Consider the following 45,511-nt stretch of genomic DNA (forward strand, 5'->3'; position numbering starts at 1 on the left):
TCTCCCCTTTTTACTGCTGCAATCGCTTTCGTCCTTAAATCATAACTATATGGTGCCGGCATAACTGTTTTCCTCGATTTAGCTTTTGGTATATCTTATCATATTTTTGTCCTAACCTTATGCCGTAGTGCTATAACGCTTTTCGTGATTGTGACCAGTTGATTGCTATCGGTTCTCCCTTACCAAACCTGGGGGCACTAGCGATGGCTTGGGCTGCAACCAGAGGTCAAGCTGTTGAACCAACACATCTTGGTGGTAGTTTTGGCCGGTGGGTGGAAAGATTAGTGATGGCTGAGGTTGTCCAATTAGTTGGCCGGTTAAGGGCACAGCTATCAGATAAACCTAAGACTTGCTGGTTGGTGAGTGACCAATATCCTCAGAATGTGGCCATTGAGCTACAGCGGTTTTATCCGGGGTGCACTGTTGAATTTGTGGATGTTGCTGATATTTGTTTGGCTGCTGCAACTAAGGGGGTACAGCGTGAAAGAGCCATGATTGCTTCTATGTGGGATGCTTTGGCTGCCGGTGTTGCTTGCACGACTTCTACTATTGCAGCGGCGGTGGGGGTGACACGGGGACGAATCAGCCAGATGGCCGGTGTTATGGGTGGTTTTGAAGCCGTAAAGAGGGTGTTAATTTTCCTTATAGATGCTCTTAAAGGAATTACGCACTTCTCTGTGGTCGGTCATGGTGGGAGTTCGTCGAACTTTACAAACTATGTTCTTTTTGAAGGCTTATCAAGGAGTTCGGCATTTCATTAAATGGGCGGTAAAGAAAAGCGATCTATTGCAAATTCTGGTGGGTAATAGAGCCACTGAAATTATTAGTAAATGGGGAGAGGAGGGTAGTAAAAAGTTCTCGTTTGCACAGTCTTTTGAGAATTATATACACAATTTGGAAGACAAGAATAAAAAACTAGCAAATTTCCTTGAAGAGTTTTTTGAAAAATTTGGCGAAACTTGTGGAGAATTCTTTGTAACATGGGCGAGAAGTGTAGATTTAGCGTACCCTTAAACAGACCTTTGTCTATAAAATTGCGAATGGAGTTTGTTTTGATGGCTTTAATTTCAAAGGCGAGGAAGTATGATAAAGCTCCTTCTCAGCAGGAAATTAAGGAATCTGTAACGACATTGCAAGGTTTTTCACAAGAACAAAACATGAATGATTCTTTCTTTTCTGCCCTTTGTAAAGCCATTTTTTGCGCTTCATATCAAACAGAGGTAGAGGTAGATGGAACCGTGTATTTTTGGAATTTGAAAAAAGGTTTGTCTGTAACGGAGAGTAATGACATAAGGCTTTGGATCTGACTAAAGATATTCTTTTGGCTATTGATACTGGGCTGGGAATTCTTATGCTTAGTATGTTATAGGCTTTATTGAGAAGACTGTCTCTGATAAACAAAAATTTATTAGCAATTAAAAGTGCTGTAGTGCAGCTTGACTTTTATCAAAGACAAATCTTACTCCATTTATCTCAAGAAGCAAACTTTCAGCTAAAAGACTCATTCCCAGTCTCAGAATTTATTGAGAGATTTGAGGACAAAGACACGGGATTTTGAGCTAAATATTGTTTAAGTGCTGCTCTAAAAATCCAAGAACAGGTAACATCTTTCTCTTGTGCAAGTGTTTTTACCTGCTCAAATAAGTCATCACCCAGGGAAATTGAATGGTTCTTTTTTTTGTACATAGTTGTTTGATTAGGGGAATATATCTATTATGACATTAAATGGTAATTTTGATGAAAGAAGGCTAATTATTAATATGATTGGCGAGTTGAATTTTTGTTGTTTAGAGCGGATTAAGAAAGCTATTGAAGTGGAAATTTTGTTGCGTCAGGAGACGGAAGATTTACCGCCGTCACTGCGTATTGATGGCTAAAAAAAGCTGGTGTTAGACACCAGCTAGACTTGATTTAGTTTGATTTAGTAAGACAAAACTGGTATTTCAATCGTTTTGAGAAACTGGCTGTCTGCCAGCTTTTGTCTCACTCTTTCAACAGTTTGAACATGAAACGTCTCTTCTCCACACCTTTCGCAAACGTGAGCGGGCAAGTTTTCTACTAAAATCATTTTCCCGTCAATATTAAAGATGTGGTCAATGATTTTTTCTGAGATTTCGGTTGAGCCGCAAACGTGACATTGGTTCATAAATTCCTCCTTGAATAGTTATCGCTCCATTCATCCGAGTTGGGCTGATAAAGGGTGATTACCTTTAAAGTACCTAATCGGCGAGATACTTGGATATGTAAAGGTCGGCTGGTACTGGTGAACCCTAGAATTAAACAACTCGGAGAGTATTTGTCATTAGGATAGTCCTCGATAATGACGACATTCTCCCCTGCTTCCTGCATCTCTTTTAAAGAGATGTTCCGGGCTAAGGCTCGCTGGAAAGCGTGGGCGCTCATCTCAAAATCACCGCTCTGTAGATCCACCCGTATTTGTTCAATGGTTTTCATTCGCCAGAAGGGTGTTAATAAGATTCACTTCACTATGCCAGCGGAATGAACCAGGGCGGGGGATGTCGTCGGGGTCGGATTCGTAAATGTAGCACCAGGTTTCGTCAACAACTTGATAGCTTTCAATCAACCCCCAATTAAGTAATCATTCGGCACCGGCTGGTGTGAGTTTAGCTAAAGTTTCACCGGCTACGATGAAGCCTTTACGGTGAAGCCTGTTAGCAGTCTGCCGGTGCATGAATTTGTCACTTTTGCCGATAGGTTTGCCGACGGGGATAAGATAGCATTCGCCACCGAGAAAGGTTTTGAGGGCGGTTTCCTCTGCCGGCGTGAGTTCAATTAATGGAGGTTTCACAGAACACTTCCCCAGGACTGCAAGTCTTCTTCGGCAACCGGCGCGCGCAAAGGTATTAAGTACATTTCGCGGGGCATCTCGAAGAAATGCACGACGTAGACTCAACCATGAAAGGTGAAGTCAATATCGCTGCCGTGTTGATGAGCATTTACATCTCGGTCATTCCACCACATCCCGATGATGATGCCTTGGTTGTAGACGGTAACGCCGTTATCGGGGCTGAGACAATACGCCTCAAACGCTGATCGGGTTCAAGTTTGCCCTGTGATAGCCTCTAAGTCTCAAGGTAGGATTTTAAGGCAAACTTAAGGCACGAGCAAAGAGTGCCGCTCCATTGAAGCATAACCGATTACCCGCACTCGAATGACTCAAAACAATTCAGCCTATCCCAACAGCTTAGACGCATTAGTAACACTGCGAGGTTTTGCCTGCTTAATGGTATTAATCGCTCACAGCGCCGCACCCAGAGAAACCTTATTCTTAGCCGGCTGGGATCTCTCATGGTTACTCTTTAGTGCCGGTGGCGTAGCAGTGCGAATCTTCTTCTGCCTTTCTGGATACCTGATGGGCAAACTTTTTTACACCCAAAAATACACCCTAAATCAAACCGGCATTCTTCACTTCTTCGCCAACCGTGCCCTGCGGGTTTTCCCCCTTTATTATTTTGCCGTCATTGTTCTAAGCTTATTCCTTTACCCCCATATATTCCACCCCCAAAACCTGCAATATTTATTTCGCTTGCTAACCTTCACCTACAATCAAACCTTGCCGGTTGCCTTCAATGGCGCTTTGTGGTCAATTTCTACAGAAGTTCAATTTTATCTCACCGTTCCCTTTATTTTTGCCCTCCTCAACAAACGCTTACTCAAACCAAAATCAATCTTACAACTCAGCCTACTCTTACTCTCAACCTCCATAATTATCCGTTACTTTGGCTGGCAAGAAATTGTTGCCAGAGTTCCCACCTTTCCCCAGCAATTAGGAGAATTTGCCCAACATTATTACACCCCTCTCATAATGAACCTTGATTCATTTTTGTGTGGATTTTTACTCAACCCTTTGATTTTATCTCAGCCCCTCCTACCCAAACATTCCCTCCTTACAAAAGCAAAACAAAGCTTGCCTGACTGGATTTCCCCACACAGCCACAAAACAAAATCAGCCGCTTTTCTCCTCATAATAGGCTTATATTTACTCACAGCCTTTGTCAAATATTACAACCAACCGATTCTCTTAATTCTCGGCCCCGCCGTCAGTTCAATTATTACTTGTTGGTTTATTTTCGCCTTTGAATCTGGCAAACAATATCAACAATCTTCTAAAAATGAAAAACTAACTTGGCAAGCCTGCCGGCGTAACCCCATCAGACTTTTAGAAATCTTTGGAGTATTATCTTATGGAATGTATGTATGGCATTTACCCCTGATAGTTGCCTTTACCCCCATCTTCAATTCTCCCAACCTTCTCCAAGCCTATTTTCAACGACTAATAGCCACAATAATCACCTCAATGCTGATAGCAACCCTAACTTATTTCTGCATAGAAATCCCAGCGGGCCGGTTTAAACTCAAAAGGAGGTTGGGTTGTTAGCGAAGCGACGCAAAGCGCGTTGCAACCAAACCCAACACCAACCCAAAAATGCCCTTAAAACCGATAACTCAACACCGAAATAACCGGCCCAGATTGGGGTAAATCCGCCGCAGAAATGGTCATAGAATCGCTATTAACTTGCCGAACCGAAGAAGAACCAACCAAACTTAAAAACTCATCTACAGCGACAATATCACAAGCATTTGCATCAGCCGCCGCCGTCCGATAATGGGTAGGAATAACCATTTTGGGATTCAGCGTTCGCACAGCCTGCAAAGCCTCCTGGGGATTATAAGCCTTTGGCCCACCACCAACCGGCAACAACAATAAATCAGGCCGGCCCATCAAAATCTGTTGCTCAATTGCTATCGGCGCCGCCGCGCCCCCCAAATGGACAATATTCACCCCCCCTTGAGTCCACTTCCAAGCCACATTAAACCCAAACCGGCGCCCACCTTCGCGGTCATGCGCTAATTGCAGACCTTGAATTTGCTTCCCCTCTAACTGATAAACCCCCGGTTCATAAAGCAAACGAGGATTTCCTGGCAAACCATCTGTAGCACCCTCATCGAGTAACTGCGAACTAATCAACACCAAATTTGCCTCAACTTTTGGGGATCGGTAGCCCGCCGTACAACCCCCAGGCCGAAACGGATTCACCAAAACCCGTTGACCATCCCCGGAAAATAAAAAACAAGTATGACCCAACCATTGCACAGAAAGCGCTCCTCCGGTTTGGGCCATACCACGCTGCCAGCTTGAACTCAAACCCGCTGCTAAACTTGCTAAAAATCCCGTTCCCGCATAGCGGATTAATTTTCTACGTTTCATCATTATTTTGTCAGTTTTCAATTGGTAGGGTGGGCTATACCCACCGGCGGACTATTGACTCCTGACCAATAATAATTTAAAGCCGTTCCAGAAAATTTCTTAACAATTGCTTGCCTGCATCTGTGAGGATACTTTCCGGGTGAAATTGTACACCTTCAATATGGGGATAATCACGATGTCGCACCCCCATAATCGTGCCATCATCTACCCATGCCGTAATTTCCAACACCTCTGGACAAGTATCACGCTCAATAACCAAACTGTGATAGCGTGTAGCGGTAAAAGGCGATTCAATACCTTTAAAAACTCCCGTGCCGGTGTGGTGAATTTGGGAAGTTTTGCCGTGCATCAATTCCGGTGCTCTCACCACATTGCCGCCAAAAACTTGACCAATACTTTGATGCCCCAAACAAACACCAAAAACCGGAATATTTGGCCCTAACTCTCGAATTAAATCCAAAGAAACCCCGGCATCTTCTGGCCGGCCTGGGCCCGGAGAAATCACAACTCCAGCGGCACCAGAGGAGCGAATTTCATCAAGAGTAATTTGGTCATTGCGGTAGACGCGAATTTCCTCAGCCACCGCTAACTCTTGACCAAGTTCGCCTAAATACTGAACCAAATTATAAGTAAAACTATCGTAATTATCAATGACAATAATCAAAATCTGCACTCCTTTTTTTGGGTAATTATGAATTGTAAATGTTTAACAATCACCAATGACCAAAAATTACTTAACCGGCAATCCTTGGATAAACAGAAGCAGAGGCGGCAGCAAAATTGACCCGGCCACCAAAATTGCCGCAAAAGCGGAAACTAAAACTGCTCCTGCGGCACAATCTTTAGCAATTTTAGCGAGTTCGTGGTACGACTGCTGGACAGCCAAATCAACAACCGACTCCAAAGCAGTATTAATTAATTCCATTGCCAATACCGCGCCAATTGTCAAGCCTATCACCGCCATTTCTACATGACTTCGCTGTAAAAAAAACCCTAACCCTATCGCCACACTGCCCAACAAAACATGAATGCGAAAATTGCGTTGAGTGCGGAAAGCATAAACCAAGCCGGCCCAAGCATATTTAAAACTAATCCATAAATTGGGGGCTACTTGCCAAGAACAATCGCGTTTAGTTTTCACCGGCCCAGCGGAGCCATTTTGTTGAGCAGGAGTAGAACTATCTGACGACACCGGCAACAAATTGGGGGGAGAGGAATTTTGACCGGCAGATTTTGGTTTAGAGGGCGGGTTCGGGGGTATATTCGACTTCATAAGCGGCTTTATGATGGATGCCTAAAGGCGGGTAATTAAGGGAACAGATGCTCCGGGGCTTTTTTACTCAACATTTATAACCTATGGGCTGATCAGACCTATCATTTCCAATAAAAGTGCTTGTTGGTTTAACATTTCACTCAAACTGTCTTCATCGGGGTGATCCCAGCCCAACAAATGCAGCAAGCCGTGAGATGCCAGCCATGCAAGTTCAAATTCCAAAGAATGACCGCGTTCGCTGGCTTGGCGGGTGGCTGTATCGACAGAAATCACGATATCCCCTAAATATACTGGCATTTCTGGGGGTGCCGGTGCGAAGTCTTCGACCTCTAAAGCTGCAAAGGCTAAAACATCGGTTGGCTTATCTTGAAAGCGATACTGAGCATTGAGGGCTTGTATTTCGTGATCATCTGTGAGGCGGAGGCTAAGTTCATAGCCTGGTGCCGGTGGGAGATCCTCCTGCAAAAATTCTAGCCAACGCTCAATCCAATTTTGCCAAGATTCAAGGCTGATCTGTGCAGTGGCAAAGCCTTCAAGCAGCTTATTTTCAGCGTACAAATCTTGTATATCTACCTCTACCGGCACCATTAAATCTGCCATAGCTGCTGTTTTCCTAATGCGTTAAATAGGCCAAACCCACCAACACCGCCAGCAGACCGGCTGTTGTCAGAAAAAAATGTTTGAGGGAGGTTGCCCGCTTGCGTACCATATTTCGCATTGCCAGCTTAACGTAACTGGGTTGCGGTTCTGTTTTGGTATCTGTGGGGGTGTTTTCAGCCGGTGGAACTGAAATAGGAGTTTGGGAGGAAAAATCACTCATAGCAATACAATGGGGGAAATGCGTTAATTTATGCGCGGGGTTTTTGTACCGCAAACATTCTTAACATAACACCTAAAATTTTACTTTCTTTGTCGCTTTATGCCGCAAGTTCTTGACCGACTAAATTAGCCACAGGAGAAAAAACTATGAGTTTTACAAAAATATTGGTTGCCCTTGACCGCTCATCCCAAGCACCGGCAGTCTTTGAAAGAGCCTTGAATATCGCTCAAAAAGACAATGCGAGTTTGTTGGTGTTTCACTGTTTGAGTTGGCAAAAAGAAGGCGAAATTGCGCCGCTGATGGGTACTGGGATGGGTCTTGATCCGGCCAGTTCGCGGATGGTGCGCTCAATGCAGCAGGAAGTGATAGACCACGAATCAAACCAAGTGCGTGAATGGTTGCAAAGTTATTCGGATAAAGCGTCTCAAGGCGGGGTTTCCGCAGAGTTTCATTACAAAGTGGGGGAAACTTCGGCGAGTATTTGCGATATGGCTCATAGCTGGGGGGCTGATTTAATTGTGATGGGCCGGCGGGGTCTTAGGGGGATTAGTGAAATTTTGATGGGGAGTGTGAGTAACCAGGTGGTTCATAATGCCGGTTGTTCGGTGTTGATTGTCCAGGGAAACTCAGCTTGAAGGGGATGGGGGGATGGGGGAATGGGGGCGCTCATGTTGCCTGCTCCACGGTGGGGCAGGCAACATGAGCGCCTCCCCACTTCCTCACCACCCCACCACCAAAAAAAAATTCCCCCCTTCCCTGGTAAGAAAGGAGGGCTGGGGGGTGAGAGTTTTTATTTACAGGTCGCCGCCGCGAGCAGCCAGCAAAAGGATCACCACCGGCCCAGACAACCCAATCAACGCGACAAAGGCGAGTTGCACCAGGGGCTCCCAGTTGACATTCCCTAAATTTGATAAAAAGTCCATTTTTCCTCCCGACTGAACCCAACTTTGTTGGTGACTTAGCTTAAAAAAATCCGTAATTGATTTTACCTGGTTAGTTCTCATTTTTTTTATGTTAGTTTACAAAACTCTATAAAACGCAATCTGAAATGGCCCCTTACACCTGCTAATCTCAAGAAGCCCGATCTGCGTGAAGCGCGAATTTTAATGATGGCCACTTGGCTTTGTGTGAAGCAGTGCGGGGCGTGTTGTTATCTCGATCCCAGCGAACGCCCTGACCTTGATGAGTATTTATCCCCTGACGAACTCCAGGTTTATTTAAGTTTGGTGGGGGAAAATGGCTGGTGTGTTAACTTTGATGCTGCAACACGAGAGTGCCGCATTTATGATACCCGGCCTCGGTTTTGCCGTGTAGAAACGGATGTGTTTAAAGAGTTATACGATGTGCCGCCAGAGGAGTTAAATGAGTTTGCGATTGACTGTTGCCGTGAACACATCGGCGATATGTATGGTGAGCAAAGTTTGGAAATGATTCGATTTAACTCTGCGGTGGGAATTGGCAATTGAGTAGGGGCGGGTTCCCTGGCCTATCTGTGCTGTAGATTATGGTTCTGGGTAAACTCGCCCTTACTTGTCGGACGATTTGCGGTTAGGTTGTCTTGACTGGCTTGATTTTTGGCTCTTTTATGAGAAAATGAAAGAAATATGAAAAGTTACCAGTGAGCCAAATGTCTGTAAATCTCTTGTCGGCATCAAAGTCTGAGGTTACGGAACTCGAAGCCTCTCAACGGTCAAGCGAGGTGGTATTTGAGGAATATTCTTACACACCCGAAATCATTGATGTGCCAGCCGAGCAGAAAAATTCTCAGCAGGTATTGGCTGACAAGAAGTTGCCGGTGTCTGTGTTTGGCTCTACGTTTTTAACGATTTTTTTGGCGGAACTTGGCGATAAAACTCAGGTGACAACGCTTTTGATGAGTGCTGAGTCTCATGCGCCTTGGATGGTTTTTGCCGGTGCGGGTACGGCTTTGGTGGCTACGAGTTTGATAGGGGTTTTGTTGGGTCAATGGTTGGCTAAATGGGTTTCTCCGAAAACTCTGGAAACTGGTGCGGGTATTACGATGCTGATTATTTCTGCTCTGGTTTTTGTGGATGTTTTGAGTTAGTTGTTATTCCTGCTTTGTTCTTAACAATACGGATGACTCTTGACGTTTGATAAATCACAAATGACTATTGACGAATAAAAAAATTATGGACTGGCAACTTATTGGTTTAAGTTTTATTACTGTTTTTCTCTCGGAGTTGGGAGATAAAAGTCAAATTGCGGCGATAGCAATTAGTGGGAGTTCTAAGTCTCCGAGGGCTGTTTTTTTGGGGACTGCTGGTGCTTTGTTGTTGGCGAGTTTTTTGGGGGTTTTGCTGGGGGAAAGTGTGGCTCAATTGTTCCCGGCTCGTTTTGTTAAACTTTGCGCGGCGGTTGGTTTTGCGGTGATGGGGGTGCGTTTGTTGTGGTTTCGCAATGCGGCTGAGGAGGGGGTTTCTTCTGTTGAAGATGGTGGTGAGCCTTTGGTTTAATTTAAAATGTCAAAACCCCGGTTTCTAAGAGGAAACTGGGGTTTTTTTTGTAGATGCTTGAGGACGCGCTTGGTTTGCAATAATTTAGGCTTTGCGTAAACCGAGGTTAAGTAGGGCACCGCCTGCGATGATTTTTAGTAGCTCTAATGTCCAGTAGCTTTGGTGCATTAAATTCATTCCCGTTGGTACGGTGGCGGGTTCAAATAAGTTTAACTGCATTCCCATTCCGCTCATGGTGGGGGTGAGGGCGTAGGTGTCGATTAAGGTTATGGTGAGCAGGAGCAGGGATATAATGATTGCTGGATTGCCCCAATTGCTGCGGAAAGTTTGAGTATTTTTTACTACTAAACAGCCGGTGATAATTAAGGCTGCACACAATAATTCGATGCGGTTAAATATCCAGAAAATTGAATATCCTGCTGTGGCAAAGCTTGGTTGTGCCATCATGCCGGCGGCAAATAAGCTGGGCATAATGACGAAATCGACGATAAAGCTAGCACTGAGCCAGAAGGCTAGGGCATATATAACGACGGCTTGCCATTGGTTTTGTTTTGAGTCTACTTGTGAAAAGGCTGTCATTTTTTTATCCTCTTTTTGCCTTGTCTTTACTTTAGCAAATGTCTGCTGTAATAAATATGAAATATTTTTAAGTTTTTGCCATAAAAACTTTATAATTTGGGTGGTGAAATCTCTACAGGGGGAAATGCAAAGTTTTGTTGCTTTTGGCGAAATTTAAGTAAAGAAAATGCTATAAGTGAGGCGAAATTGCCGTTCGTATTGAGCGGGAGGCGATGAGTTTGAATGCTCTGCAATTGAAAGGCAGCTTTTTAGGTTTTACGCTGAGTGTTCCAGCGGATGCCGGTGAGGCTCTGCAACGGGTGACGATTGCTCAAGGGGAAGGCGCGGAAAGAATTCGCTATGATTTGGAGGATACGCGGGCTTTTCGGGGGAGGCGGGATGATTTGGGGCGGGAATTGCGTTTAGGAAAGGCTACAGAGGAGGGGGAGGCTGGTAGTGTTTCGGTGGTGTTCTCAGAGCCGGTGGAGCCTGGTAATATGGTGACGATTGCTTTGCGGCCTTACCAAAATCCGCGTTATGAGGGGGTTTATTTGTTTGGGGTGACGGCGTTTCCAAAGGGTGAAAAGGCTTTTGGTCAGTTTTTGGGTTTTGGCCGGTTTCATTTTTATAGTGCGGTTGATGCTGGGTTTTGGTAATTTGTTAATTGTCAGAGCAGTAATTATTAATTTCTAAGGCACAGTAAGCAATCATCAGTTTTTAATTATGAAGGCAGTTATTTTGTTATCGGGTGGTTTGGATTCTTCGACGGTTTTGTATCAAGCAAAAGCTGATGGTTGTGAGTGTTATGCGATTTCTTTTGATTATCAACAACGTCACCGGCGGGAGTTGAATTCGGCGCGGTTTGTTGCTGAAAAGGCGGGGGTTTTGGCGCATCAAGTTGTGAGTTTTGATTTGCGGTTGTGGGGTGGTTCGGCGCTGACGGATGATAAAATAGATGTGCCGGTGGAGCGGTCTTTGGGGGAGATGTCGGCGAAGATTCCGGTGACTTATGTGCCGGCTCGTAATACAATTTTTTTAAGTTTTGCTTTGGCTTATGCGGAGACAATTGGGGCCAAAAAAGTTTATATTGGGGTGAATGCTTTGGATTATTCGGGTTATCCTGATTGCCGGCCTGATTATATTGAGGCTATGCAGGAGGTGTTTCGTTTGGGTACGAAAGAAGGTAGGGAAGGGGAGAAAATTGAGATTGTTGCGCCTTTGATTGATTTGAAAAAAACTGAGATTATTGAGTTAGGAAATAAGTTAGGGGTGCCTTGGGAAAAAACGTGGTCTTGTTATGCGGGGGATGATGTGGCGTGTGGGGTTTGTGATTCTTGCTCTTTGCGTTTGGCGGCTTTTGATGAGTTGGGTTTGAATGATCCTTTGCCTTATGCGAGAGTTGGGTAAGAGGGGCAGCAGGCCCAGGCTTTTTGGGGGGAAGGGTGAGGTTTGAGGGGGCCGGTGTAAAGAATGGTTAAGATGATTTGGCCCCAATTTTATTTGGGACTATTGGTAGAAGATATTGTTTGGGTGAATTGAGGAATAATGTTTTTAGAGAGAAGTTTTTTTGATGAGGGGGGGAGGTAATAGGTGCCAGCTAAGGTGCAAATGGTGTAAAAAATTGGACAATCAACCGAAAGCTAGGTTTCCACATCGCCCAAGATTCTCCCTGAAACAGCCTCATCAAAAAAGAGGGCTGGGTGGAATTTGTGTTACAAAAGAATTAATAAGCTCGGCGAGTTTTGGTTCAGGGGACGATAGATCAGTTTTGATGCTGCTTTCTCAAAGAGATTAATGTTAAGGGTGGAATTATGCAATTAAAAGAAGTTAAAAAATTATCTGAAGTTATACAAATTGCTATTAGTGCTACGTTTACAGCCGAGTTAGTTGAAGAATCTCTGGCGTTTTGGATGCGGGCGCTTGATTTGGGTTGCAAAATTGCGTTTGCTCCTTATAATCAAGTTTTCCAGCAACTTCTTGATCCGTCAAGTGTGTTGTTACAAAATTCTAAAGGAATTAATGTAATTTTATTGCGAATAGAAGATTGGGAAAGAGAAGATGAGCGTGCGGGTTTAGGGGTGGGGCTTTCGGAGAGGGCAAAAGGGCAAATTGAAAAAACAGTGGGAGAGTTTGCGGCTGCGCTGAAATCGGCATTGACAGGGGTTTCGCAGCCTTTTTTAATTTGTTTTTGTCCGCCTTCGGTAGCGGCGGCGGCTGACAGAAACCGCTGGCATTTTTATCAGGAAATGGAGGCGATGGTGTGTTCGTTGCTGGCGGGGGTGAGGGGGGTTTATATTGCGACTTCTGGGGAAATTTCCGAAGTTTATGGGGTGGAAAATTATTATGATTCTTATACAGATGAGTTAGGAAATGTTCCTTATACTGCGGTGTTTTTTGCGGCGCTTGGTACTTTTTTGGCTAGGAAAATTCGGGCAATTTTAATGCCAAGTTATAAGGTGATTGTGCTTGATTGTGATGGGACGATTTGGAAAGGTGTGGTGGGTGAAGAAGGGGTGATGGGGATTGAAATGGATGCGCCGCGTCAATTTTTGCAAGAGTTTATGGTGAGGCAAAGTGAGGCGGGGATGCTGATTTGTCTGTGTAGTAAAAATAATGAGGGGGATGTTTTAGAGGTTTTTGAAAAGCGCTTTGATTTGGCGCTCAAGCGAGAGCATCTTGTGGCATGGCGGATTAATTGGCAACCAAAGTCTGAGAATATTAAGTCTTTGGCAAAGCAGTTAAATTTAGGGTTGGATAGTTTTGTTTTTATTGATGATAATCCGGTGGAATGTGCGGAAGTTGAGGCGAATTTTCCAGAGGTTTTGACGCTGCTTTTGCCGGAAAAGTCGGAGGATATTTGTCGGTTTTTAAATCATGTTTGGGTGTTTGATCATGCTGGGGTTACGGAGGAAGATAAGCTGCGAACTGAACTTTATAAACAAAATGCCAAACGTGAGGAGTTACGGGCTAAGTCTTTGACGCTGGGGAATTTTTTGGAGGGGTTGGGTTTAGAGGTTGAGATTGGGGAAATTACACCGGCACAGTTGGGGAGGGTTTCGCAATTGACGCTGCGAACAAATCAGTTTAATTTTACAACAATTCGCCGTTCGGAAAGTGAAATTAAACAGTTGTTGGAGTCGCAAGAATTGGAGGGTTTAAGGGTTGAGGTGCGAGATCGGTTTGGGGATTATGGGTTGGTGGGTTTGATTTTGTTTGGCTGTGATAAGAATAAGTTGAGGGTTGATACTTTTTTACTGAGTTGTCGTACTTTGGGGCGGGGTGTTGAACATCGAATGCTGGCAAAGTTAGGAAAAATTGCGGCTGATCGGGGTGTTTCTGGGGTGGAGTTGGTTTATTTGAAAACGAAGAAAAATGAGCCGGCTTTGAATTTTTTGGAAAGTTTGGGGGTGGAAAAAATAGCGGTTGGGGAGGGGTTTGGTTTTTGGGTGCCGGTGGATGTGGCGGCGGCTGTGAGTTATAAGCCAACGGGGGAGGAGGAAGATAATACAGTTGTGGGAAATGGGAATTTTTTGGAGGCAAAACAAGCTGAAAAAAGAGGGGATGAAGATGTTTTTATGAGGCGGAGAATGCTGGCGCGTATTGCGTCTGAGTTTTATGATGCTGAGGAAATTTTTAGAAAAATTGAGTCTCTAAAAGAAACGAGTCGGCGTGATATTTCTGTGAGTTATGTGGCACCACGAAATGCGGTTGAAGAGATTTTATCTAGTATTTGGGCTGCGGTTTTGGGGGTTGATGCGGTTGGGGTGGAGGATAATTTTTTTGAGTTGGGTGGGCATTCTTTGTTGATGACGCAACTTTTGAGTCGGGTGCGGGAAAATTTTCAGGTTGAGTTGACTATGCCGCGTTTTTTTGAGGCGCCTACGGTGGCGGGTTTGGCAAAGGTTTTGAAAGAGGATGATGGGGTGCCGGTGGATGTGGAAAGTATTGCGGATGTTTTGAAAATGTTAAATGAAATTTCGGAAGAAGAGGCGCAAGCTTTGCTTTTGAAAAAGACTGGCAATGGTGCGGTTGTTGAGATAGAAAATATCGAAAAAGATAGGGGTTTGCTGGAAAATAAGCCGGTGGATGTGGGGAATTCTAGCTATTATCGTGTGGCTGATTTGGAAGTGGTGGAGTTGCCAAATAAGGATGCTTTGGTTTATTCGAGGAGTAGTGGGGTTAGCAAGGTTTTGAAGGCGGAAATGGTGAGGATTTTGTCGCAGTGTGGGGAGTTTAAATCTTTGCAGGATCATGCTGATAAGATTGGGAAAAATAAGGGTTTGTTTGGTGAGGGAAAAGCTGGGCTTGCTGAATTGGCGGAAGCTGGGTTTTTGATTTCTAAAGATGAGGTTTTTGCTAAGTATAATTCACGGGCAAAGGATGAAACTGTGCCTTTAATTGCCTCGGTGGGAATGGTGAGTTGCAATCGTATTGATGGGGCAAAACGGGCTTTGTCTAGTTATATTGAGAATAGTAAGGAATATGGCAAAGACAATGATTTTGTGCTTTTAGATGATTCTGCGAAACCGGCAACTCAAGATGGTTATCGCCAGATGTTGCAAGAAGTTAAAAAAGAGTATGGGGTTGAGGTTTATTATGGGGGAATTGAGGAGAAAGAAGCGTTTGCTAAGGCTTTGATTGAGGCGGGAAATTTGCCGGCTGAGGTAGTGAATTTTGGTTTGTTTGATGTGGATAAAACGGGCGCTTCTCCGGGGGCAAATCGCAATGCTTTGACGCTTCATAGTGTTGGAGATATGATTTTTAGTGCGGATGATGATACGGTTTGCCGGTTGGTGGCTTCGCCGGAAATGAGGGAGGGTTTGGCGTTTTCTTCGAGTGCTGATCCTTCGGATTATTGGATGTTTAGAGATAGGCAAAATACGCTGGATGGGGTGAAGTTTACTGAGCAAGATTTGCTGGGAAGCCATGAGGAGTTGTTGGGGCAAAATTTGGGGGCAATTGTTGATAAAATGCCGACAGATTTTGATAAAATAGATAATGAGTTTTTAGGCCGGCTGGAAAAAGGAAATGGCAAAGTTTTGGTGACGTTTAATGGGTTAGCAGGAGATTGTGGATGGGGTGCGCCGTTTGGTTTTTGGGGTGCGCCGATGGGATATTTATTGTTGGCAGAAAAGTCTCACCGGCGTTTGGTGGAGTCGGAATCAAGTTATCGGATGGCTTTAACGAGTCGGGAGATTTTAAGAAGTGTGAACCGGCGGACTATTACGGATGATAGTTTTGGGATGACGACGTTTGTGGGGTTAGATAATCGGGATTTGTTGCCGCCGTTTTTGCCTGTTCGTCGGGGTCAAGATTTGATTTTTACCAAGATGGTATGGGAGTGTTTTTCGGAGGGATTTTTTGGTCATTTACCTTGGGCATTATTGCATGAGCCGGTGGAGAATCGCAAGTTTTGGCCGGGAGAAATTTTTAGGACGGCTTCGGGTTTTGATACGGCTAAGTTGATGATTGAATGTGTTAAATCTTGCGAATTTGGTAGGGGGGGGAATGCAAGTGAGAGGTTGCGAATTTTAGGCCGGCATTTGTGTGAGTTGGGGAATTTGCCGGCGGGGGAATTTGAGGAGTTTATTCGCTTGCAAACTTGGCGCAGTAGTCAAGGTTTTATTCGTTTGGCTGAGGAACGTTTACAAAGCTGTGGGGAGTCGCCGAAGTTTTGGGCAAATGATGTGAGGAAATATTTGGATATTTTGTGTAAGTCTTTGACGACGGAGGAGTATTTTGTGCCTTTAGATTTGTTGCAAGGAAGGAATATTAATGATGCACGCAAACTTGCTCAAAGTTTGGTATATAAGTTTGGGCAGCTTGTTTTGTGGTGGCCGGAAATTGTGGCAACTGCGAAAGATTTACGCGGCAAAGGTGTCAGGTTGGCAAGGCCGGTTTGAAATAAAAAATACTATGATATTGTGGCTTTTGGCACTGTTAAATTAGGAGGTGGAAAATGAATAATTTTAAAGATTTGGTTGAGTTGTTTTTTCCTAAGCAAGCACTTTTGGAGGTTCTGTTAAAATCAAAAAACTTACAATGATGGAAATTTGAGAAATTTCGGGGGGAAACTGCTGGAGAATATTGTTGAAAAAGCAGCATAAATCGCCCAATAACCGTTTAAACTCAGCGAATAGCCTTTGATGAGGGTGAGGTTATTTCAATTAAAAGACTATAAAAGAAAGGGCTATAAAATCAAGGTTTTCTGTTTTTTAATTCGTGCTTTGTGACGCTACGCGAATGTGTAGACAATCGGTTTTAACCGGTGGCTTGGCTTATCCTCTGGCTTAAGCACACCTTTCGCACTTAGTATCACATGAACTGCTCTCAAGGGGACACCCGCAGGCTCGCCGCATCACTATAACGCTTTGGCTGTTCTCGCTCAGTAGAGAATGGCTTTTAAAAACCCCGGTTTCTAAAAGAAACCGGGGTTGTTCTGTACCCCAGTCTGAGAAACGCTATATTTATAATACTGTGTGAGAAAAACGGCTGAGAAAAACTAATTAATATGTAAGCTAAAAAGAGGCCGGTTAATTTTACCCAAAATTGTTAGAAAGTTTGTAAAATAGAGTTTAATAAACCGCTATTAGTAGACAAAAAAACTAATAATAAAGCGGTCAATCATTCAACAGATAGAGGTTTCGGTGATGACCGTAGAAGCAACTCAAGAGCCAATCGTTGAAACTATGAATGTTGAGGACGATTGGGTTCCTGAACTACCACCAACAGATTTAATTTTTGATGACGGAGAACCTTTGGAAAGTAACCGGCACCGCATTGGAATGAACGTCCTCATCCGCTCGTTACTCGTCGCTTTTGCGGATCGTAACGATTATTTTTCTGGGGGCAATATGTTCATTTATTACAGCACAGAGCAGGTACGAAATAAAGATTTTCGTGGCCCTGACTTTTTTGTTGTTTTAAATGTTGATGGTTCTAAACAACGACAAGGTTGGGTAATTTGGGAAGAAAACGGTCGTTTTCCTGATGTGATTGTAGAACTTATGTCACCTTCGACAGCAAAAGTTGATACAGGAAAGAAAAAAGAACTCTATGAGCAAACTTTCCGCACATCAGATTATTTTGTGTACGATCCTTTTGATCCCAATTCTTTACGAGGATGGCATTTGCATCTCGATACCGGCTATCAAGAACTAACCCGAAATGAGCGCGGTTGGTTATGGTGTCAACGCTTGGGGTTGTGGTTAGGAACTTGGCCCGGAATCATTGACCGAGAAACAGCCGTTTGGTTGCGTTTTTATGATGCTGATGGTAATTTAGTTCCGTTACCAGAAGAAGCAGAAAAACAACGAGCAGATGCGGCTGTTGAGGAAGCTGAAAACCAACGCCAGGAAGCTGAAAACCAACGCCAAGAAGCCGAAAACCAACGCCGGCGAGCAGAAATTGCCGAACAAGAAGGCTTAAAACAAGGAGCCCAGCGGCAGTTATTGCGGTTAATTTCGGTGCGGTTTAAAGAAGTGCCGGCAGACTTAGAAACTCGCTTGCAACTTCTTGATTTACCCCTACTTGAAAATTTAGTTGAGGTAGGAATGACAGTAAATTCTCTCTCAGAATTTATTGAGCAATTACCTTAAAATTTCAGCGCCGGCAACCAAACCTGACACTAAAAACCCGGTAACTTTATCGAAACCGGGTTTTTAGAAACTTCAGACAACTGAAAAGCGCTATAAACTATCTATCCACCGGCTCCTCAATTACTGGCACAATGCCTTAGAATTCCTTAGTATTATCAACTTTTACCTTTTTATCACCACAGGTAAATATAAATATATTAATTAACAAGGATGTGAGAAACAAAATTTTTAGAAGCGGCTTTTTTTGTATATAAAATAGATATTTTAGATAAACAAAGCCGGTGTTTGCAGACATCCCAACGCACCAGAAAACCCTGTCTCCTCACAATAAATAACCCCACCGGCCCCCACAATTCACTTAAATTCAAGATTATTTTAACACTTTCCTTAGTAGCAATAGCTGATAATTTATTTACACTAATTCTTGGGGAAACCCTACCCAACTAAACCTAAGAACCATCAAACAAAAATGTTAGAAAATCTCGACCTCAATCTAACTCTCGACAAAGAAGCCTACAAAGCACAAATCGAAACTCTCATGCGCCAACTGCGCGAACTGCAACAAGCTTGCTGGGAAAGAAAATTACCAGTTATTGTTGTTTTAGAAGGGTGGGCAGCCGCCGGCAAAGGAGCATTAGTTAAAAACATGGTAGGCTATATGGACCCGCGAGGTTTTGCCGTTCATCCCATCTGGCCGGCCACTCCTCAAGAACAACAATATCCGTTTTTATGGCGGTTTTGGCAAAACTTGCCGGCGCGTGGAAGCATCGGAATTTTCTATCACAGTTGGTACACTCATGTGTTAGAAGACCGGCTTTTTAATCGCCTCGAAACCGCAGATGTACCCACCGCTATGCGCCAAATTAATGCCTTTGAAAGGCAACTCATTGATGATGGCGTAGCCATTGCTAAATTCTGGATTCATCTAAGCAAAAAAGAAATGAAAAACCGGCTCAAAAAAACTGCCGAAGATGAATTATTAGCATGGCGAGTTCGCCCCGAAGATTGGCATCAAGCAAATAAATATCGTCAGTATGCTAACTTTGCCGAAGAAATGGTCATTCAAACCGGCACCGGTCACGCACCTTGGACACTCGTTGAAGGAGATTGTCAACGCTGGGCACGAGTCAAAGTTTTAACAAAAATGGCAACAACAATTACCGAAGCCTTAGACCGTTTCCAAAGTTTTTGTTTGCCCACACCCCGTCCTCCCCAAAACAAACTTGATGCCATTGAACCGGATTTTTTAGCTCAAATTGATTTGTCTCAAAGTTTAACAAAAGAAGAGTACAAAGAGCAATTGCGCCTCGAACAAACCGAATTAACAAAACTGCAACGTAGCATTTACGAACATCAAAAGCCGGTCTTAGCATTATTTGAAGGATGGGATGCAGCCGGCAAAGGAGGCGCCATTAAACGCTTAACCGATGTGCTCGATCCTCGCAGTTATAAAGTCAATGCCTTTGCGGCGCCAACTGATGAAGAAAAAGCCCATCATTATCTGTGGCGATTTTGGCGAAAATTACCGAAAGCCGGCACTTTTGGAATTTTTGACCGCAGTTGGTATGGGCGGGTGTTAGTGGAGCGTGTAGAAGGCTTTGCCAGCGAATCTGAATGGCGACGTGCCTATCAAGAAATCAACGAATTTGAAGAGCAATTAACCAGTGCCGGTTATGTGGTGCTAAAATTTTGGCTACATATTAGTCAAGAAGAGCAATTAAACCGGTTTACTGATCGCGGAGATAATGACTTTAAAAAACACAAACTAACCGCCGAAGATTGGCGTAATCGAGAAAAATGGCCGCTTTATGATGTGGCCGTAAACCAAATGATTGAACGCACCAGCACCCCAACCGCTCCTTGGACAATTGTAGCGGCAGATAATAAATATTTTGCCCGCGTTAAAGTCATTAAAACCGTTACCCAAGCCATTAGTACCGCTTTTAAAAAAGGCCGGTAGGTTATGTGTTATTTGTCATCTTTTCCTTGTCCTTGGCCCCTCTTTTCTAGGGGCAATCGGTGGCGGTGGTTGCCCTGCTAATTACTTAATGTTTCCCTCGTTTCTTTTTTGCTCCAAGCGGTGATGCCGGTGGCAATTAAAGACAGATATCGGCGGGTTTCTTCGGGTAATTTTACATCCGTGAAATCCGCTCCTTCTATTTTTGCTCCCACTAAATGAGCATCGCTTAAATCAGCGCCGGTTAAATCAGCTTGAGTTAAATTACTCCAGTTTAAATTGGCTTTTGTCAGGAGGGCAGCCCGCAAATCACAACCGGCTAGATTTGCTCCCGCTAAACTACCCCCCCGCAACTTTGCCTGTTGAAAATTTGCGGCAATTAAATTAGCATTTTGCAAGTTTATTGCGCTTAATTTTGCTTGGCTCAAGTCCACTCCATTGAGATCCGCTCCGTCAAGTTCAACTCCGTTCAAAAAAGCTTTACTGAGGTTAACTCCATTTAAAAATGCACTTTCCAAATCGGCTCCACTCAGTCGGGCACCGGCCAAATTTGCCCAGTTTAAATTCGCTCGGCGCAGGTTTGCATTGCGGAGGTTGGCATCAGTTAAATTTGCTCCGCATAAGTTTACGCGCTGTAAATTTGCGTTGCGGAGGTTTGTGCCGGTGAGGTTGGCACCGCTGAGTTTTGCTTTTTCCAAATCACTTTTTACCAAAAAAGCACCACAGAGATTTGCTTTCGTTAAGTCGGCGTCGGTAAGCGTTCCTTCGCTGAATTTTGTATAACTTAAATTTGCCCAGTTTAAATAGGCATCACTCAAGTTTGATTTGGTTAAAAATGTCCGGCTGAGATTAGCTCCCATCAAGTTTGCACCGGCCAGATTAACTTCTATTAATGTTACGCCGCTTAAGTCCGCTCCTTGCAAGTCGGCGCCGGCAAAGTCTCTTTGTCCTTTTTCGTACAGTTTTAGCAGGTTTTCTACTTCCATATTTTGCTTTCTTGAGTTCGTTTTCGGTTGGCTTTCGGAACGTTGGGGAAGTAAGGTTAAATACATGAGTTGTGCCTTTATTGTTATTCCAAGCCGGTCTCAGGTTTGTAATTTTTCCTTGGGCCGGTCGCCTTTGACAGCATAGTTTCTTATTTTTAAGGAATTAATCAGCATAACTGCGTTTTTGCAAAATTCAGAGCTTTCTATCATCGTTAAAGTACCCTGATCCTGCCTTCAAATTAACGAGTTAGGCCGGAGGTTTTGTGAAGTTTTTTTAAGGGGTTCCCAGAGCCTTCACCCTTTCCTCTCTATAACTCTACTCTGTTTCTCGTCATTTTCAGATTGCCGCCTTGCCGCTTAACGTTGAGAATCTTTGCCATTTTTTCTTCTTGCCCATAGGCTTAAACATCTGTTTATAATAGTAGCCTACATTTTCCTTTATTTTTTTTTAAGATTTCTTAATTTTGCTCACGATTCTTAACAAAAATTCCGCAGTTAAACAAATGTAACAAAGCTGACATAACCGCAAAATTAATTTTAGCCTGGGCGGGGATGGCTGCAATTGATAATTTGTTAGGTATAATTACCGGAAGTCGGGCCGGTCAACCAGAAATAAACAAGGCCATTTCCAAGGCGTTGTCAGCAATTCTCGTCATTAACACACCGGCCAGAACAATTGTCTTAGAAAATACCCTCCCTCGTCTGATGTTTAAAAAAATTCCTCGATCACCATGAATGAACCCTTAATAAGCTTTTTACTCATCCTTTTAATTGGCTCTATTTTAGTGCCGGTTTTCCGAAAATGGCTCCCTGACGCCTATCCCAATTATTTAGGGGTAGCTGTGGTAACAGTTGGGGCGATTTTTTTCTTGTTAGCAGTGCCTAGTTTTGGTGCTTGCGCCTCAGCCTTATCTGTTTGGCTAATTCTGACATTTCCTCTTAAACCTTTAGGATTAGCCATTGTCCTCCTGCTATATGCTTGGTCAGAAGGAAACCGAAAAATAGAAGACGATTCTAACGGAAATAAAGCCAAAGGTTCCCGCAAAAAACTTAAGGAACTTTTAGGTTTAATTTTATTAATATTAGTGGTAGCTAGTTCCCCCGTAACGCCGATGTGGCTTGCAAGACAACTAGGGCAAACACAGGTCAACCCCACCTATGGATTTACCGATTTTATTCCCAGCACCAGCGGTATTTCTCAGACGACTCGCGTTATAGAAAACGCCTTGCCTGCGCTTTACAATCCCTTTGGTTTTTGTAACGCAAAAAGCTATTAACCGGCCTCGTTTTTGCCTAGTTATTATAGGGACTTCGCAACCCAGCCCTGTCCCTACCATCCCTCAATAGTGGCCTAAATATTGAAAATTGTTATACCCTAAGATTAACTCACAAATTTAGCCATCTGTAAAATTCCGAAAAACTCAAAATTATGGCACGTTCTCGGCTACAAAAACTCATCGACTATATGCGTCCCCACTGGCGACAAGCTTCTTTAGGCGTGGGAGCATTATTTGTTGTTAATGCAGTGGGGGTTTATATTCCGCTGTTGATTCGCAACAGCGTTGATAAATTGAAACAAGTGTTAGAAACACCGGCCAGCAACAGCATTCAACCAATTTTACCCTACATTTTTCTAGTTTTATTACTGGCAAGCATTATGTGGGCAATTCGCGTCGCATCGCGGATGTTATTATTTGGGGTAGGCCGGCAGGTTGAATTTGATTTAAAGCAAAGTATCTTTCAACATCTGCTCAAATTAGAACCCGCCTATTTTGCCAACACCAGCACCGGCGACCTTATCAACCGCGCCACATCAGATGTTGATAATATCCGCCGTTTGTTAGGGTTTGCAGTATTAAGTTTAGCCAATACTGTTTTCGCTTATGGCTTAACTTTGCCCGTGATGTTAACCATCAATATCCGCTTGACTTTATTGGCAATTGCTGTTTATCCAATCATGCTTTTATTAGTGCAACTGTTTGCCAATAAATTGCGAAATCAACAGCAGAGAGTACAGGAAGAACTTTCAGGTTTAAGCGAGTTAATACAAGAAGACATGAGCGGTATAGGTCTCATTAAAATATACGCTCAAGAAGAAAATGAGCGCCGCGCCTTCCGAGAGAATAATGAGCGCTTATTTCGAGCCAATTTAAGCCTAGCAAGAACCCGGACACTGTTATTTCCCATTTTGGCCGGTTTAGCCAGTTTAAGTTTGCTAATTTTGCTGGCATTTGGTGCCGGTGCCATTGCTGCACAAGAAATTAGCGTCGGCGATTTTATAGCCCTCATTTTATATGTTGAGCGCCTCGTATTTCCCACCGCTTTATTAGGCTTTACAATCACCGCCTATCAGCGAGGAGAAGTCAGCATAGATCGCATCGAAGCCATATTAACTGTAGAGCCAAAAATTACCGATCCAAAACAGCCAATTTCCTTACCCGTGCCGGTGCGCGGCAAAATCGAAGCGCGCGATTTAACTTATTCTTATCCAGGCTCAAAAGTTGAGGCATTATCTCATATCAATTTTACCATAGAACCAGGAGAAACCGTTGCCATAGTCGGCCCGATTGGTTCAGGAAAATCAACTTTAGCCAATGCTTTACCCCACTTGTTAGAAATATCACCTGGCCAGTTATTTTTGGATAATTGCGATATCACCAAATTGCGCTTAGAAGACTTACGAAAAGCAATTTCTTATGTGCCGCAAGACAGTTTTTTATTCAGCGCTACCATCAAAAATAATATCCGCTATGGCAATCCCCTCGCCGAAAAAAACCAAGTAGAAAATGCAGCCAAAGAAGCCCAAATTCACCCAGAAATTTTGAACTTTCCCCAACAGTATGAAACCGTTGTGGGAGAAAGAGGAATTACACTTTCTGGCGGACAAAGACAGCGTACAGCTTTATCGCGTGCATTATTAATGGAAGTGCCGGTTTTGATTTTGGATGATGCGCTTTCGAGTGTTGATAACCAAACAGCCACCCAAATTTTAAATAACTTATCTGCCGGCACTCAGAAAAAAACCGTGATTTTTATTTCCCATCAAATGTCTGCAACCGCACTCGCAGATCGCATTTTTGTCATGGATAAAGGGCAAATTGTCGAAACCGGCACCCATGCAGAATTAATCGCCAATGACGGTTTATATCGTTCCCTCTGGGATCAGCAAAAACTAGAGGAACTATTACGTTAGTTTCCACCAATTAAAACCAGTTGTTAGACAACTAATAAAAACCCCCAAAAGGGGTTATTTTTTTGTTGACAATTGAGGCAGATTTGCGCTAAATTTAGATAAGGGGAAGTAGGGAGATTTAGAGATGACGCAAGAATTAACAGATTTAAGAAACAGCATACTTGAGGGAAGATATGAAGATGCTCTTTTCATTGTCGATGAATTGGAATCAATGAGTAAAGAAGATAAAATTAATAAAATTAAATCCTATTTGGTTAGAATCATGGTTCATTTAATAAAAAACCAGATAGAACAGCGTCTAAATAATTCTTGGTCGGCATCGATTACCGATTCTATCGCAGAGATAAAAACCACCAATTTAAAAGATAATAAAACCTCCTATTATATTAAAGAGGGAGATTGGGGAATCTTACTAGAAGAGGCGATGGGGAGAGCCATTCGGCTTGCTGCTGTAGAAGTGCAAGGCGGAAAATTAAGACCGGCTCAACTTTCAGCTATGATAGATAGAAAACAACTTATCCAAACCGCTGAAAACTTGCTAAATTTAACTTATGAACATTCCGGTGAAACACTTTTAGATATCGTTGATACCTATTTAGTTCAACTACCAGGCGGCGAAAATTGGCAATTGGGGAGAGATTAGAATGACTCAAGAATTAAGGAATTTAAGAAACAGCATCCTTGAAGGAAGATATGACGATGCTCTCTCCATCGTCGATGAATTAGAATCGATGAGTAAAGAAGATAAAATTAATAACATCCAATCCTATGTAATTCGCATTTTAATTCATCTCATCAAAATTCATATTGAACAGCGATTAACAAATTCTGGTAGAGCATTAATTTCCCAATCAGTCAACCGCATTAAACGTCTCAATCTTAAAGACAGTAAAAACTCTTACTATCTTAAGCCTGGTGAATGGGAAAAAATGCTAAAAAACTCGATAGAAGAATCCATAGATTTAGCCTCCGTAGAAGTGCTGGACGGAACACTAAAACCCGAAAGAATTTCCGAACTAATAGACAAAAATCAAATTCTTGAAACTGCTCAACAATTCCTATATTTAACCTATGAATGTTCAGGCAACGAATTAACTCAGATTATCCGTCACAAACTGGCTCAACTATCTAGCGTAAAAAAATGGCAACATCGAGATTAAATCTTGCCGGTTTACCAAAACTCGAAACCTGGATTAGCACCGCTCAAAATCACGCCAAATCTGGCACTCTCCCCTCCTACATCCCCCCACTTGCCCAAGTCGATAAAGCAGCCTTTGCGCTCTGCCTAGAAGCCATTGACGGCGAAAAAATAACGCATGGTGACACGAGTTTAACTTTCCCGTTAATGAGCGTCATAAAGCCATTTTTACTGCTTTATTGTCTTGCCGAATTTAAAGAAAAAACCGTATTTAAAATCGTTGGCACAGAATACTCAGATCAACCATTTAATTCTTTCGCCCAATTGCAACAAGACGGCGGAAAACCACGCAACCCTATGATCAATAGTGGGGCAATTGCCTTATCATCCTTACTTCCGGGGAAAGATGGTTTTTCTTGTTGTCAAACTCTCCAAAATTGGCTGAATCACCATGCAAACTGCCGACTTTTTTTAGATGAAAAATTGTTATACTCGGTTAATTCTACCCCAAATCCCCGCAATCAAGTTATCGCCGCCGAATTAGAAAAAGCCGGTTATATTCAAAACGCGGAAATTGCCCTCGATACCTACAATCACATCTGCTGCTTAGCGGGAAACATTGCTGATCTAACCCAGTTAGGGATGTTGCTGGTAAAGCCGATTTTTTCCCCCTATAGTCGGATGGTAAAAGCTATTATGTTAACCTGCGGTTTATATCAAGCTTCTAGCCGGTTTGCGGTGGGTGTTGGAGTGCCGGTGAAATCGGGAGTAAGCGGCGTAATTTTAGCCGTAATTCCGGGGGAAGGCGTTATCGCTTGTTATAGTCCGCCGTTGGATGCTGAGGGAAATTCTCTGGTCGGTTTGTTTCTGGTTGAACAAATAGTTAAAAGCTTCAATTTGAGTGTTTTCGAGTAACTTTAAATCAGCCAAATTATATTGATATCAATACCATCCTCGCTACCCGTTAAAACCTGTAGCTACATGAAAAAACCCCCGCTCGACGTTCGCACTTGGGGGGTTATTCAAAGCTTAAAAATAATTAAGGCAGAGGTCAAATTAACCTAAAATATTAAGCATGACTGGCAGCAATCCAAAATAAACTATCTACCAAAATTGTACTTAAAACTGCACCGCCAAAAGCCCACCAATAAAGTTGTTTTGAACGCAAGGGAACAATACCGGCTACTAGAAGAATAATCAGTAAAACTGCGGCGCTACTGACTCCGAAAGGAGTTCGCACTTGGGCTGTAGCATTTTGCAAAATAGGCAAAGCAAGTGCAGGATCAACTTGCATAATATGACGCCAGTGAGGAATCAAACCGGCTAAGTAAAAATATAAATCGGTAATAGCTGTGCCAAAAAGCGAACCGAGATAAAACCAACTTCCGACTAACAATTGGCGGCGATACAAACACCACAAAGCAATCGGCAGACAAAGGGCTTCTACTGGTAAATGCACTGTCGGTTCCCAGCGTAACCAGCCCCAATATATGGAACCGCACAACCAAGAGCCGGTGAAACCCAGCAGTAAATCACCCCAGACGTGGGTTTTGGGGCGCGATAACAGCGTCCAGCCCAACCCTACCCAACCGGCAGTTAACAGCAAGCTGAGAGTCGGAAACGCTCGGACGAGGGGGGCTTGGAAAAACACCGGCACTGAGACGAGAAAAACAGCGGCTGCAAAGATTTTCCAAGATTCGCTTAATATAACTTTACCCGGCACAACAGCGGAAAAAGGGCTGTCAGTCTTGGCTGGTAGCGGGTTTGAGGGGTAAGAGGGCAGAGTTTGGTTTAACAAGGTTTCTTTAATTTTCTTTACTTAACTTAATGTAATGTAAGATATCACAAAAATATCCCCCTAGGGGGCATTTCTCTTAAATAAATTTTAGCCCATATCATCAAACTCTACAAATCAGCTAGTATCGTTGCTGGCAAGTGGTCTTTTTTTTGGCAACTACAAAGGAGTCGCTGGGTATGAGTTTATTACGCGCTAAGTTTTTGATGTGGTTGGCTGGCGGGGTGTTGTTGAGTGTGCCGGTGAAGTTGCTGGCGCAAACACCGGTGCCGGTGGGGGGGGATACCGGTTCTCCTAATATTGATGTTTTCGAGGCGCTGCTTTTGGGCATTGTCCAAGGGTTGACGGAGTTTTTGCCGATCAGCAGTACGGCGCATTTAAAAGTTGTGCCGGTTGTTTTTGGTTGGGGTGATCCAGGGGTGGCTTATACCGCTGTTATTCAATTAGGCAGTATTGCAGCCGTTTTATGGTATTTCTGGAAGGATATAACCAATGTTGTCAGCGGTTCTATTCAGGCTATTCTGCGCCGAGAATATGATAGCCACGAGTTTCAAATAGGCTTGGGTATTGTGTTAGGAAGTGTTCCTATTATTATTGGTGGGCTTTTAATTAAAATATTGATTCCTGATTTTGATAATTCTCCTTTACGCAGTTTGGCAGCGATTGCTTGTGCTTCCATTTTTATGTCTTTACTTTTGGCAGTTGCCGAGAAAGTAGGCAAACGCAAACGCGATTACAATCAACTGGTTTTAAAAGATGGTATTTTAATGGGTTTGGCACAAGCGATAGCTTTAATTCCTGGCTGTTCTCGTTCGGGTTCAACACTGACAGCAGGATTGTTTTTAGGGTTAGAAAGGGCGGCGGCGGCGCGGTTTTCATTTTTGTTAGGAATTCCGGCAATTACCTTAGCCGGTTTGGTAGAAATGAAGGATGCAATTAAGCAAATTCCAGCGGTGGGCCCGCTTCCTTTAATTGTGGGGATTGTTTCGGCGGGCGTGGTTTCTTATGCTTGTATTGCTTGGTTATTAAAGTTTCTCCAAACTCAAAATACTTGGCTTTTTGTTTGGTATAGATTGCTTTTTGGTGTGGTGATTTTGGGGGCAATTTTGACGGGAATTTTGCCCAATAGTTAACTACCCAGCTTTTGAAAAAATCCGCTCAAAAACAAAGCGCTCGCCTTGTGGGCTTTTAATGTTTACAAGCGGCGCTCAAACGTTGTAAAATAAAAAGAAACACGAAAAAAGATGGATATTGAACGGTGGACAGATGAACGATTAGACCGGCTGGCAGATGCGGTGAGCCAAGTTTTGATTGCGCCTCAGCAAAAAAGTCTCGAAAGTTTTAATCAAACTGTAGTCTATCTTGCTGCTGGTTTTGCTTCTACAAATGCAGGGGGGAAGGTGTAAAAAGACATGATTGTTTTTGGATTAAGAAGGTAAGTATAAATAATTTTTGATGTCTTTTGCAACAATTAATTTTAAAAGAAAATGAGTGAATCTACAGTGAAACCGGCCTTAATTACAAAAGTTATTCCTGATTCAATTGCCGCTGAAATTGGCTTTGAGCCTGGGGATAAAATTGTGGCGATTAATGGTGAGCGTCCGCGAGATTTGATTGATTATAATTTTTTGTGTGCGGATGAGTTTTTAGAGTTGGAGGTGTTGGATGCGAAGGGGAAAACGCATAAGTTAGAACTTGAAAAAGATTATGATGAGGATTTGGGTTTAGAGTTTGAGTCGGCTTTGTTTGATGGGTTGATGCAGTGTAATAATCGTTGTCCGTTTTGTTTTATTGATCAGCAGCCTCCTGGGAAGCGAGAAACGCTTTATTTACGGGATGATGATTATCGATTGAGTTTTCTTTATGGGTCTTATTTAACTTTAACAAATTTAACACAAAAGGAATGGTTTAGAATTGAGATGATGCGGCTTTCTCCGCTTTATGTTTCTGTTCATGCAACAGAGGCTGAGGTGAGAATTCGTTTGCTAAAAAATGAGCGTGCTGGGAAGATTTTGGAACAGTTAAAATGGTTTCAGGAACGGCGTTTACAAATTCATGCTCAGGTGGTGGTTTGTCCGGGGATTAATGATGGTGTACATTTGGAAAGAACGCTGAGAGATTTGGCGAGTTTTCATAAGGGAAAGGTGCCGGCGGTGGCGTCGGTGGCGGTTGTGCCGGTGGGGTTGACAAAATTTAGGCCGGTGGAGGATGAGTTGGTGCCGGTGACTCCTGAAAAGGCGCGGGAAGTTATTACTCAAGTGCAGAATTTACAGAAAGAATTACGGGGGAAAAAGAAGGGTAATTGTATTTGGTTGGCTGATGAATGGTTTTTGATTGCTGGGGAAGATTTACCACCGGCTTCTTTTTATGAGGATTACCCGCAAATTGGTAATGGTGTGGGTTCTATTCGTCAGTTTTTAAGTCAGTTTGAGGAGGCTTTTGAGCGGTTGCGGGTGCCGGTTGTTTCGCCTCCTCGTCGGTTAATTTGGGTGGTTGGTAATGCTGTGGAGAAGGCGTTTTTGCCGGTTGTTGAAAAGTTGAATTCAGTTGAGGGTTTGCAGGTGGAAATGGTGGCGATTAATAGTGATTATTGGGGGCAAAAGATTACGGTGACTGGGTTGTTGACGGGTGAGGATTTGTTGCGGAATTTAGAGGGGAGAAATTTGGGGGATGGAATTTTGTTACCTTCGGTTATGTTGAAGGCTGGGGATAGTTTGTTTTTGGATGATTTACGGGTTGATGATGTGGCGGAAAAGTTGGGGGTTAAAATTAGGCCTGTTTCTGGTGTTGAGGGTTTGATTGAGGGGTGTTTGGAGTGGTAGGGGGTGCCGGTTGATATTGGTGTGTAGATTTGTCGCCGGTTAAAACCGGCGGATGGTGCATGAAGAAAGCCCCTTCGGGGTTAAGATATATTTTCGATAAAAACCTCCGCCAATATTTTTCTAAATCCTCGTTTTGCTAACAACCCAACCTACAGATAGGTTATAATCAACTCATCACATTTTGGGCAAAAAAATGATGAATTCATCTTCTGAATACAACGAGTTTCTGCTGGTGGAAAAAATCCGCCGTTTACCGCCCGAAAAAATTATAGAAGTTGAAGATTTTGTCGATTTTTTGTTAGAGAGAAAAGAAGAAATCTGGCTAAATCGCGCAGCGGCAAAATTGTCTGAAAATTCTTTTGCTGAAATCTGGGATAACCCGGAGGATGCTGAGTATGACCGGCTATAATTTTGGAGATGTTGTTTTGGTTCCTTTCCCTTTTACTGATCAAACAACGACGAAACAACGTCCGGCAGTTGTTATTAGTTCTGATATTTACAATAATCAAGGGTTCAATGATATAATTATTATTGCCATCACCAGTCAATTTAGCGGAATGCCGAAAGTAGGAGAGGGAATACTGAAAAATTGGCAAGCTGCGGGTTTAATAAAGCCTTCTATGATTAAGCCGGTGGTGGTAACTTTAGAAAAAAGTCTTGTTATTAGAAAGCTTGGACAACTTGTGGAGGAAGATTTACAAATTCTGCGGGATGTTTTAGCTGCAATTATTGGGTTTTGAAGATTTGCCGATATTTGTCGCCGGTTAAAACCGGCGCCTACACAATAAAAAACCCCTCCGGGGTTAAGCAATATTCTCGATAAAAACCGGCTGTATTTTAACCTGCGTTTTAAGGAATATCTAAGGACTTTTTAAGCGCTTCTTTTATTTCGCCTATAAGTTGTGGTGAGAGATTTCCTAATTGCTTCATAAAAACTGATTGATTAACAGTGGCAATTTTATCTCCTCTGATTAAAGATGTTTTTTTGAGGCCGGTTGCTAGAAAGTTTGGATGATCTTCGGGAATTAATACCCATGTTTCTCGTAACTCCACTGTCGGTATTTTTGAGAAAATTCCTAAAATTATCAATTCTTCTCGATGAACTGCAATAACAAGTGCCGGTCTAACTTTTGTGGATGTTAGATCACTAAAGGGAAATCTCACCAGCCAAATTTCACCATATTTAGGTTTATTCAAGTTCATAAATATCTTCTTCCGGATCGTTCCATTCTTTAAATCCTGTTTCTGCTAACTGCATCATCGCAATACTTTCTATTTGTTCTTCCAATTCTGATAACAGCTTTTCTTGTTCTTTTAAAGGCAGTTGAAATATCAGTGCTTTGATTTCTTCTACGCTAGGAGGTTTCATGGCGGAGATAACCGGGTTTTTATTATGTTTATTCATTATATCTTTTTGGTTTTGTTTGACAACTGGAATTTAAGAGGTGCCGGTGGCGAATTTCCCCACAAAACCGGCATCCAACAAAACCGGCACCCATATTTATCACCGGTTGAAACCGGCATATACACAAATAAAACCCCTGCGGGGTTAATGATTAAATTCGATAATTTCTCATCAACAAACCCCGCACCAACCAATAACCCAACCCCGGAGGGGTTTTATTCATGTAGACACCGATTTTAATCGGTGGCGAATGCCGGTGGCTTCGTCAAAAACCTGGCATTCACAATTTTTCACAACTTAGATATTACACTCTGCAAGTCTCGACGCGAGAGAAGAGAATCCACCCCAACCCGCCCACCCCGACACCCCAAAAAACCAACCACCAAACCCACCCCTTACACCCACACACACCTTAGGGAGGTGGCCAGTTTTTGCTTGCTTATTAAATTGTAGGTTTGAGTAGCTTAACCATTCTCCATTTACACGCCACCCCACACGATCCCCAAAAGCATCCCATATTTTCTCATCAAACTCTCTCATACCGCCCAGACTTTCATAAATACGTTTCTGCACGGAAAAACCAAACCGGCCATTGCTATATTTTACCCACAGCTTGTTTATCGTTCTCAGGTCTACACAGGGAAAATTACCGATTTCTTTAACTCTTAACCGCCCTTCCTTTTCCCTCCCCGCCGCCTTTAACATCACACAAGCCGTTTCTTGATCTGCCTCTTTCCACATTCCCGCCTTCAAATAATCCCGCAACTGCGAATAATCAACACCTCGATCACTGCTTAAATCATCTGCCTCTTCCTTCAGCAACTCCAACCATTCTCCCACTGTTTGCGGACGAGCTTTAGGCAACAACTCCATCCCCTTTAAAATCGCCTGATTTTCCCTTTCACTAATTTCGGGATTATATTGTTTAGGTGCAGTTAAAGGAATATTCGCATCTTTCCGAAAATTGGCAGGAAACGGCACTTTTCCCGTTCGCATCACATAATACGTCGCCGCCAACGCATACACATCCGTAAAAGTTCCCCTTTCTGCCCTTCTCTCATACTGCTCAATTGGTGCAAAACCATGTGTCAGAGAAGCAGTATGGCTCATCTCCATTCCTTGAACAAACTCCCTTGCTAAACCAAAATCAATTAACACCGCATCTAAACTCGTGGGACGCAGTAAAATATTTTGAGGTTTAACATCCCTGTGTAAAAAACCCCGTTCGTGAACAAAAGTCAGCGCCTCCCCCACTTGGCGGATAATTTTTAAGGCTTCCTCTGGGGATAAAATGCCCTTGTTTTCAATATAGTCATGTAAATTTTCCCCATTGATGTATTCCATCACAACTCCCAAGATATCCCCTTCTTTAAACACCTGATCAACCTTGGGAATGTGGGGATGGGAAAATTTGGCTAAACGCATCGCTTCGTTCATAAAATCAACTTGGCGTTTCTCAAAATCGGGTTCTTGGTGTTGTTTAGCATTGAGAGTTTTGATAGCAATCAATTTACCAGAGGCGGTTTCTCTGGCTTTGTAGGTGATGCCAAAGCCTCCACTCCCGATGACGTTTTCAATTATATATTTTCCGTTTTCCAGTTTTTGGTTAGGTTTCCAGTACATATTTTTAACCGCAGATAAACGCAGATGAACGCGGATGAATGCTGATGTGGGTGTTTGGTTTAGATTTTAGCTTATTTTTTTAACCGCAGATAAACGCAGATGAACGCGGATGAATAAGGATGTGGATGTTTGGGTTAGTTTTTAAGTCAATTTTGGTAAACTTCACACGGTTTAGAGAAAGATTAGTAGCTAATAAAAGTGCCGATGAAATATCACCGGCACTTCTCATTAATTACTTTGTTTGTTATTCTCCTTAGCTGAATTATCAGGCCAGGGATCAAAACCTAGCAATTTACCGACTTCCGAATTTTTCCAAAAAGCTTGTCTTTCAGCATGACTCATTAACACATTTCCACTCGAACTTGCTCAGGCATTAACAAGCAAAGGAACTCCCCATTGTTATTCATGTTTCCAATCGTTGTTTTTCCCACATACTCCATCTCTTTATCTTTAAGCAACGCCTCTAGATCTTCCCTCGCACCCACTCTCGAAAAGCCTTCAAAACCGCTATTTCCCCACCGGCCTTACTCTGCTCAACAAACCGGCCCAACTCCCCACAAGAAACCAACCCAAACGCCACACTAAACTCCCGCTCAACATAACTCCCATCCACCAACTCATAAAACATCAAAACCCGCCCATCATATCGCCACAACTCCCGCACACCCAACGCAGAATAAATTCCCAACTTATTAACAGAACTACTCGTTATATCAATCTCAATCGCCAAATCTGGAGGAGGATCATTTGCCAAATCTAACTGCTGCCGCACCCTCACAAGCGGCTCATTTTGCACATAATAACAATTATCCGGCTCAATACCCTTTCTTAAATCCTCTCGCTTCAAAGTCATCGACCCCGCACTCTTAATTTCAATCTCCAACTCTATCGCTAAACCAACAATAAAGTTATGCAGATTTATCTTCGGACTTTCATGTTCAAAAAGCGGTGCCATAATCTCTAAAATTCCATCATCATAAGCAAAACGCGAACCACGACCCTCGCCAGTTTCCTTTAGCAAAACCTCAAAAGTTTGCCAGCTAATATTATGTAGAACCGTTCGCTGTTCCGCAACATTTAAAATTGCTAAACTCATAAAACCCACTCCGCAAAATAAAAAAGTAGGCCGATGCTCTGGCAACCGGCCCCCCAATAAATAAACTAACTCAACCCACCAAAAAACTCCAAAGTCTCCCGCAAAGCCCCAATAAAAACATCAATTTCATCACGAGAATTATAAAAATACAAACTCGCCCGCGCCGTCGAAGGAAGCTTTAACAAACGATGTAAAGGCTGCGTACAATGATGACCTGAACGAATAGCAACCCCCGCCAAATCTAACATCGTAGACAAATCATTTGGATGCACATCACCCGCCGTAAAAGCAGCCAAAGCCGCCCGATTACTTCCATCCCCTTGCGGTTTAGGGCCATAAATTGTAATCCCCGGCACCTCACCCAATTTGTCAAACAAATAAGCCGTTAACTCATGCTCATAAGCAGCAATATTTTCCATCCCAATACTACTTAAATAATCCACCGCCGCACCCAAAGCAATCGCCTCAGCAATGGCAGGAGTCCCAGCCTCAAACTTAGACGGCGGTTCCGCATAAGTTGAATGATCCAAAAACACATCCGCAATCATTTCACCACCCCCCAAAAACGGAGGCATAGCCTTTAAAACTTCCAACTTTCCATACAAAAAACCAATCCCCGTAGGCGCACACATCTTATGCCCAGAAGCCACCAACCAATCACAATCAATATCCTTAACATCTATCGCCAAATGAGGCACGCTTTGGCACGCATCAATTAACACCTTAGCGCCAAACTTCCGAGCCTCAGCTACAATTTCCTTCACCGGATTAACACAACCCAAAGTGTTAGAAACATGAACCACAGAAACCAACTTTGTCTTATCAGAAAGCAGCGATTTATACTGCTCAAAATCAAATTCCTGCGTTTCTGTTAACTCAACAAACTTCAACACAGCACCCGTTTTTTGAGCAACCAACTGCCAAGGAACCAAATTACTGTGATGCTCCATCACCGACAGAATAATCTCATCCCCCCGCTGTAAACTATTCATCCCCCAAGCATAAGCAACCAAATTAATCGCTTCGCTCGCATTTCGGGTATAAATAATCTCTTGAAAAGTAGCCGCTTTCACAAACCTAGCAACCTTTTCCCGCGCCTCTTCATAAGCCGCAGTCGCCCTTGCACTCAGCGTATGTACACCCCTGTGAACATTGGAATTATACTCATCATAATAACTCCGCAAAGTCTCCAAAACCTGCAAAGGCTTCTGAGAAGTCGCCGCATTATCAAAATAAACCAACCGGTGCCCATTCACCTCTTGCAACAAAATCGGAAAATCTTTTTTAAACTGAGCCGCTAAACTTTTTTCTTGAGTAATCATATTTTATTTTTCCTTTGTCATTTGTAATTTATCATTGGTCATTTGTCATCGGTCATTTGTCATCGGTCATTTGCCATTTGTACAGCACAACACAATACAAAGGACAAATGACAAAGTACAGACGTTCTGCCAGAACGTCTCTACGGACAAATGACTAATCATTATTCCGGCAAGAAACACACCGGCCTAACATTGTTTGTAGCGAAACAACCGGCAGCAATTGAATTATCTCATCCGCAAAAGCATCCATCAACAACCGGCAACTCATCTCCCGATCTAAACCGCGACTTTGCAGATAAAAAACCTCTTCAGCATCCAACTGACTAACGGTAGCACCATGAGAGCACTTAACATTATCAGCCGTAATTTCTAACTGTGGCTTAGTATCCACCCGCGCCTTTGGAGAAAGCAACAAATTTCGACTTAATTGTGCAGCATTTGTTAACTGCGCCGGCTTCGGCACAAACACCTTTCCATTAAACACCGCATGAGCCCGATCTCCCACAATACACTTATGCAATTGATCCGTCGTTCCATGCGGGTGATTTAGGGCAATTAAACTATGGGTATCCGCCAACTGTTCCCCAGCAATCATCGTCAAACCATTAAGCTTAGTATCCGTTCCCTCGCCGGTTTGAAACACCTCCAAATTATGCCGAGAAACCTTCGCACCCAAACTTACCGCATGACAAACATAGCGACTAAAACGTGCCTGAGAAACCGCAGTTTTGCCCACATGAAACGCATCGCCACTTTCGCGCTGAATGCGAACATGAACAACCTCAGAATTCTCCGCCGTAAAAATTTCTGTTACCGCATTTGTCCAATAAGGATGAGATGTAGAAACATCAGGACAACCTAAAGAAGCTGTCGCATAATGCTCAACAATTGTCACCTTACTATTTGCTTCCGCCACCACTAAACAACGCGGCTGCGAAATTGCCGGTGCATCCGCCACCGTCAAAAACAGTAAATGAATGGGCGTTTCTACCGCCTTATTTTTCGGCACAAAAACCACCGCCGCCTCTTCCAAACCGGCAGTATTCAGCGCCGTGAAAACCTCCTCCGAACCCGGAAGTTTTCCCAGATAATTTTTTACTTGCTCAGCGCTATTTTCCGCCGGCAAATTACCAACAAAAACCCCATCAGGCAAAGCTGCAACCGACGATAAATGAGGCGCAAAAATACCATTCACAAAAACCAACCGGCTCTCTTGTGCTTCTGGCAAAATCAGCGCCGAAATCGCCACCTCTGGCAACTCCACCGGCACCGCTTTTTCAAACTTCACCTGCAACAAAGAAGACAAATCTGTAAACCGCCATTCCTCATCACGAGTCGAAGGAATCGCCTGTTCACTCAACAAAACTGCGGCTCTTTCGCGCACCGGCATCAACCAATCATTTCCCGAAGTTTCCGCCGCCACAGTCTTTAACAAATCTGCCAAATAACCGGCTCGATTTTGTTTAACAATCCTCGATTCTACAACTTGACTCATCGCGCCACTACCTCTTGCTCAAGTACCCAATCATAACCCCGCGCTTCCAATTCCAGCGCCAAATCTTTAGTGCCGGTTGTAATAATTCGTCCCTGTTCCATCACATGAACAAAATCTGGCACAATATAATCAAGTAACCGCTGATAATGCGTAATCACCAGCATCGTATTCTCAGCATTTGCTAATTGATTCACACCATTAGCAACAATCCGCAGTGCATCAATATCCAAACCCGAATCCGTCTCATCTAAAATCGCTAATTTCGGTTCCAGAAGCGCCATTTGCAAAATCTCATTGCGCTTTTTTTCGCCTCCAGAAAACCCTTCATTAACACTGCGTTCTAAAAAAGCCGGATTCATTTTCACGACATCCAACTTTTGCTCAATCAACTCATCAAAATCAAAGGCATCTAATTCTTCTAAACCTTTGTGTTTGCGGTGAGAATTATAAGCAACTCTCAGAAAGTCTAAATTACTCACACCCGGAATTTCTAAGGGATATTGAAACGCCAAAAACACCCCTGCTCTCGCTCTTTCTTCGGGTGTCAATTCCAGCAAATTCTGCCCCTGAAAAATGATTTCTCCGCCGGTTACGGTGTAGTCTGGGTGCCCCGACAACACCTTGGAAAAAGTGCTTTTTCCTGAGCCATTTGGCCCCATAATGGCGTGAATTTCACCGGCTTTCATCTCTAAAGATAAGCCTTTTAAAATCTCTGTGCCGTCTACTTCGGCGCGTAAATCACTAACCGATAAAATAACTTCTGAGTTTTCTACAATCATCGTTTTTTGTCCTCTCTGTGTTTAGTACGGGGGGTGATTTTTTAACCGCAGATGAACGCTGATAAACGCGGATAGGTTATCTGTTTTTATCTGCGCTCATCTGCTATAGATAGGATGCGGTTTTTTAAACTAAGATAAACGCGGATAGTTATCTGTCTTCATCTGCGTAGCGCTATCGCGCCGCTCCGCGTACATCTGCGTTTATCTGCGGTTAAAATTATCCTACGCTTCCTTCAAGTTTTAAACTCAAAAGCTTATCAGCCTCAACAGCAAATTCCATCGGCAATTTATTGAAGACATCTTTACAGAATCCGCTGATCATCATTGAAACAGCATCCTCTGCGGAAATACCCCGTTGTGCAAAGTAGAAAAGTTGATCTTCTCCAATTTTGGAAGTAGACGCTTCATGCTCTACTTTTCCCATGTTATTCTGCACTTGAATATAGGGGAAAGTATTTGCTTGAGCGTTATCTCCTATCAGCATTGAGTCGCATTGCGAATAATTGCGTGCGCCTTCTGCTTTGGGGCCAATTTTTACTAAGCCTCGATAGCTATTTTGCGAGTTTCCCGCAGAAATGCCTTTAGAAATAATCGTGCTGCGGGTGTTTTTGCCGATGTGGATCATTTTTGTGCCGGTGTCTGCTTGCTGTTTGTTATTTGTCAGCGCCACAGAGTAAAATTCTCCCACAGAATTATCACCAATCAAAACGCAACTCGGATATTTCCAAGTAATTGCTGAGCCGGTTTCTACTTGTGTCCAAGAAATCTTAGAATTGACTCCCTGACATATCCCTCGTTTGGTGACAAAGTTGTAAATTCCACCTTTGCCATTTGCATCACCGGCATACCAGTTTTGCACTGTTGAATATTTGATGTCGGCGTTATCTAGCGCTACCAATTCCACAACGGCGGCGTGTAATTGGTTGCTGTCATACATCGGTGCGGTACAGCCTTCTAAATAAGTAACTGAGCTACCTTCTTCGGCTACAATTAAGGTGCGCTCAAATTGCCCCGAATCTCCGTTATTAATACGGAAATAAGTTGATAAATCCATCGGGCATTTTACGCCTTTGGGAATATAGACAAATGAGCCATCGCTAAACACTGCCGAATTCAGCGCCGCAAAGAAGTTATCCGCCACCGGCACCACACTACCTAAATATTTTTTCACCAATTCCGGGTAATCTTTAACTGCTTCAGAAATTGAACAGAAAATTACTCCGTCTTTGGCTAGTTTTTCCCGAAATGTGGTAGCAACGGATACGCTATCAAATACTGCATCAACAGCTACGTTTGCGAGTCGTTTTTGTTCAGAAAGTGAAATCCCCAACTTCTCGAAGGTTTCTAACAAAACCGGATCAACTTCTTCTAAACTGTTGAGTTTTTTCGGGGCTTGTTTGGGGGCAGAATAGTAGATAATATCTTGATAGTTAATTTTTGGATAATTGACGTGCGCCCAGTTTGGCTCTTCCATTTTTAGCCATTGCCGATAGGCTTTTAAACGGAATTCCAGCATAAATTCTGGCTCTTCTTTTTTGGCAGAAATTAGCCGCACGACATCTTCGCTTAAACCACGCGGGATTGTGTCAGATTCAATCTCCGTGATAAAGCCATATTTATAGGGTTGGTTGACTAAGGTTTTAACGGATGCGCTCATTGGTGTTCTCTCTCTCTAATCTGTATGCCGATAGCGGCGCGTGGCGTTAGCCATTGCTTAGCCCACCGGCCTCTACTACATGGTGGGCTAAGCCCACCCTAAACTAATATTGATTGGTGGTTTCTCGGATTTGCTCAAAACTGATCTGCTGTTCTTTACCGGCAAAGTCGTTATCCGGTTGCAAAAACAGCATACAGTGGCATTCTTTGCGCTCGCGCATGGGTACACAAGGGCAATTCCAAAAGGCAGCCGCAACTTCTGCCTCTTTGTCTTCGTAGTGCCGGCACGGACAAAGCGGCGCACCGAGTTCGTCTTTATGTTTGGCTAATCCTTCGATGACAACGGCGGTGATGCTCAAGTCAGAGCAAAAATAAGTGCCGGTGCGCTGCGCGTAGGTTTCCGAGAAGTGGCGCATCGCTTCGACGCTTTTTTCAGTTGCTTGCGTGGGGGTTTCGGGTGCGTTCATTCGGCAGGCGATGTAGTTGGCAACTAATAATGGTCTATAATCGGTTAAACAACTTGATTGTTGCTTTACTTTCATTTTAGGTTACTTTAGCAACCTTGATGTTGTCAAAGTCTAAAAACGTAAATTTTCGTGACAGATTTTTTTATAGCTGGGCAAAACGATGACCACCATTCACGAACCCACCACAAAACAAGACATCCTGCAATATTTGCTCCAGCAGGGTCAAGCAACGGCGCAGGAGTTGGCCGAAAGGCTGGAAATTAGCCCCCAGGCGGTTCGCCGGCACCTCAAAGACTTGGAAACCGAAGAATTGATCCACCATAAGCCGGTGCAAGCCGGAATGGGAAGACCTCAGCACGTTTACGAGCTTACCCGTCAAGGACGAGATCGCTTTCCAAGCCGATACGATGAGTTTGCGGTGGCGCTGCTGGATACTTTGGCGGAAACTGTCGGCAGCGATCAGATGGGTTCGATCCTTCGCAAACAGTGGGAGCGCAAAGCATTAGAATACCGGCAACGGATGGGAAATGGTTCGTTACAGCAGCGAGTGGAAAATTTAGTCGCCTTACGCCGGCTTGAAGGCTACATGGCAGAGTGGCACCCAGTGGAAACCAACAACGGCCAAAAAGCCGCATCGTTTATGATTACCGAGCATAACTGCGCTATTTCCCACATTGCTGAGTCTTACCCCAGCGTCTGCGGTCACGAGTTAGAAATGTTCGCCCTCGCCCTGCAAAATTGTACCGTAGAGCGGACACACTGGATCGTTAAAGGTGAACATCGTTGCGGCTATTTGATTAAAGAGCGGTAATTTTCCTTAGTCCTTTGTCCTTAGTCCTTTGTTAGTAGCCATTTAAAATCTATTTTAAAAGCGCACCGGCAATGGGTGTGTTAAGTTTTTCGTTTGCTGTAATATAATTATTACCTATAATTTTCTAGCTTCCCTATCCATTCTTTTTTTCACCAATCACCCAAAATATGGAATTTTTAACCCCAGCAGAATGTGCAGAAGTTGATAAAACCTTGTTGAGTTCCCGCGATAAATTTTCTGTGCGTTTAGCAATATATGCCCTGCGCGTGCTCAAAGAAATTTCTCAAAAAAACGCTGTGCCGGTGCGACAAATCACTCCCCAAAAAGTCGCGGAATGGATTGCCAAAGATGAGAAAATCCAAGAACAAATCGAAGTGGATGCTAACTTTGCCGGCTTTTTTACAAATTTGGTGATTTCTTCTTTACGACCTTTAAATGTCGCCTCGGAAGAAACAGGAGTGCCGGTGGAAAATTTAACCATTCCCCAAGTTATCAATTACTTTGAAAAAGATGCAAAAAATCGCCTTGAAAATGCTCCCAATACCTAAAAATAACTGCCGGTGAAGACAGGCGTAACTCTTTCTTATTTTGGTGGCTGGGGGAGAAAAGAAGGCTTTTCAAGTGGTTCGTTATGGGAAGACTGAGAAAGATTTCTCTTCCTAGGGGTCTATACCTTAAGATAGATATAGCCCTAATCTACTCCTTCGTTGACTGTATTTTTGTTTTCTTCTCAGTCGCATTTTTAAATTATGTCTAAAATTTTAATGTAGAACTGCGAGATTATCAAAAGTGGACATCCAATTACAGCAAGCTGGACAGCTAAAACAAGATTTAATTGATTTTGTCCTTGATGCCGAGGGAGAATTAGCCATTGCCCTTGAAAAATTTGTCGCCGAAAAGGCCAGCAAAGATAATTACGATAGTACCGAAAGGGATATTCTCGTAGATACATTTGCCTGCGAAGGTAAAGCAGGTGACACAACTGCTTTAGAGTTATTTATCGAAAGCCAGCCAGACTTATCAGACAGCGAACGCCATTTAATTTTAAATTGGCATCGCAGCTTCACCGGCCTTTTTAGCGTCGCTGAAATTTTGCCAGAAACTTTTGATGTAATGAACTGGCTTACTGCCAAACATTATATTATCAAGCCCACCCAAGAATTCCTGCCCACCGACCTAAAAAAACTTAAAGTGGGTGATATTTTGTTGGCCCGTATTGCACCTTTGGGCGATGAAACTTGGATATTTTCTTGCGGCTATTCCCAAATGGGTAATCTCGGCAAACCTAAACTCGCCGTTGCCATTGGTAATTTCAAGAAAAATTACAAACCCTATCTTTATAGTGATGCCCCCGAATTGTTAGAAGAAGCATGGCAGTCGGTGGAAAAATACCACAAAGAATTTATCGATTTTTTTGGCAGCGAAGAAGTGACACTTTCTGGCTATTTGCTTAGTAAAAAAATCACAGAATTTCAAGAGATTCTCGCTAAAAAAAGTTTAGAATCAGCCGGTATTGATGGCACTAAATCTTTAGCAGAAATTGCCAAAGAATCGGGTGTTGAAGAGGCAGAAATAAAAGCCGCTGCCAAAGCTGCCGGTGCCGATGAAAAAGCGCTTGATCAGATGTTACAAAATAAAGAAACGGGCAAAATGGTGATGCCAAAGGTAGAACTGCCCCCTACTCTCAAAAAAGCTGAACAAGTCACGGCTTTAAGCGATCCTCGCTGGGGACAAATGTTTTTAGCAACCTATAGCCGGTTTAAAACCCTGCTAGAAGCTGCCGACTGGCAAACAATTGAAGGGGCAGAAAAACTTGTGCGAAAATATCTGGAAGACCCAGAAATTAATGCTTTTATTTGGCATCGCCTCGCTCAAAATTATCCCCAAAAATTAGAAAGTCTCTTGCGAGAATTTTTAAACCGGCCTGAGTTTACATTAGAGTTGCATTTAGACTCTTTATTGGCAGAACACAAAAAACCCTTAGAACCAGAATTGCCAGAAATTGCCAGTGTGCCGATACATCTGCATAATTTATTTCAAGAAGCGATAGCTGAACTCAATAAAAGCGAAGCAAAAGCTAAAGCTAATAAAAAGCCAGCGAAAGGATTTCAACGCCCTTAATTTTTGTAAAGCCCCGCTGGTAGGCTAAAAAAAAGATAGTATTGCTTACCCCTCAACACCGGCTTTACAACCCCAGGTTTTCGTAGCCTCATCCTCAAGTGTGAAGAAGATTCTCAAAAAAATAAGTAAACAAAGGTAGACATTTTTTTGGCAATTTCACTCTTGAGGATGAAATTAATTGCCGAAGATGATTATAAAATTAGAATTAAGTTAAAAGACTTTTTAGCAAAGTCTTGCCATAATAAAAAAAGCAAACAAGCGAAACGGCAACAAAACAAGCCGAAGCCAGGGTGCAGAGTCGGTGGTGTGATGTGAGATATCTCAAAAAAGTCTTTTCGACTCCAGCACCCGTTATTACCTGGAGAGAAAAACAATGAAACCGCTATTAACTATCGTGTTTAGCTTGGGTTGGGTTGCCGCCTTTGGCACAAATGCTCTTGCTCAAGAAACGCTCAATCAAAACAACGCCAACCCAAACAATTATCAAGGCACCGGCGCAGCAGAATTATTATTGCCGGTGGAACAAAGACAACCCTTTTCTATTTCTTTAGAACAACAAAATAGAGAAATAGAGCGCAAAGCGTTGGGAAGAAACAGGGGTGCGATTAATATTGAAGAACCGCGTTTAATCATGCCGGTGTGCTCGGATGCGTGCGATTCTCCCACCGTCGCCCCAAATAACACTAACGAAGGCATCGGAGTGGTTTTGCCGGTGCAATTTTAGCCTCACCCTCTCCTCTCTAAAAGGGGAGGGAAAGCAAAAATAGCAAAACGATATTTTCTCTCTATCGACTCTTAGGGGAGGGGGAGATAGGGTTGGCGCTTATTGTTTTCATTGCTCAATTATATAGAAATTGAGGGGTATTGTTTTCAAAAGCTGTGCTAATCAGCGGTACACTAAACTGGTTGAGTTAATAAAACCTAATGGTTAATGGGATCAGTTGGAGTGTAGGAGAGCAAATGCTGCCAATACTGGCAAGTGTTGGTGAGACTGCCACAAAAGCAGAAAGCGCAATGGTTTTAGCCGGTGTGCTACTGAGTTTAGTTGTTGTGTATTTGGCGAGCAAAATTGGCGGCGAATTATCAAATGCTTTCGGGTTGCCGCCGGTGTTAGGAGAATTGGTTGGCGGTGTTGTCGTAGGAATATCAGCTTTGCATTTATTGGTATTTCCAGAAAGCGGTGCCACGAGTTCCGATTCGTTTATTATGAGCATTTTGCAAGCCACTGCCGGCTTGAGTCCTGATGCTACCACAGCGACTTTTGAAGCCCAAAGCGAAGTTATCTCTGTTTTAGCAGAATTGGGAGTGATTATTCTGCTATTTGAGATTGGTTTAGAGTCAAATTTAAAGCAATTGATGGAGGTCGGAATTCAGGCCATCCTTGTTGCTTGTGTGGGGGTGGTGGTGCCGTTTGCGGCGGGCACGGCTGGGTTAATGTTGATTTTTGGGGTGCCGGCTATTCCGGCTATTTTTGCTGGCGCTGCTTTGACGGCAACCAGTATTGGGATTACTTCAAAAGTTCTTTCTGAAATTGGCCGGCTTAATTCTCAAGAAGGGCAAATTATTATTGGGGCTGCCGTCATTGATGATGTGCTGGGAATTATTGTTTTGGCAGTGGTTGCCAGCTTAGCCAAAACCGGCGAAGTTGATGTAAACAATGTCATTTATTTAATTATCAGTTCAACGGTTTTCTTGGGTGGAGCAATTGTCCTGGGGAAGGTGTTTAATAAGTCGTTTGTTGCCCTTTCTGAGAGCCTAAAAACTCGTGGGGAGTTGATTATTCCTGCCTTGATTTTTGCGTTTATTTTGTCCTATATTGGCGCGGTAATTCATTTGGAGGCAATTCTGGGTGCCTTTGCGGCGGGGTTGGTTTTTGACGAAACTGATAAGCGCAAAGAATTGGAAAAACAAGTGCGTCCGATTGCTGATATGTTGGTGCCGGTGTTCTTTGTGGCGGTGGGTGCAAGGACAGATTTGGGAGTATTAAATCCGGCAATTCCGAGTAATCGTGAGGGTTTAATTATTGCGGTGTTTTTAATTGTGGTGGCAATTTTGGGAAAAGTTGTTACCGGCGCTGTGGTGTTTGGCAAAGAAAAAATCAATCGTTGGGCAATTGGTGTGGGGATGATTCCGCGTGGAGAAGTGGGATTAGTTTTTGCCGGTGTTGGTACGGCAAGTGGGGTGTTATCTGATGCTTTGAATGCGGCAATTATTATGATGGTGATTTTGACGACTTTCGTGGCTCCGCCTTTGCTGCGGTTGGCGTTTGGAGATGCGCCTTCTGTTGAGGTGAAAGCAGATTAAGTGTTTGTAGGTTGGGTTATTTAACCCAACCTACCCAACCGGTTTACCAGTTACCAATCACCAATTTTTAACCAATTTTTACTTGATCGGTTTGAACGCTGCTGGCACCATAAACGCCTTGAGCAATGGAGACTAATTTTTGCAAGGTTTGTTGGTCGGGAACTTCGCCTTTTAAGACTACTGTGCTGCCGGTTTGGGCAACCCATAGCCGGTCAAGGTCTGCAACTTGTGAGTCTTGATCGAAGGCTAAGGCTACTCGTTTGGCAAGGCCACTTTGGTCATATTCGCCGTTTAATCCCAGGCGTTCTGGGGCAATGTCGGGTGTTTGGGGGGCGGCGGGGACGCTGTAGCTTTGTTGAGTGTCAGGCGCTGTGACGGTGGCCGGTTGAGATTGGGGTTTTTCGAGGCCGAAGAGTCTTTGTAACCAACCCATTTTGTTTTGTCCTGTAAAGTTTGTGGTGTGCAATTTTAGTCTAGCGATTTTATTTCCTCACCAAAAAACGGGCCTTATTTAGCCCGTTCAAGTTTTTACCCTTCCTCTACCCCGCAGACTTCCGAAACCAGCGCTCTGAATAAATGCCGGCAAGC

At 43.3% G+C, this 45,511-nt stretch carries 53 protein-coding genes; 30 read left to right on the forward strand and 23 right to left on the reverse strand.

Translation table 11 applies throughout. The annotated features are described in order from the left end of the window. Positions 1 to 203: 203 nt before the first annotated feature. Positions 204 to 761: a hypothetical protein gene (locus NG798_RS22565; RefSeq protein ID WP_261225967.1), complete on the forward strand. Its 558-nt coding sequence runs from the start codon at positions 204 to 206 to the stop codon at positions 759 to 761. A 294-nt stretch (positions 762 to 1,055) separates the two neighbouring features. Beyond that, complete coding sequence (locus NG798_RS22570; RefSeq protein WP_261225968.1) at positions 1,056 to 1,307, forward strand: hypothetical protein; 252 nt, start codon at positions 1,056 to 1,058, stop codon at positions 1,305 to 1,307. 181 nt (positions 1,308 to 1,488) lie between these two features. Here NG798_RS22570 and NG798_RS28235 read toward each other — a convergent pair whose 3' ends face one another. Continuing rightward, positions 1,489 to 1,686: a ribbon-helix-helix domain-containing protein gene (locus NG798_RS28235; protein ID WP_375338995.1), complete on the reverse strand. Its 198-nt coding sequence runs from the start codon at positions 1,684 to 1,686 to the stop codon at positions 1,489 to 1,491. 29 nt (positions 1,687 to 1,715) lie between these two features. Between NG798_RS28235 and NG798_RS22575 the strand changes: the two genes are divergently transcribed. After that, on the forward strand, positions 1,716 to 1,877 hold the full coding sequence (locus NG798_RS22575) for a hypothetical protein (protein ID WP_261225969.1): 162 nt from the start codon (positions 1,716 to 1,718) through the stop codon (positions 1,875 to 1,877). A gap of 44 nt (positions 1,878 to 1,921) precedes the next feature. On the opposite strand, the gene NG798_RS22580 is transcribed toward NG798_RS22575, so the two are convergent. The 3 genes from NG798_RS22580 to NG798_RS22590 form a co-directional block, all read right to left on the reverse strand. Then, complete coding sequence (locus tag NG798_RS22580; RefSeq protein WP_261225970.1) at positions 1,922 to 2,146, reverse strand: YgiT-type zinc finger protein; 225 nt, start codon at positions 2,144 to 2,146, stop codon at positions 1,922 to 1,924. Beyond that, complete coding sequence (locus NG798_RS22585; protein ID WP_317619625.1) at positions 2,143 to 2,454, reverse strand: DUF4258 domain-containing protein; 312 nt, start codon at positions 2,452 to 2,454, stop codon at positions 2,143 to 2,145. The genes NG798_RS22580 and NG798_RS22585 overlap by 4 nt, the downstream gene beginning before the upstream one ends. A 145-nt stretch (positions 2,455 to 2,599) precedes the next feature. After that, positions 2,600 to 2,809 carry a hypothetical protein gene (locus NG798_RS22590; protein ID WP_261225971.1) on the reverse strand — a complete coding sequence of 70 codons (210 nt, stop codon included), beginning with the start codon at positions 2,807 to 2,809 and terminating at the stop codon, positions 2,600 to 2,602. A gap of 363 nt (positions 2,810 to 3,172) precedes the next feature. Between NG798_RS22590 and NG798_RS22595 the strand changes: the two genes are divergently transcribed. Continuing rightward, positions 3,173 to 4,399, forward strand: a complete 1,227-nt coding sequence (locus tag NG798_RS22595) for an acyltransferase (protein ID WP_261225972.1) — start codon at positions 3,173 to 3,175, stop codon at positions 4,397 to 4,399. Positions 4,400 to 4,453: 54 nt separating this feature from the next. On the opposite strand, the gene NG798_RS22600 is transcribed toward NG798_RS22595, so the two are convergent. The 5 genes from NG798_RS22600 to NG798_RS22620 form a co-directional block, all read right to left on the reverse strand. Beyond that, entirely contained in the window at positions 4,454 to 5,230 is a 777-nt protein-coding gene (locus tag NG798_RS22600) for an MBL fold metallo-hydrolase (protein WP_261226014.1), read from the reverse strand. 76 nt (positions 5,231 to 5,306) lie between these two features. Then, entirely contained in the window at positions 5,307 to 5,894 is a 588-nt protein-coding gene (locus NG798_RS22605) for an aminodeoxychorismate/anthranilate synthase component II (protein WP_261225973.1), read from the reverse strand. 66 nt (positions 5,895 to 5,960) lie between these two features. After that, positions 5,961 to 6,503, reverse strand: a complete 543-nt coding sequence (locus tag NG798_RS22610; protein ID WP_261225974.1) for a diacylglycerol kinase family protein — start codon at positions 6,501 to 6,503, stop codon at positions 5,961 to 5,963. Between the two features lie 81 nt (positions 6,504 to 6,584). Beyond that, complete coding sequence (ybeY, locus tag NG798_RS22615) at positions 6,585 to 7,103, reverse strand: rRNA maturation RNase YbeY (RefSeq protein ID WP_261225975.1); 519 nt, start codon at positions 7,101 to 7,103, stop codon at positions 6,585 to 6,587. 13 nt (positions 7,104 to 7,116) lie between these two features. After that, positions 7,117 to 7,323, reverse strand: coding sequence for a DUF3285 domain-containing protein (locus NG798_RS22620; protein WP_261225976.1), 207 nt, complete (start codon positions 7,321 to 7,323; stop codon positions 7,117 to 7,119). 146 nt (positions 7,324 to 7,469) lie between these two features. Here NG798_RS22620 and NG798_RS22625 point away from each other — a divergent pair, with 146 nt between their 5' ends. Beyond that, positions 7,470 to 7,958: a universal stress protein gene (locus NG798_RS22625; protein WP_261225977.1), complete on the forward strand. Its 489-nt coding sequence runs from the start codon at positions 7,470 to 7,472 to the stop codon at positions 7,956 to 7,958. Between the two features lie 159 nt (positions 7,959 to 8,117). Here the strand turns inward: NG798_RS22625 and psb30 are convergent, their stop codons facing one another. Further along, complete coding sequence (gene psb30, locus NG798_RS22630) at positions 8,118 to 8,246, reverse strand: photosystem II reaction center protein Ycf12/Psb30 (protein ID WP_261225978.1); 129 nt, start codon at positions 8,244 to 8,246, stop codon at positions 8,118 to 8,120. A 186-nt stretch (positions 8,247 to 8,432) separates the two neighbouring features. Here psb30 and NG798_RS22635 point away from each other — a divergent pair, with 186 nt between their 5' ends. The 3 genes from NG798_RS22635 (at position 8,433) to NG798_RS22645 (ending at position 9,797) form a co-directional block, all read left to right on the forward strand. Next, positions 8,433 to 8,789 carry a YkgJ family cysteine cluster protein gene (locus NG798_RS22635; protein ID WP_261226015.1) on the forward strand — a complete coding sequence of 119 codons (357 nt, stop codon included), beginning with the start codon at positions 8,433 to 8,435 and terminating at the stop codon, positions 8,787 to 8,789. Positions 8,790 to 8,950: 161 nt separating this feature from the next. Further along, complete coding sequence (locus tag NG798_RS22640) at positions 8,951 to 9,388, forward strand: TMEM165/GDT1 family protein (protein ID WP_261225979.1); 438 nt, start codon at positions 8,951 to 8,953, stop codon at positions 9,386 to 9,388. A gap of 85 nt (positions 9,389 to 9,473) precedes the next feature. Continuing rightward, positions 9,474 to 9,797: a TMEM165/GDT1 family protein gene (locus NG798_RS22645; protein WP_261225980.1), complete on the forward strand. Its 324-nt coding sequence runs from the start codon at positions 9,474 to 9,476 to the stop codon at positions 9,795 to 9,797. 84 nt (positions 9,798 to 9,881) lie between these two features. Here the strand turns inward: NG798_RS22645 and NG798_RS22650 are convergent, their stop codons facing one another. Further along, positions 9,882 to 10,376 carry a DUF4149 domain-containing protein gene (locus NG798_RS22650; protein ID WP_261225981.1) on the reverse strand — a complete coding sequence of 165 codons (495 nt, stop codon included), beginning with the start codon at positions 10,374 to 10,376 and terminating at the stop codon, positions 9,882 to 9,884. 212 nt (positions 10,377 to 10,588) lie between these two features. Here NG798_RS22650 and NG798_RS22655 point away from each other — a divergent pair, with 212 nt between their 5' ends. The 5 genes from NG798_RS22655 to pap all read left to right on the forward strand — a co-directional run bounded on the left by NG798_RS22655 (position 10,589) and on the right by pap (position 19,913). After that, entirely contained in the window at positions 10,589 to 11,011 is a 423-nt protein-coding gene (locus NG798_RS22655; RefSeq protein WP_261225982.1) for a DUF2808 domain-containing protein, read from the forward strand. Between the two features lie 67 nt (positions 11,012 to 11,078). Further along, complete coding sequence (gene queC / locus NG798_RS22660) at positions 11,079 to 11,762, forward strand: 7-cyano-7-deazaguanine synthase QueC (RefSeq protein ID WP_261225983.1); 684 nt, start codon at positions 11,079 to 11,081, stop codon at positions 11,760 to 11,762. 404 nt (positions 11,763 to 12,166) lie between these two features. Next, positions 12,167 to 16,258, forward strand: a complete 4,092-nt coding sequence (locus NG798_RS22665; RefSeq protein WP_261225984.1) for an HAD family hydrolase — start codon at positions 12,167 to 12,169, stop codon at positions 16,256 to 16,258. Positions 16,259 to 17,005: 747 nt separating this feature from the next. Beyond that, positions 17,006 to 17,953, forward strand: a complete 948-nt coding sequence (locus NG798_RS22670) for a Uma2 family endonuclease (protein WP_261225985.1) — start codon at positions 17,006 to 17,008, stop codon at positions 17,951 to 17,953. Positions 17,954 to 18,422: 469 nt separating this feature from the next. Then, positions 18,423 to 19,913 (forward strand): polyphosphate:AMP phosphotransferase, encoded by a 1,491-nt coding sequence (gene pap / locus NG798_RS22675; protein WP_261225986.1) that lies wholly within the window; start codon positions 18,423 to 18,425, stop codon positions 19,911 to 19,913. A gap of 77 nt (positions 19,914 to 19,990) precedes the next feature. Here the strand turns inward: pap and NG798_RS22680 are convergent, their stop codons facing one another. After that, positions 19,991 to 20,962, reverse strand: a complete 972-nt coding sequence (locus NG798_RS22680) for a pentapeptide repeat-containing protein (protein ID WP_317619626.1) — start codon at positions 20,960 to 20,962, stop codon at positions 19,991 to 19,993. A gap of 486 nt (positions 20,963 to 21,448) precedes the next feature. On the opposite strand from NG798_RS22680, the gene NG798_RS22685 reads away from it, so the two are divergent. The 6 genes from NG798_RS22685 to NG798_RS22710 all read left to right on the forward strand — a co-directional run bounded on the left by NG798_RS22685 (position 21,449) and on the right by NG798_RS22710 (position 26,142). Further along, complete coding sequence (locus tag NG798_RS22685; protein ID WP_261225987.1) at positions 21,449 to 21,631, forward strand: hypothetical protein; 183 nt, start codon at positions 21,449 to 21,451, stop codon at positions 21,629 to 21,631. Further along, complete coding sequence (locus NG798_RS22690) at positions 21,628 to 22,173, forward strand: hypothetical protein (RefSeq protein ID WP_261225988.1); 546 nt, start codon at positions 21,628 to 21,630, stop codon at positions 22,171 to 22,173. Before NG798_RS22685 ends, NG798_RS22690 begins: the two co-directional genes overlap by 4 nt. Positions 22,174 to 22,325: 152 nt before the next feature. Further along, positions 22,326 to 24,089 (forward strand): ABC transporter ATP-binding protein, encoded by a 1,764-nt coding sequence (locus tag NG798_RS22695; protein ID WP_261225989.1) that lies wholly within the window; start codon positions 22,326 to 22,328, stop codon positions 24,087 to 24,089. A gap of 124 nt (positions 24,090 to 24,213) precedes the next feature. Beyond that, positions 24,214 to 24,732, forward strand: coding sequence for a DUF29 domain-containing protein (locus NG798_RS22700; RefSeq protein WP_261225990.1), 519 nt, complete (start codon positions 24,214 to 24,216; stop codon positions 24,730 to 24,732). A 1-nt stretch (position 24,733) separates the two neighbouring features. After that, the gene (locus NG798_RS22705; RefSeq protein WP_261225991.1) at positions 24,734 to 25,249 is read left to right on the forward strand and encodes a hypothetical protein; all 516 of its coding nucleotides are present in this window, start codon (positions 24,734 to 24,736) and stop codon (positions 25,247 to 25,249) included. Then, positions 25,231 to 26,142, forward strand: coding sequence for a glutaminase (locus tag NG798_RS22710; protein WP_261225992.1), 912 nt, complete (start codon positions 25,231 to 25,233; stop codon positions 26,140 to 26,142). Before NG798_RS22705 ends, NG798_RS22710 begins: the two co-directional genes overlap by 19 nt. A gap of 154 nt (positions 26,143 to 26,296) precedes the next feature. Here NG798_RS22710 and NG798_RS22715 read toward each other — a convergent pair whose 3' ends face one another. After that, positions 26,297 to 27,025: a DUF3120 domain-containing protein gene (locus tag NG798_RS22715; protein ID WP_263013053.1), complete on the reverse strand. Its 729-nt coding sequence runs from the start codon at positions 27,023 to 27,025 to the stop codon at positions 26,297 to 26,299. A 176-nt stretch (positions 27,026 to 27,201) separates the two neighbouring features. Between NG798_RS22715 and NG798_RS22720 the strand changes: the two genes are divergently transcribed. From NG798_RS22720 to NG798_RS22740, 5 genes are all read left to right on the forward strand, one after another. After that, complete coding sequence (locus tag NG798_RS22720) at positions 27,202 to 28,155, forward strand: undecaprenyl-diphosphate phosphatase (RefSeq protein WP_261225993.1); 954 nt, start codon at positions 27,202 to 27,204, stop codon at positions 28,153 to 28,155. 111 nt (positions 28,156 to 28,266) lie between these two features. Continuing rightward, positions 28,267 to 28,428, forward strand: a complete 162-nt coding sequence (locus tag NG798_RS22725; RefSeq protein WP_261225994.1) for a hypothetical protein — start codon at positions 28,267 to 28,269, stop codon at positions 28,426 to 28,428. Positions 28,429 to 28,509: 81 nt separating this feature from the next. After that, positions 28,510 to 29,844, forward strand: coding sequence for a TIGR03279 family radical SAM protein (locus NG798_RS22730; protein ID WP_261225995.1), 1,335 nt, complete (start codon positions 28,510 to 28,512; stop codon positions 29,842 to 29,844). Between the two features lie 193 nt (positions 29,845 to 30,037). Next, positions 30,038 to 30,253 (forward strand): DUF2281 domain-containing protein, encoded by a 216-nt coding sequence (locus NG798_RS22735; RefSeq protein ID WP_261225996.1) that lies wholly within the window; start codon positions 30,038 to 30,040, stop codon positions 30,251 to 30,253. Next, positions 30,240 to 30,584 (forward strand): type II toxin-antitoxin system PemK/MazF family toxin, encoded by a 345-nt coding sequence (locus NG798_RS22740; RefSeq protein ID WP_261225997.1) that lies wholly within the window; start codon positions 30,240 to 30,242, stop codon positions 30,582 to 30,584. Before NG798_RS22735 ends, NG798_RS22740 begins: the two co-directional genes overlap by 14 nt. A 109-nt stretch (positions 30,585 to 30,693) precedes the next feature. Here NG798_RS22740 and NG798_RS22745 read toward each other — a convergent pair whose 3' ends face one another. After that, entirely contained in the window at positions 30,694 to 31,047 is a 354-nt protein-coding gene (locus NG798_RS22745) for a type II toxin-antitoxin system PemK/MazF family toxin (RefSeq protein WP_261225998.1), read from the reverse strand. Beyond that, positions 31,034 to 31,213, reverse strand: coding sequence for a hypothetical protein (locus tag NG798_RS22750; protein WP_261225999.1), 180 nt, complete (start codon positions 31,211 to 31,213; stop codon positions 31,034 to 31,036). The genes NG798_RS22745 and NG798_RS22750 overlap by 14 nt, the downstream gene beginning before the upstream one ends. A 24-nt stretch (positions 31,214 to 31,237) precedes the next feature. On the opposite strand from NG798_RS22750, the gene NG798_RS22755 reads away from it, so the two are divergent. Continuing rightward, positions 31,238 to 31,489, forward strand: coding sequence for a hypothetical protein (locus NG798_RS22755; RefSeq protein ID WP_261226000.1), 252 nt, complete (start codon positions 31,238 to 31,240; stop codon positions 31,487 to 31,489). 57 nt (positions 31,490 to 31,546) lie between these two features. Here NG798_RS22755 and NG798_RS22760 read toward each other — a convergent pair whose 3' ends face one another. The 7 genes from NG798_RS22760 to NG798_RS22790 form a co-directional block, all read right to left on the reverse strand. After that, entirely contained in the window at positions 31,547 to 32,872 is a 1,326-nt protein-coding gene (locus tag NG798_RS22760; protein ID WP_261226001.1) for a serine/threonine-protein kinase, read from the reverse strand. A 463-nt stretch (positions 32,873 to 33,335) separates the two neighbouring features. Further along, on the reverse strand, positions 33,336 to 33,968 hold the full coding sequence (locus NG798_RS22765; protein ID WP_261226002.1) for a Uma2 family endonuclease: 633 nt from the start codon (positions 33,966 to 33,968) through the stop codon (positions 33,336 to 33,338). A 65-nt stretch (positions 33,969 to 34,033) separates the two neighbouring features. Next, entirely contained in the window at positions 34,034 to 35,290 is a 1,257-nt protein-coding gene (locus tag NG798_RS22770; RefSeq protein WP_261226003.1) for a SufS family cysteine desulfurase, read from the reverse strand. Positions 35,291 to 35,444: 154 nt separating this feature from the next. Beyond that, on the reverse strand, positions 35,445 to 36,785 hold the full coding sequence (sufD, locus tag NG798_RS22775; protein ID WP_261226004.1) for a Fe-S cluster assembly protein SufD: 1,341 nt from the start codon (positions 36,783 to 36,785) through the stop codon (positions 35,445 to 35,447). Next, positions 36,782 to 37,564 carry a Fe-S cluster assembly ATPase SufC gene (sufC, locus tag NG798_RS22780; RefSeq protein WP_261226005.1) on the reverse strand — a complete coding sequence of 261 codons (783 nt, stop codon included), beginning with the start codon at positions 37,562 to 37,564 and terminating at the stop codon, positions 36,782 to 36,784. The genes sufD and sufC overlap by 4 nt, the downstream gene beginning before the upstream one ends. A 217-nt stretch (positions 37,565 to 37,781) precedes the next feature. Next, complete coding sequence (sufB, locus tag NG798_RS22785; RefSeq protein ID WP_261226006.1) at positions 37,782 to 39,221, reverse strand: Fe-S cluster assembly protein SufB; 1,440 nt, start codon at positions 39,219 to 39,221, stop codon at positions 37,782 to 37,784. A gap of 103 nt (positions 39,222 to 39,324) precedes the next feature. After that, the gene (locus tag NG798_RS22790; protein WP_261226018.1) at positions 39,325 to 39,687 is read right to left on the reverse strand and encodes a ferredoxin thioredoxin reductase catalytic beta subunit; all 363 of its coding nucleotides are present in this window, start codon (positions 39,685 to 39,687) and stop codon (positions 39,325 to 39,327) included. Positions 39,688 to 39,847: 160 nt separating this feature from the next. Between NG798_RS22790 and sufR the strand changes: the two genes are divergently transcribed. From sufR to NG798_RS22815, 5 genes are all read left to right on the forward strand, one after another. Then, on the forward strand, positions 39,848 to 40,498 hold the full coding sequence (sufR, locus tag NG798_RS22795) for an iron-sulfur cluster biosynthesis transcriptional regulator SufR (RefSeq protein WP_261226007.1): 651 nt from the start codon (positions 39,848 to 39,850) through the stop codon (positions 40,496 to 40,498). Positions 40,499 to 40,665: 167 nt separating this feature from the next. After that, positions 40,666 to 41,046, forward strand: a complete 381-nt coding sequence (locus tag NG798_RS22800) for a hypothetical protein (RefSeq protein WP_261226008.1) — start codon at positions 40,666 to 40,668, stop codon at positions 41,044 to 41,046. A gap of 241 nt (positions 41,047 to 41,287) precedes the next feature. Further along, positions 41,288 to 42,619 (forward strand): hypothetical protein, encoded by a 1,332-nt coding sequence (locus tag NG798_RS22805; protein ID WP_261226009.1) that lies wholly within the window; start codon positions 41,288 to 41,290, stop codon positions 42,617 to 42,619. Positions 42,620 to 42,992: 373 nt separating this feature from the next. Then, complete coding sequence (locus tag NG798_RS22810; RefSeq protein ID WP_261226010.1) at positions 42,993 to 43,343, forward strand: hypothetical protein; 351 nt, start codon at positions 42,993 to 42,995, stop codon at positions 43,341 to 43,343. A 236-nt stretch (positions 43,344 to 43,579) separates the two neighbouring features. Then, positions 43,580 to 44,923 (forward strand): cation:proton antiporter, encoded by a 1,344-nt coding sequence (locus tag NG798_RS22815; protein ID WP_261226011.1) that lies wholly within the window; start codon positions 43,580 to 43,582, stop codon positions 44,921 to 44,923. Between the two features lie 67 nt (positions 44,924 to 44,990). On the opposite strand, the gene NG798_RS22820 is transcribed toward NG798_RS22815, so the two are convergent. Beyond that, positions 44,991 to 45,356, reverse strand: a complete 366-nt coding sequence (locus NG798_RS22820; RefSeq protein WP_261226012.1) for a BON domain-containing protein — start codon at positions 45,354 to 45,356, stop codon at positions 44,991 to 44,993. Positions 45,357 to 45,511 lie beyond the last annotated feature (155 nt).

The organism is Ancylothrix sp. D3o, assembly GCF_025370775.1.
Lineage (GTDB): Bacteria > Cyanobacteriota > Cyanobacteriia > Cyanobacteriales > Oscillatoriaceae > Ancylothrix.

Bases quoted from the DNA above. Each gene is read 5' to 3' on its own strand.
- NG798_RS22570 (WP_261225968.1), top strand. From the start codon at position 1,056: ATGGCTTTAATTTCAAAGGCGAGGAAGTATGATAAAGCTCCTTCTCAG.
- NG798_RS22740 (WP_261225997.1), top strand. From the start codon at position 30,240: ATGACCGGCTATAATTTTGGAGATGTTGTTTTGGTTCCTTTCCCTTTT.
- NG798_RS22565 (WP_261225967.1), top strand. From the start codon at position 204: ATGGCTTGGGCTGCAACCAGAGGTCAAGCTGTTGAACCAACACATCTT.
- NG798_RS22745 (WP_261225998.1), bottom strand. From the start codon at position 31,047: ATGAACTTGAATAAACCTAAATATGGTGAAATTTGGCTGGTGAGATTT.
- NG798_RS22760 (WP_261226001.1), bottom strand. From the start codon at position 32,872: ATGTACTGGAAACCTAACCAAAAACTGGAAAACGGAAAATATATAATT.
- NG798_RS22620 (WP_261225976.1), bottom strand. From the start codon at position 7,323: ATGAGTGATTTTTCCTCCCAAACTCCTATTTCAGTTCCACCGGCTGAA.
- NG798_RS22645 (WP_261225980.1), top strand. From the start codon at position 9,474: ATGGACTGGCAACTTATTGGTTTAAGTTTTATTACTGTTTTTCTCTCG.
- NG798_RS22820 (WP_261226012.1), bottom strand. From the start codon at position 45,356: ATGGGTTGGTTACAAAGACTCTTCGGCCTCGAAAAACCCCAATCTCAA.
- NG798_RS22625 (WP_261225977.1), top strand. From the start codon at position 7,470: ATGAGTTTTACAAAAATATTGGTTGCCCTTGACCGCTCATCCCAAGCA.
- NG798_RS22705 (WP_261225991.1), top strand. From the start codon at position 24,734: ATGACTCAAGAATTAAGGAATTTAAGAAACAGCATCCTTGAAGGAAGA.
- NG798_RS22655 (WP_261225982.1), top strand. From the start codon at position 10,589: ATGAGTTTGAATGCTCTGCAATTGAAAGGCAGCTTTTTAGGTTTTACG.
- NG798_RS22700 (WP_261225990.1), top strand. From the start codon at position 24,214: ATGACGCAAGAATTAACAGATTTAAGAAACAGCATACTTGAGGGAAGA.
- NG798_RS22600 (WP_261226014.1), bottom strand. From the start codon at position 5,230: ATGAAACGTAGAAAATTAATCCGCTATGCGGGAACGGGATTTTTAGCA.
- NG798_RS22800 (WP_261226008.1), top strand. From the start codon at position 40,666: ATGGAATTTTTAACCCCAGCAGAATGTGCAGAAGTTGATAAAACCTTG.
- NG798_RS22585 (WP_317619625.1), bottom strand. From the start codon at position 2,454: ATGAAAACCATTGAACAAATACGGGTGGATCTACAGAGCGGTGATTTT.
- ybeY (WP_261225975.1), bottom strand. From the start codon at position 7,103: ATGGCAGATTTAATGGTGCCGGTAGAGGTAGATATACAAGATTTGTAC.
- NG798_RS22790 (WP_261226018.1), bottom strand. From the start codon at position 39,687: ATGAACGCACCCGAAACCCCCACGCAAGCAACTGAAAAAAGCGTCGAA.
- NG798_RS22685 (WP_261225987.1), top strand. From the start codon at position 21,449: ATGGCTGCAATTGATAATTTGTTAGGTATAATTACCGGAAGTCGGGCC.
- NG798_RS22595 (WP_261225972.1), top strand. From the start codon at position 3,173: ATGACTCAAAACAATTCAGCCTATCCCAACAGCTTAGACGCATTAGTA.
- sufD (WP_261226004.1), bottom strand. From the start codon at position 36,785: ATGAGTCAAGTTGTAGAATCGAGGATTGTTAAACAAAATCGAGCCGGT.
- NG798_RS22720 (WP_261225993.1), top strand. From the start codon at position 27,202: ATGAGTTTATTACGCGCTAAGTTTTTGATGTGGTTGGCTGGCGGGGTG.
- NG798_RS22765 (WP_261226002.1), bottom strand. From the start codon at position 33,968: ATGAGTTTAGCAATTTTAAATGTTGCGGAACAGCGAACGGTTCTACAT.
- NG798_RS22580 (WP_261225970.1), bottom strand. From the start codon at position 2,146: ATGAACCAATGTCACGTTTGCGGCTCAACCGAAATCTCAGAAAAAATC.
- NG798_RS22730 (WP_261225995.1), top strand. From the start codon at position 28,510: ATGAGTGAATCTACAGTGAAACCGGCCTTAATTACAAAAGTTATTCCT.
- NG798_RS22575 (WP_261225969.1), top strand. From the start codon at position 1,716: ATGACATTAAATGGTAATTTTGATGAAAGAAGGCTAATTATTAATATG.
- NG798_RS22725 (WP_261225994.1), top strand. From the start codon at position 28,267: ATGGATATTGAACGGTGGACAGATGAACGATTAGACCGGCTGGCAGAT.
- NG798_RS22635 (WP_261226015.1), top strand. From the start codon at position 8,433: ATGGCCACTTGGCTTTGTGTGAAGCAGTGCGGGGCGTGTTGTTATCTC.
- sufC (WP_261226005.1), bottom strand. From the start codon at position 37,564: ATGATTGTAGAAAACTCAGAAGTTATTTTATCGGTTAGTGATTTACGC.
- NG798_RS22665 (WP_261225984.1), top strand. From the start codon at position 12,167: ATGCAATTAAAAGAAGTTAAAAAATTATCTGAAGTTATACAAATTGCT.
- NG798_RS22690 (WP_261225988.1), top strand. From the start codon at position 21,628: ATGAATGAACCCTTAATAAGCTTTTTACTCATCCTTTTAATTGGCTCT.
- sufB (WP_261226006.1), bottom strand. From the start codon at position 39,221: ATGAGCGCATCCGTTAAAACCTTAGTCAACCAACCCTATAAATATGGC.
- NG798_RS22670 (WP_261225985.1), top strand. From the start codon at position 17,006: ATGACCGTAGAAGCAACTCAAGAGCCAATCGTTGAAACTATGAATGTT.
- NG798_RS22710 (WP_261225992.1), top strand. From the start codon at position 25,231: ATGGCAACATCGAGATTAAATCTTGCCGGTTTACCAAAACTCGAAACC.
- NG798_RS22815 (WP_261226011.1), top strand. From the start codon at position 43,580: ATGCTGCCAATACTGGCAAGTGTTGGTGAGACTGCCACAAAAGCAGAA.
- NG798_RS22750 (WP_261225999.1), bottom strand. From the start codon at position 31,213: ATGAAACCTCCTAGCGTAGAAGAAATCAAAGCACTGATATTTCAACTG.
- NG798_RS22755 (WP_261226000.1), top strand. From the start codon at position 31,238: ATGTTTATTCATTATATCTTTTTGGTTTTGTTTGACAACTGGAATTTA.
- NG798_RS22810 (WP_261226010.1), top strand. From the start codon at position 42,993: ATGAAACCGCTATTAACTATCGTGTTTAGCTTGGGTTGGGTTGCCGCC.
- NG798_RS22680 (WP_317619626.1), bottom strand. From the start codon at position 20,962: ATGTATTTAACCTTACTTCCCCAACGTTCCGAAAGCCAACCGAAAACG.
- NG798_RS22610 (WP_261225974.1), bottom strand. From the start codon at position 6,503: ATGAAGTCGAATATACCCCCGAACCCGCCCTCTAAACCAAAATCTGCC.
- NG798_RS22770 (WP_261226003.1), bottom strand. From the start codon at position 35,290: ATGATTACTCAAGAAAAAAGTTTAGCGGCTCAGTTTAAAAAAGATTTT.
- NG798_RS22650 (WP_261225981.1), bottom strand. From the start codon at position 10,376: ATGACAGCCTTTTCACAAGTAGACTCAAAACAAAACCAATGGCAAGCC.
- psb30 (WP_261225978.1), bottom strand. From the start codon at position 8,246: ATGGACTTTTTATCAAATTTAGGGAATGTCAACTGGGAGCCCCTGGTG.
- NG798_RS22695 (WP_261225989.1), top strand. From the start codon at position 22,326: ATGGCACGTTCTCGGCTACAAAAACTCATCGACTATATGCGTCCCCAC.
- queC (WP_261225983.1), top strand. From the start codon at position 11,079: ATGAAGGCAGTTATTTTGTTATCGGGTGGTTTGGATTCTTCGACGGTT.
- NG798_RS22640 (WP_261225979.1), top strand. From the start codon at position 8,951: ATGTCTGTAAATCTCTTGTCGGCATCAAAGTCTGAGGTTACGGAACTC.
- pap (WP_261225986.1), top strand. From the start codon at position 18,423: ATGTTAGAAAATCTCGACCTCAATCTAACTCTCGACAAAGAAGCCTAC.
- sufR (WP_261226007.1), top strand. From the start codon at position 39,848: ATGACCACCATTCACGAACCCACCACAAAACAAGACATCCTGCAATAT.
- NG798_RS28235 (WP_375338995.1), bottom strand. From the start codon at position 1,686: ATGTACAAAAAAAAGAACCATTCAATTTCCCTGGGTGATGACTTATTT.
- NG798_RS22735 (WP_261225996.1), top strand. From the start codon at position 30,038: ATGATGAATTCATCTTCTGAATACAACGAGTTTCTGCTGGTGGAAAAA.